This is a genomic window from Leisingera sp. JC11 (assembly GCF_040704725.1).
Lineage (GTDB): Bacteria > Pseudomonadota > Alphaproteobacteria > Rhodobacterales > Rhodobacteraceae > Leisingera.
The window spans coordinates 1-54,677 of sequence record NZ_JBFCVS010000015.1; the positions used below are offsets into that span (position 1 = coordinate 1).

The window sequence follows — 54,677 nt, forward strand, 5'->3', positions numbered from 1 at the left end:
CCTGTGCCCCCCCCGTACACCCCCTGTGCACCCCCTTGGTGCCTTTTGCCGCAAATCCCGCGCTTTGCCCCGGACCTGAGGACAAACCCATGTCAGACAATTTTGCCCAATCGACGCTCAACATCCACAAGGAGGAGAGCACCGGCGACAAGAAGCTGCCCACCCACGCCAAGGCGGTGATCATTGGCGGCGGTGTGGTTGGCTGCTCGATCCTGTTCCACCTGGCCAAGTTCGGCTGGAAGGACGTGGTGCTGCTGGAGCGTGACGAGCTGACCTCCGGCTCCTCCTGGCACGCGGCGGGGCAGATCCACACGATTTCGTCCGATCCCAATATCTCGCGCCTGCAGTCCTACACCATCGACCTTTATAAGGAGATCGAGGAGACCTCGGGCCACTCGGTCGGCCTGCACATCACCGGCGGGTTTTATCTGGCGTCGAACAAGACCTGGTACGACTACCTGAAGCGGGAACGCTCCAAGGCGCGCTACATGGGGCTGAACCAGGAGTTCATCAGCCCCAAGGAAGTGGCAGAGCGCCATCCGCTGATCGACCCGAAACACTACCACGCGGCGCTGTGGGATGATCAGGACGGCGATTTGGACCCGTCGGGTGCGACCTATGCATTCGCCAAATCTGCCAAGGTGCATGGCGCGCAGTATTTCACCCACACGCCGGTGACCGCGACCACCCAGCGCCCGGACGGCAGCTGGGACGTGGTGACCCCACGCGGGGTGATCAACGCGGAGCACATTGTGAACTGCGGCGGTCTGTGGGCGCGTGAGGTCGGCCATATGCAGGGCATCAACCTGCCGGTGCAGCCGATGGAGCATCATTACCTGATCACCGACAAGATCGACGCGGTGGCGAACCACCCGACCCGCCTGCCGGCCGGTATCGACTACGAGGCCAACATCTATTTCCGGCAGGAGCGCCAGGGGATGCTGCTGGGCACCTATGAGCCCAAGGGCACCCCGTGGAAGGTGGGCGGCACCCCGTGGGACTTCGGCCACGAGCTGCTGCAGCCCGATCTGGACCGGATTGCCGACCGTCTGGAGATGTCGTTTGAGCGCATCCCGGCAATCGGCGAGGCGGGCATCAAGGACATGATCAACGGGCCGTTCACCTTCGGCCCCGACGGCAACCCGATGATCGGCCCGGTGCCGGGCATGAAGAACTACTGGTGCGCGGTGGGCGTGATGGCGGGCTTCTGCCAGGGCGGCGGTGTGGGCCTGACCATGGCGGAGTGGATGATCGACGGCGAGCCGTCCATCGACGTCTGGGCGATGGATGTTGCGCGGTTCGGCGAGTTTGCGACCCCCGACTGGGGCACCGTGAAGTCGACCGAGAACTATGAACGCCGCTTCGTGATGACCTTCCCGAACGAGACGCTGCCGAAGGGGCGGATGCAGAAGACCACTGCGCTGTATGACCGCCTGGTCGCCAAGGGCGCGCGCATGGGCCAGGGTTTTGGCCTGGAAAACGCGTTGTGGTTCGCAGATGGTCCCGAGGATGCGCATGAGGAGCCGACGTTCGAGCGCAACCGCTCGCATGATTACGTGGCGCGCGAGGTCAAGGCGGTGCGTGAGGCGGTGGGCGGCATCGAGGTTGCCAACTTTGCCAAGCATGAGTTCAAGGGTGCAGGCGCGCGGGCCTATCTGGACCGTGTGCTGGCGGGGTACGTGCCGAAACCGGGCCGCCTGACGCTGACCCCGATGCTGACGCCGAAGGGCAAGCTGTACGGCGATCTGACCGTAGCCTGCCTGGGCGAAGAGCATTTCATGCTGTTCGGCTCCGGTGCGATGCAGGAGGCGCACCGCCGCTGGTTCGAGAAGGATCTGCCGGAGGATGTGACCTATCAGAACGTCTCCGACGACTGGCACGGCATTGCGCTGTCGGGTCCGAAATCGCGGGAGCTGCTGCAGCGGATCACCCGTGAGGATGTCTCGGGCGAGGCCATGAAGTTCCGCGACCTGCGCCAGACCTTTGTGGGCGGCGTGCCGGTGATCCTGAACCGGATCAGCTTCTCGGGCGAGCTGGGCTATGAGATCTACTGCAAGCCGCAGTATCTGCTGCGCCTGGCGGAAGCGATCGAGGAGGCGGGTGCTGATCTGGGCTACCGCTGGTACGGGGCACGGGCGCTGATGTCGATGCGGCTGGAAAAGGGCTGGGGCGTCTGGACCCTTGACTTCCGCCCCGATTTCGACGCGGCGGAAAGCGGCATGGATGTCTTCATCAACTGGAAGAAGGATTTCGTTGGCAAGGAGGCCGCGGTGGCGGCCCGCGAAGCCGGCCCGAGCCGCAAGCTGGTCACCATGACCATCGACGTGGACGGCATTGATGTGTCGAACGACGAGGCGATCCTGAAGGATGGCGAGGCTGTGGGCTACATCTCCTCCGGCGGCTATGCGCATCACGCAAAGACCTCGATGGCGATGGGCTATGTCTCGGCAGAGCACGCGGAGGCCGGCACCAGGCTGCAGGTCGAGATCCTGGGCGAGATGTATGACGCCGAGGTTCTGGGCGCGCCGGTCTACGACGCCAACGGCGCCAACATGCGCGCCTGATCCACGCAAGGGGAGCAGACACCATGACCAGACCCATGCGGACGCTCCCCGAAGCGGCCCGGGCCGTGCCGGCCTGCCGCTGCATCTTCCTGCTGCTGCCCACCTTTTCGCCGCTGGACCTGTCCAGCGCGGTGGCGGCGCTGGAGGCGGCGAACAAACACGACGGGACCGCGCGCTATGACTGGCGCGTGGTCAGCGAGGACGGGCTGCCGGCGACGGCTCCCAACGGTTTGAGGGTCGCGGTTGACGGCGGCCTGCCGGAGCTGGCACGCGGCAGCATGATCTTTGTCTGCGGCGGCCAGGGGGTGGAGCCGGGGATTTCGCTGAAGGTGCTGGGCTGGCTCAGGAAGGCGCAGCGGATGGGATTGCCGATGGCAGCGCTTGGCGGCGGTATCATGGCGCTGGCGCGGGCGGGGCTTTTGTCCGGGCGCCAGGCGTCTGCCCATTGGGCGCAGCGGGCCACGCTGGCGGAGATGCATCCGGATGTGGAGGTGAAAAGCTCGCTGTTCACCATCGACGGGAGCCTGATCACCTGCGCCGGCGGCACCGCGACGGTCGACATGATGCTGAACCTGATCTCGGATCATCACGGCTCGGATGTGGCGACGGCGGCGGCGGATCTGATGGTCTGCTCTGCCGCGCGCAAGGGCAGCCAGGATCAGACGGTGTCCGAGTTCGGGCGCGCCGGTGTGCGGCATGAGAAGCTGGCTGCAGCTCTCAGCCTGATGCGCAGCAACTTGGAGGAGCCGCTGACCCCCGGCGGCATTGCCGGTCTGGTCGGCCTGTCGGTGCGCCAGCTGGAGCGGTTGTTTTCCAAGTACCTGCAGACAACGCCCAAGGTCTATTACACTAGGCTGCGGCTGGATTATGCGCGCAGCCTGCTGCTGCAGACCAACATGCGGATCATCGACGTGGCGCTGGCCTCCGGCTTTAACAGCCAGACTCATTTCGCCAAGGTCTACCGCCGGTATTTCGGCAAGTCGCCGCATCAGGAACGGCCGTTCTGACGGCTGTTCGCGGGGGCGTTTCAGCCGCGCGGGAAGCGCAGCTTCTGAACTTCATGCAAAATGATGGAGCGGATGGTGAAACGCGTCCGCACCAGCGCAATCTGTGCTGCCGTGCATTCTGTCATTTCGGAAAGGGTGGTAGCGGAGGAGGGACTTGAACCCCCGACACGCGGATTATGATAGCGAGGACGTACAATAAAAACAGTAGTTTAAGGTTATTTGTGTAATTTGGTGTGTATCAAATCTCGGATGGTGGCGCTGTACTGGCTCACTGGATGCGCCGCAATCGTTGCCAACTGGCGCAGTTACTCACTGAATGCTTCGACAGCGCTGCTGAAAGTTCCTTCGGAAATGGCCCGGGCTACAAGGTCAGGAAATTTTTGATTGTTGCAGGACTGAGCTGGCGTTGACCTCCTTGTAGGGCTATCCGTTCGATGGCTACAAGATCCTCAAAGGGCTCGGGCATGAATGAAGTTACAATTGAGTTTCCGGCATCGCAGGTTCGCACTGGAAGAAGCGGGTTTCTAGCGCTGGGGAAACTACACGGCCTGATGAGCGAGCATAGAGACTCTGACTTGCGGATTGATTGCAGTTCACTGAGTTGGTTCGATGCGGACTTGGGAAGCGCTCTGATGACGCTGGTCAACCTGAGTCGCCAGCAAGGGAACCAAGTCTCTATGCTGGACCTGCGCCCTAAGGTGAAGCTAATTCTCCAAAAGAATAGGACACTTGCTCAGTCGGCGAACGATACCTACGGTACAACAATCCCTGTGACCGCGTTCGAACTATCGGATGAAGTAGAGTTTGCGGCTTACACTCGCGATCAACTCGCTCGCAAGACCATGCCGAAAATGTCGAAAGCTCTCAGGGAGCGCTTTTTAGAAGCGATTGATGAGCTTTTCGCGAATTGTTCACTTCATTCAAAGTCAAAGGTGAAGGTGTATGCGGCGGGTCAGTTGTTTCCGAATGAGCGGCGGTTGCTATTTACGATCTCCGACGGAGGCGTTGGCATCCCTGTGTCACTGGCGTCTTCAGGAATAGAATTTGAGCAGGACGCCGATGCGATCAACTGGGCTATGGAAACCGGCAACACGTCCAGACACGGAGATATTCCGGGTGGGTTGGGATTAGGCTTACTTAAAGATTTTATTGGTAAGAATGGGGGGCGTTTGATCTTCGTATCTCGCGGGGGGTACTGGGAACTTGAAGGAAAAAACGTTCGAAAGGCGCGCCTTGGCACCGCTTTCCCAGGAACCGTAGCAGTGCTAGAGATTGATACGGCTGACACTAAGTCCTACTCTCTTGCTGCCCCGATTAACCCGACCGACATATGGTGAACCATGCGTGACGTGAATATTTCAATTGCAAGAATCGTCGGCGGAGGAATTTGCGTCGCGGCTGACGATGGGCAGAAAGTTTACAGTGAAGTCCAAAACGTGGTTCAGAGAGGGGATAGGGCGGTGTTGTCGTTTTCGGGAGTGACCCGAATGACAACGGCGTTTTTAAACGCCGCCGTCGGACAGCTCTACGGAGAGTTCCCGGAGGCAACGATCAGAAGACATCTTGCCCCACCTGTTGATTTCGAGGATTGGCACCTTCGGCGGCTCAAGCTGGTGGTCGACCGGGCGAAACAGTATTTCGCTAATGAAGCGGAAGTGTCACGCGCAATCCGAGATAGTCTTGGTGAGGGACATGACGACGATATTTGACGTTAACGCTGGCTGCCCCTTCGAGAACCGTAGCATCATTTTGGACACGAATGTTTGGATCTTTATTAACGGTTTTGATCCGCGTCCGGAGGTTCGCCCGTACAGTAATTTCTACTCCGAAGCGCTGAAGAAGCAGAATGAGTTTGTGGTGACAGACCAAGTTCTGAGTGAGTACTTCAACCTCGCTTGCCGCATGGAGTACAGGCTTAGCCATCCAAAAGATCAGGCAATGCGCGACTTCAAGAAGGTCAGGAAGACCGCAGATTTCCTCGACCGTATGGAATCAGTTCGGGATACGTGTCTGAATATGGTCGAAGAGAACAAATTTATCTGCACATCGGTATCGGAAGACCACTATTGCAAGCGCATTGAAGAAGCCGCGGAAGGATTGATGGATCTTACCGACATATCCATCCGTGAAAGCTGCCACAGCCTAAATGGTGTTCTCGTCACAGATGATGGGGACTACGCAGACTGCGGACTGGCTGTGGTGACCGGAAACAAATGGCTTCTAAAAAAACGCGCGTAGCCGATGCGGGTAGAGTGTGGCGAACTGATTATGGAACTTATCTTCCCTAATCAGTTTTGTTAAATCACTGAACTTATGAACTATTTTTGGCATACCGCTTTTCAGGTGGGATGGACCTGTTAGAATCTTGCACGTAAATGCAATTTTCTAATGGGTTCACGATGGCACAGGGCAAGCAGGCGAAAGTACTCACGAGCGCTCAGGTTCAGGCAATGCTGAGGCATCTGGAAACTGGTCGAAACTCGGATCGGAACAAGGTCATTTTCTTGTTGACGGTGAAGGCCGGTCTTCGAGCGAAAGAGGTTGCCGGTCTGCGCTGGTCATCAGTGCTGAACTCGCAAGGCGAGATTGCCGACCACATTGAACTAACAGATCGAACCAGCAAAGGCCGATCTGGCCGCATCATCCCAATGAACCGGGAACTTCGCAAAGTGCTCGAGGTGTGGCATTCAGTTTGTGTGGCCAAACGCCAGAGACGGGATGCGCTGCCACTGCCTGAGCGGGCAATCATCTGTACTGAGCGAAGTGACAGCACTCCCGCTCAGGTCATCGTGAACATGTTTCATCGCTGGTACCGCGTTCTTGGCTTTGTCGGCGCAAGCTCCCACAGTGGAAGGCGAACATTTATCACCAATGCCGCAAAAAAGGTGGTTCAGGCAGGCGGTTCTTTGCGTGACGTGCAGGAGCTAGCCGGTCATTCTAGCTTGACGATGACGCAGCGATACATTGAGGGTGACACGGACGCGAAACGGCGTCTCGTCCAAATGATCTAACAGGACTGGGCGTTAGGGGAAGCTGTAGAGGTTTACACACTAGGAAATCGTTTCCGATCGGAAATGGTCTGCGGTTTGACAAGAGGTAGGGGGCTGCACTGCGATGGCTAAGAAAAGCACGCTCGAGAAGCACTTTGAAGATGCTGCAAAGAACACGGAAGGCGTGAGGGCATTCGCTGAACGTATCCGGAAAAAGCTCTCGGAAAGTGCCACAGCTTGGTGGGATATCGCGGGCATTCTCGAGAAAGCAGAGCGGCAGTATGCTCTCAGTTCTGACGAGATGCAGGCTCTTTTGTCGGAAGTTGGTTTTACGAAGAGCAAGGCGAGCAAGCTGATTCAGGTTGCAAAGAGCGAACGGCTTAGAGAACACTTCGCCGAGTTCTCGATCACTACGGCCTGGACTGTGCTGTACCGGATTACCTCGCTGAGTGATGAGGAGTTTGCTCTGGTGCTCGCGGCAGTTCGTCCGGGTATCGTTCTGACAAACGCATGGATCGATGACGTAATCGGCTTAAGGAAAGATCGAAAAAATAGTGCTTTCAAACCTTTGTTCTCAGTGGAAGTTGACGTCCGTGCTCTTAAGGGACTGAAGTTTCAGGGCGACAGCTACGAGCAAGTGATGACTGCGCTGGAAACACTCAAGAAGAAGGTGCCGTTCCTTGAGGTTGTGGATAGCGGTCTCTTTGAGAAGGAGTATGACCGGATCGGGCGGGATAAACAAAAAGCGCGTGACTATGTTTTGGGAAAATTTGCTCGAAAGGCTATTGCAGACTACAAATCCGCTTCTTCCGAATGGAAGCAGTATGACAATAAGAAGCTGCGGGCCGAGTTGAAGCTCAAGCCCCCTAAGATTGGAATCTACTCAGACTTGGAAGAGGCTTTGGCCAGCGCCAAAGCCAGCCCGCCCGAGTTTTTTAAGGTGTTGAATGCTGATTGGTTCAGCGAGAGCGACTGGGACACGGAGACCACGGCGGTGTTACACAACCGTCGTGAGAAGTACTTAGCTGAAAACAGTGCCGATGAGTGACGCTCTTATAGAAGTAATAGTACCCCGTGCACGTTGCACCGCGGTTGTGGATCGCATTTCAGTGTCACGTTGTTTCTAAGAGATGAAACTGCTTTGGGTCGAGAACGTCCTAGCGCGTTTCCAACGCTATGGACGGAAGGCGACGGCAGCGGATGTGCTCGTGGGCTGACTTGGCGGTAACACATTTTTTGAAAATGCAATGAGCGTCGTTCGCCTGAAAAGAGGCGACTTACAACCTGCTTGGCAGCGAGATGTCGGCTCCATTCCAAAACGGTTCAAACTCGCTCTCAAGCACCTGCAAAATAACCATCAGTTCAACGACATCGAGGCGGCGCTCTCCAAGTTCGTATTTTCCAACGAACGAGGGAGGCTTGCTCAACAATTTAGCCAGTTCAGCTTGAGACAAGCCTCTGGATTTTCTGAGCGCAACCAAGGCTCTCAGAAAATCCCGATAAGCATCTGAGTGAACACTTCCGGCCAAGATGGTCCTGCCTTGTAACTCGACAAGACCAGCTACCCTCGTTATGGGTTTACTCCCAAAATGGGGGTGAATACTGTCAAACCACCCAGATTGAGTGGGGTAGGATGAGGGAACGAACATGGGATTGCCAACTATAGTATTTCTTGTTGTTTACATCGGCGGTGTGGTACTTGCGCGCTCCATGGCCCTAAAGCGAGGACAGAACCCGCTGCTATGGGGGGCTTGTACGGTTCTTTTTTCGCCTCTCCTCTCTCTGCCGGTACTCTTTTTCTTCCCGAGGGCAGATCCGGCATTGGCAGGGACGCCTCTATCTCAAGCAAGTCTTGGTGGGGACACCTCAAGTTCTGACGGCAAGCAGAAGAAGCTCATGGTCGGTGCCATTTGCTTGTTGCTTGTTGGGTATTCCGTGTTCGCAACATCAGAATCCGCAATAACAAGCGAGTTTGAAAAACTTCTGGCTGACAACGATTTGGGGCAGTTCAAGGTCGTCGACACGAGGATTTCGCCGGTCGTCATCTTTGGCGGTCGAAACGATGTGGACATCTTCGTCGAAGGGGCGGGCGGTGAAGTCACACGGCTTGGCGCCATCGTGATCGGAAGCCCGATTTTTGAGTACTACCTCGAGATCCCGGGGGCGGAGTTGCTCAAAATTCGGTTTTGAAGGGGCGGATGTTAATTCGCGAAATGTGAGAGCAAATATGAAAAATACAGTGCTTTTTGCCGCTGGGCTTCTAAGCCTACTGCCTGCAGCGCTTATGGCCGGTGATGACCGGCCTACAATGGGCGTTTGCCAAGGTCTTCAAGAAAACAACGTAAAAATTGAATTTTTCAACGACACAGGTCAGGCAGAAGCGATAGTTGCAGGGCTTCTTCAGAATGGGCCTCACAAGTCGAAGGTGCTCCGAATAGATAAGTTCTGGAACATTACTGGCAGCAGCGGCTGGCACGTTAACATTAAGACGCCGACTGTGTTAAACAAACTCGAGGGAGGGTCGAACTCTGTTGAACTCGTTCTCCGTATCGAACACCGTCAAGCATTTGTAAGTGCTGTTGTCTATGAAGTGGATGGCGGTAAGGAATTCGTCAAGAAGGTGATCCCTCCGATAGAGGTGCAGTGCCTTATTCGGTAATCCGAACCCGTAAGCTGGTGCACCTATGCTAGCCTGTCATTTCAAGCTCGCTGCCGCTTCTGTCGATTTCCAAGATGGGCAGCGACGCTTAGTGCGATATGGCTTCCAGCTTGACGCCGCTGATATATGTTGCCTTCCAGCAGAGCTGTAAGAGCGGCATCTACGCGGTCCAGCCTAGCCGCGACATCATCTCGCTCAAGTGGAGTAGTCATTCCAGTTAGCCCCTTTCTGTACGCTTTCTCAGCCATATTGCCTGAGGCGGCAGAACGGGCGGCAAGTGTAGCGATGGATCCAGACCGGATTATACCCTCGTCGATCTGCTGTTGTTCATCCAGAAATTCGGTGAATGTCTTCATGTCCTCTACCCCGTTCTCAGTTGGTGATGAAGAACGGCAGTGGGCCGTTGTCGTCGTCAAGTTTTTGACGTTGCTTAGCCGCGTCGCTTTCAACGAAGGATTGCATCATGAAAATCAGCTGAGCTGTCATCGGTAAGTTCAAAGACCGGCAGGTGCGCTCGAAGTCGGCCTTGAGATTGGCCGGGACGCGGAAGTTCATCGGTGTCGTGTTGCTGCTCATGGTGTAACCCCCTGTTCTTTATCGTATTTATGCGAGCGTTACGGGGCGTGGCAGCGTGGTACGTGCACGGCTTGGGAGTGAAATTTTCTTGCGGGATTTGGTTGAAAATAGCAACGGATCGCGACGAAACTTTCGGTCGCGGCTGCATAAATACTCGTATCAGCACAGCAGCGCGGCCGTGCGCAGTGCTGACCATAACTCAAGGGTCAGGTGATGCGATTTCCGTCTAACTGAGTTCCGCCACTCGAGCGGTACAGGAGAGTAAGTTAGTGGTGAGCCGTTCGGGAGGAGTGAAACACTTCCGGCACGCTCAGGGATAGCCCCAGAAAGAACGACCCACTCTCATACCGGAAGGCAAGAGGTCCGGGATACAAGTCGCTTGCAAGGGTGGGGGAAGTACCCACGCGACGGACCTGAACGCGGGCACAGTGTGATGGTTCTCTGTTCGATCAGAAGTCGTCCGCTGTTTGAAAGGCAAACGTAGCGTGAGACAGGATAGCCTCCACGCGCCAACCGAAACGGTTGAATCGTTTACTGTGCTCTGCATGACGGTCCATGACACTTCTCCCTGCGGACAGGGAAAGTGTGTCTAAAATCATGACAATGAAATTTTCTCTTAAAGGTTTTTCTACATGAGGTTCAGGCGCAAAGCGCCTGCCAGGCTACGCCTGGATCAGGTTGGTCTGGTTCAGGTTGGTTGATGAACAAGATTTTCATTCTAAAGATTTTCGTTCAGGCGAAGCCTGACCAAGCGAAGCTTGGTGAATGGAACCCCAAAGTCTCAAGGCTTGGGTGCTGGTTGTAGATGAAGAATTCTCCAGAACAATTTTCTCCAGGGTGAAATCATCTTCACTCGCCTTACGGCTCATTTCGATGATTGCTTCGCAGTCCTTCGAGGAGGAAATGGGCGAATTTTGAATGGGTTAAAACCTACATCGACCGGAGGCATTGGCCTTTCGGGTTAGATTCCGCTCTCGTTGGCATCGGAATCCGCATCTGGAAAGCCCTCCAGACGATTTCGTTCCGCGCACGCGTTTGCTCTGCTCGAAAACACGGTTTCGCTCTCCAGAAGCGGGCCAGACAGCGCCACGTGCATGCACTCAACGGACGCTTCAATCTGGCCTAGGCTGTTGATCGATTTCACGACAACGAACACTTCGGTTTTCATGGCCGTACTTGATGGCAAGCTGTTCATGGATTCTTGCTATCAGGCGGGAGGGGCCAGTCAACTGCGAGAACGACTGTCCGAAATCACAGCTTCGTTTCACCGTGAGTGCTATTCATGAGCAGTTATTCCCAGCCGCAAAGGTGCAAATTCATTCGAACTCCGGCAGCCCGGTGCAGACCTCCGTTCAGGGCGCAGTGCCGCGCCGGTCCAGAGATGAAGGGCGGAAAGCCGTCTTTAGGTGCGAACGCATGGCTTACTTGGCGACAAGAAGTCTAGCCAACTGCTCAGTATCGTTGTGCGTGACGATGTAAAAAGGGATAGCCATACTGTCGGCGACGGCCTGAGCGTGCAAACGCGAAATCAGCTGGTGCTGTAGAAGAATATCTGATGGATAAGTTGGCCGAGACCGCGATGTATCCCCTTCTCGGTTTGCAGAAATCCGTTCCGGCTCGGTTTCCAGATGCACCATGACTGAAACTCCAAGCGCCCTGAAAACCTCACTCGAAATTTTTGCCAACTCTTGCCCGTCGTCAATGACTACATGCCCGTCCATCACTACCAATTCTGAATTTGGATCACGTGTAAGCGCAAAACCCTGGACCAAGAGGCGCTGGTTGTCATCAAGGTCAGCATAGCGAATAGCGTCTCTGGCTTCTGGTGCAGCTTCGCGCGCAGCGGCAATAAGGCTGCCACCGGTGACGTGCTGGAAGTCGATTAGCTTCGCGAGCCGACGCAAAAAGGTGGTCTTTCCCACGCCGGAAATTCCAGTAAATGCGACGATCTGCTGGCTCATACCTCGAAATCCAAGTTTGCTCGCTCCACCAGACCGGCGGTCAACGCCGGGCTCAGTCTGTAGATCGACTGTTGAGGATGGCCCTTTATCACGCCCATGGTTCGCAACTCTTCAAGCGACACCGCCGGATCGATATATGAAACCAGCAAGTAGTTGATGACCTTGACTGGCCGCTCTGGTGTCGCTTTCCACTTCTCCAACTGCGCCTCACTGTACACGGAACGGCCGCCTGTCAGTTGCATGAGGTCTTTGGTCGATCCGGCCAACGTCACGCTTTCCAGAACGCCAAGAGCGGTGATGGCCTGCGACGGGGGATTCTTCGATGTGCTCTTGTAGAAGAACAAGAGTGATCCAGCGGGCCCTAGCTTCGATTGGGCGCGACAGAGGTATACCTTTCGGATCGTGTTGCCCGGCCTCGTGATCGTCTCGGCGCGGGACCCACCTCCAAAAAGGTCCGGCTGAACCGGGCGATAAAGGTCCGGGTAAAGCGTATCGTGGTATGCCTCCTGAATCGGAATGCCAAAGCCGGGTGTATCGTGGCCAAGAACGAAACGTGGATAGTGCTCACGCGCCAGCTCGAAGTCGCCTTTGTCATCTTGCGATGTCAGAGCTGCGGTGGAAAAATCTCGCTCATAGATGTATTCGCCGTTGGCGTTCTGTCCCGCATTCCGAAACCCATAGTATTCCAGCAGCTGCATCAAGGCGACTTGCTCATCATAGGTCGTCAGATATGCGAGATCGTATTTGTTGGTTTGGGCATACCAGAGGACTTGCTTCAGAAGCAGCTCGCCGAGCTTCACCCCCCGATTTTCCGGCGCGACCTTGAAAGTGCAAATCTTGAGAATCTTTTCAGCCTTTGTGATCGCATCGGTATCCATGGCGTCTTCGTCTTTGCGTACGATCAGCCCAGCCAACTGGTCGTTATCGTAAACCACCCAGCAAGATCGGTGCTGCTTTACGCACTTGTCTCGCCACCAGTCATCGAATTCCGGATAGCCCTCTCGAAGGCTGTTGAAAAACGCGTCCTTGCTGTCAATCTCATGTGCTTCCGCCTTCCCAACGTGGCGGATTGGCACTTGCTTCGGCTCGTATGTCTGGACAAGCAGTTCCGTAGCGTCGCTGACAAACAGGACACGTCGGGCAAGATCGGGTGAACGCTTCTGGGCGCGCTGATGCAGGCCTTTGTCCTGCGTGACAAGGAAGTCTGCGGCCCCCTTTTCAAGCGTGTGAAGAAGAGTCGCATCTACAACATCGTTCGGTTTCTTCAGCGGTCCGAAGTCCGCTTCGAGATCGGATCGTTTCAAGCCGCGCTGCTTCTTTAGCAGCTGATACTTCTCAATCTTGCTCAGCGAGATTTGGCGGCGCTTCGCGTCCGCATCGCGGGCGATGTCATCCTTCGCAGCCTCATGAACGTAGACATCTACCTTATGGGTCGCAGCGAGCGCGAGAAATCTCGCATAAGCCGCTTCAACTGTGTGATTGTCTTCGAGCCCGATCAGGATGTTCGTATCAATGAGATACGCTTGATGGCTCATCTTGAAGTGCCTTTCTCAGATTTTGCTTGGCATAAAGAAATGACTGTGGCGGCTCAAAGCCGAATTTCTCTCTAAGTTCGTGAAGCGGCAGCGGACGGGTGAATGATTTCACGTCACCAAAGACAAGCGCGTAGCCATAATCCAACCCCTCAAAATACTTGTCGAATAACGGCCGCTCAATAAAGGCTGTGCTTTCAAATTCAGTCCAAATTTGCTCCACCGGAAGCTTCAGGACATCTCGGATCGAAGCCGTGCCGACCATCGCCTTAACTGGGGAGCTAGAATAGATGTAAGCCAAGGCCCCTTGCGGAGCCGCAACAGGAAAACGGCGGCGCAATTCGACCGTCTTCTGACCTGCGAGGATCTTCTCGGAATAGACCGGCTTGATAGACAACACCACGTCGCGTTGTGACTTAAATGGTTCGTCCGCGAGGATTGGAAGGACGAGTTGGTCATCGTGACCTTGCTCAATGTCGAAAGGAGTGCTCTGCAACCGAGCAGCAATCGGGGCATCGACTGGAAAATGCGCGTTCAGTCGCAGCGAAGCACCAAGAGCTTCCACATAGCGTTCTACGGTGCTGAGGTAAATGTCGCCGCCGTTCTCAATCTTGGAGATCGCGGCCTGCTGGACGTTCATGCGAGCGGCAACATGCTCTTGCGTGACACCCGCCAGAATGCGCAGCCTTTTCAACTCAGCTCCGACCCGCGCTGTGCCTCTCCCGCTCTCTACCGCCTGCGCTTCAATAATTTTCCCGGTAAGCCTGCCCATGTGATGCCTCTTTGTTTTTTGTCTTTGTAGGCCGCGCGGGCATTCCACGCAAGGAATATTGCGGAGGACAATTCTCGACGGGCGGTTCTCTAGGTCGAGAATCCGTATCTATCTCGCCGGGATCGAAGTGATTGAAAAGATTTGATGAATCAAAGAGAGGAAAGGTGGAGGCCTTGCAGTCTGCGATTGCGGCGAATGTCCTCAATGAGGGCCGTAAGCTCAGCGTTGCAGGCACGAGCCGTAGTTCTGCAAATGGTGATTTCTGTAGCACTGCCGACCTTCAGCCCTGACGGCAATACCGCTACACATATATAACAGCCTCAGCCTTCGTCGCCCAATGTCTGTAGGTTTTCGACCTGCTCAGCGCTCAGTTCCATGTTCTTCAAATAGAACCGTTCCAGCTGCTCGACGCTCGTGCCAGCGTTCTTCGCCAGCCAGTAGATATTGACCTTGCCCTTCGAGTTCCGAAGCCGTGACTGCAAGGCAAAGTGCCGGAGTGAATACGGTGATCGCGCATTGCCATTCGAGTCATATTTTAGCCCAGCCTGATCAAGGACGTGGTTGAAGATCCGGCGTGCTGTGCTGACTGCCGTCGCCCTGTTCTTGTACTCCGACATGAACACGTACTCATCGGGATTGGGCTTTATGGCGGCGGTGTACGTACTCTTGTAGAGCAGTTCGGCAAACTTCAGTGTCGCAGCCTTGCGATAACCGGTTTTGCCGCCGTGCACGTCAATCACCAAGTGCGAGGGGTTGCCCCGAATTTCGACGTCGCCGTGCCGCAGCCCGAACAGTTCCTTCTCGGTCGGGCGCAAAAAGCTGTGCACGATGAACGCGAACAGATGGACATGCTTGTGGGTCATCTTGACGCCGCGCACGATGTCACCGCGTTGAGCGCATTCCCGCGCCACTGTCATGAGCTTCTTGTATTCCTTCTCCGAGAAGGTCACGCGTGGCTTGTCTACCGTCTTGAGCTTGGGCGCTTCGGGAATTTTGTCGATCAGACCGTCCTCGAACGCCAGTCGAAGAACCTGCCTTACCATCATGCACTGCTTCGCCTTGGTCGAGTTCGCGAGCGGGGCAGAGCGTCGGGAATCGAGATGAACGAGATAGTCCCGCATCTCGCCTGAAGTGATTTTGGCGACGTCGTATTTACCGAAATATGAGATCAGGCCGTCGCCTTCACGAAACAGAATCTTGTGGCCGTCGGAATAGCTTCGCTCATTCCCGCCCTTGGTCTTGTTGAACGCGTCAAGCTTGCGGGCATACGACTCGAAGCTTCGGTCCTTCACGGCTGCCAGGGATGGATCGACGTTCTTCTTGTACGCATCCGCAAACTCGATAGCGGCTTCCGTTGCCTCTATCCGGCTGATTTCTTTGGTTGATTTCCGGACGTATTTCTTCGCAACCGGATCCCAGAGCCGCACGAACCAGAACGGGCTGCGGCCTGTCTGATAGATCGCCAGTCCGGTTCTGATCTGCTTCAGCTTAGAGATTTTGTTCTTTGAATTTCCAGACACTCGTCACGTCCTGCTCGGTGTGTAACGGTGTGTAACTTATCTGGAGGCTTTGTCACTGGCAAACGATCCTGAAAAATCGTTTTAAAACAGTGAGTTATGGTAGCGGAGGAGGGACTTGAACCCCCGACACGCGGATTATGATTCCGCTGCTCTAACCAACTGAGCTACTCCGCCGCTCTGTGTGGAGGCGATTTACGGAATGCCGCCAGCCGGGTCAAGCAGAAAAGCGGAAGAATCGCGGATTCTTCGGACATTTTTCGAACCTGCTGGAAAAGTATTGAAGTTACAGTTGGTTGCGCATTCTTTAGCCCAAGCGGAGCCCGGCGCGGCTGCTGTTGCGGCAGCGGGAGGCTGATGGCGCCGCCGGTTATTCGGACAGGCCGTCCAGGGCAGCGAGATCCGGGCGCGGCAGCTTGTCCAGCAGGGCGAAGACCAGGGCGCGGCAGGACTCGCCGGTCCAGCCGGCGGGGTGGAAACCGGACGGCAGGTCCGGGTGGCGCAAGACCACGCGGCGCCAGCGGTGCACAATCAGGGTCCGCAGCGTGCCGGTCTGCGCAGGGGTCAGGCCCGCAGGCGGCGCGGAGATTTGCTGCAAGTCCCGCTGCAGGGCGGCGCAGGCGTCGCACAGGTGATCCGGGAACAGGCGTGTCTTGAGCCAGTCCGGCACCGCGATGGAGCTGACGCCGGCCGCCAGCAGGTCATCCAGGCTTTGCGGCATCGGGCCGCGGCCCAGGGCGGTTGTGCGGTTCACGGCCACATAGCTGGGCAGCAGCAGCACCTCATCCAAGGTGGCCTGGCCGGCACCGTCCTCGGCGATCAGCAGGTGCCATTCACCCGGGGCTGCGGCGTTGCGTTCATAGATCCTCGGGGTGACGGCTGCGGATTGGTTGCGGCCGTATTCCGTCAGGTAATGCACCGAGGCGCGGCCTGCGCGCTCGCTTTCGATCCAGCCGTCCTTGCGCAGCCGGTGCAAGGCTACCCGGATCGCCTCGGGCTTGATCCCCATCGGGGTGATGATGCGGGTGAGCGCACCGCCGCTGATCTGGGCGCCCTTGTCCTGGGCCAGATCGCCGAACAGCGACACGATCACCGACCAAACCCGCTGGTTCTGCGGGTCGTTCAGCTGCTGGACGGTGGCGTCAAACCAGGGGTTATGCTGTTCGTTCATAGGGATAAACATAGTTCGCCCGGACTGGTTAGACCAGTCCGGGCGTGCGGCAGCGTTACCGCTGCCTACCACTTTTGCACAAGCTCAGAAGGCGTTCATGGTCAGCAGTTCATACTCTGCCGCGATCTCGCCGTCCTGGTTGGTGAGGGTGACGTGCCAGCGCACCTCGCCGTATTCCTCGTTACGGGGGGTCTTCTTCTTGACCGTGAGGCGGACCTTGATGCTTTCGCCTGCTAAAATCGGATTCATGAAGCGCAGGTTGTCGAGGCCGGTGTTGGCCAGAACCGGGCCCTCGTCCGGCTGCACGAACATGCCCGCGGCAAAGGACAGGAGCAGGTAGCCATGGGCGACACGGCCCGGGAAGAACGGGTTCCGTTTGGCGGCTTCGTCGTCCATGTGGGCATAGAAGGTGTCGCCGGTGAAGTGGGCGAAGGTCTCGATATCCTCCAGCGTGACGGTGCGCGGGGCGGTGTGCAGGGTCTCGCCGATGGACAGCTCGCCGAACTTGCGGGTGAAGGGGTGTGCCGGGCCTTCGATCTCGGTGCCGCCGGGGACCCATTTCTCGCCAATCGCGGACAGGATGTCGGGCGAGCCCTGGATGGCGGTGCGCTGCATGTAGTGTTTGACACCGCGCACGCCGCCCATCTCCTCGCCGCCGCCGGCGCGGCCCGGGCCGCCATGCACCATGTGGGGCAAGGGGGAGCCGTGGCCGGTCGATTCCTTCATCGAGTCGCGGTTGTTGAAGTAGAGGCGGCCGTGATAGGCGCCGGCGCCAATGGCGACCTCGCGGGCAACAGCCGGATCGTGGGTGATGACAGAGGCCACCAGCGAGCCCTGGCCGCGGTTGGCCAGATCAATGGCGTGGCCCAGGTCGCGGTAGCCCATGATGGTGGAGACGGGGCCGAAGGCCTCGGTGTCGTGCACGCGGCTGGCGTTGTCCGGATCGGCGCAATGGAACAGCATCGGCGGCACAAAGGCGCCTTTTTCGGCGTCGGCGCCATCAACGGAGAAGTTTTCCGGGTCGCCAAAGATGCGTTCTGCTTCTTGGCCGATGATCGCTGCCTTCTCCAGCACGTCGCGTTTCTGGCTGCCCGAGACCAGCGCGCCCATGCGGGTGGTTTCCAGGCGCGGGTCGCCGATCTGGGTTTTCGCCAGGCGGGTAGAGAGTGCCTCGATCACTGCGTCCACCTGTGCCTGCGGTGCGATGATGCGGCGGATGGCGGTGCATTTCTGGCCCGCCTTGGTGGTCATCTCGCGGCTGACTTCCTTGATGAAGAGGTCAAACTCCGGCGTGCCGGGCTGCGCGTCGGGACCGAGGATCGAGGCGTTGAGGCTGTCCTGTTCGGCAACGAAACGGACCGAGTTTTCCAGGATCACCGGGTTGGCGCGCAGCTTGAGCGCGGTTTTGGCGGAGCCGGTGAAGCTGACCACGTCCTGCATGGTCAGATGGTCCAGCATGTCGCCGAGGCCGCCGGAGACCAGCTGCAGCGCGCCCTCGGGCAGGATGCCGCTGTCGAGCATCAGTTTCACTGCCAGTTCGGTCACATAGCAGCTGTTGGTGGCCGGTTTCACGATGGCCGGGACGCCGGCCAGCAGGGTGGGGGCGAGTTTTTCCAGCATGCCCCAGACCGGGAAGTTGAAGGCGTTGATATGCACCGCGACGCCGCGCAGCGGAGTGCAGATGTGCTGGCCCAGGAAGGTGCCGTTGCGGCTGAGCTGCTCTACATCGCCGTCGAGGTAGACATGGGCATCCGGCATCTCGCGGCGGCCTTTGGAGGCGAAGACGAACATGGTGCCGATGCCGCCGTCGATGTCGATCATGTGGTCGGACTGGGTGGCGCCGGTGTTGAACGACAGATCATAGAGCGCCTGCTTGTGCTGGTTCAGGTGGCCTGCCAGCGCCTTGAGCATCCGGGCGCGGTCGTGGAATGTCAGCTTGCGCAGGTTGGCGCCGCCCACCGTGCGGGCGTAGCCGAGCATCGCCTGCACGTCGAGCGCGTCGTTGCCGGCGCTGGCGATCACCTCGCCGGTGATGGCGCTGGCGATGTTGCGGGCGCCTGCGCCCGGTGCGACCCATTGACCCGCTGCGAAGCTGGAAATCTCTAGAAGGCTCATCATGTCGTCCTTTTCATCAGGCCGGCGCGGGGCCGGCTGGCTGGAATCCGATGCTGAGATATATTGACCGTCCGGTCGGTTTATGCAAGAAGTTTGTCAAATGCGCCGCTGACAGGGTGAGGGAGCGATGAGCGATACGATTCTGGTTGAGGACCACGGGACCTGGGTGGAGATCACCCTGAACCGCCCGGACCGGCTGAACAGTTTCAACGAGGAGATGCACCACGCCCTGCGGGCTGCGCTGGAGGCCGCGCGCGACGGCGGCGTCCGCGCGGTGCTGCTGACCGGCGCCGGGCGCGGCTTCTGCGCCGGCCAGGATCTGGGCGACCGCGACCCGCGCAAGATGGATGGTCCGCCGGACCTGAGCCAGACCGTGCGCACCTTCTATGCGCCGCTGGTGCGGCTGATCCGCGAGCTGAACTTCCCGGTGATCTGCGCGGTGAACGGCGTCGCCGCGGGGGCAGGCGCCAACCTGGCGCTGGCCTGCGACATGGTGCTGGCGGCGGAAAGCGCCAAGTTCATCCAGTCGTTCTCCAAGGTTGGCCTGATCCCGGATACCGGCGGCAGCTGGCATTTGCCGCGGCTGCTGGGCGAGGCACGGGCCAAGGGGCTGGCGCTGACTGCCGAGCCGCTGCCTGCGAAGAAGGCCGAGGACTGGGGCCTGATCTGGAAGGCGCTGCCGGATGACGAATTGATGGCCGAAGCGCGCGCCGTGGCAGAGAAATTTGCTAGCGGCCCGACGCTGGGCCTGGGGCTGACCAAACAGTGCATCCAGGCTGCGGCGGTCAACACGCTGTCCGACCAGCTGGAGATTGAGGCGGACGCGATGAAGACCTGCGGCGAGAGCGCGGACTATGCCGAAGGCGTTGCCAGCTTCCTGGAAAAGCGCGCCCCTGAATTCAAAGGCAAATGACCATGACCCCGAAAGAACGCGCTGAGAAATCCGCGGCCGCCATGTGGGCGGACGACCACGCGTCCAAATGGGCGGGGATGGAGATCACCCATGTGGATGAGGGCGAGGCCACGCTGGAGCTGACCATCGCCAAGCATCATTGCAACGGCCACGGCATCTGCCACGGCGGCGTGACCTTCATGCTGGCCGACAGCGCCTTTGCCTTTGCCTGCAACAGCCGCAACCAGTCGACCGTGGCGCAGCACAACGTGATCAGCTTCACCGCGCCGGGACGGCTGGGCGACAAGCTGATTGCCACGGCCCGCGAGATTTCCCTGACCGGGCGCAGCGGCATTTACGACGTGAAAGTGACCAACCAGGACGGCCAGCAGATCGCCGAGTTCCGGGGCTTCTCCCGGGCGGTCAAAGGCCAGTTGTTTGACGAATAAGGTGTGGAGGACGCCATGGAAGACCTGAGCCCGAAGAAGGGTGAACTGGACCCGATCGAGATCGCCTCGATCGACGAAATCCGCGCGCTGCAGCTGGGGCGGCTGAAGTGGTCGGTACGCCATGCCTATGACAACGTGCCGATGTACAAGCAGCGTTTTGACGAGGCGGGCGTGCATCCGGACGACCTGCAGGAGCTGAAGGACCTGGCCAAGTTCCCCTTCACCTACAAGAACGACTTGCGGGACAATTATCCGTTCGGCCTGTTTGCAGTGCCGCGCAGTGAAATCATCCGCCTGCATGCGTCCTCCGGCACAACCGGCAAGCCTACGGTTGTGGGCTATACCGCCAATGACATTTCGAACTGGGCGGATCTGGTGGCGCGCAGCTTGCGTGCCTCGGGCCTGCGCAAGGGCGATATGGTGCATAACGCCTACGGCTACGGCCTGTTCACCGGCGGCTTGGGTGCGCACTACGGAATCGAACGGCTGGGCGCCACTGTCGTGCCGATGTCGGGCGGCCAGACTGAAAAGCAGGTCGGCCTGATCACCGATTTCAAACCTGACGGCATCATGGTGACGCCCTCCTACATGCTCAACATCCTGGAGCAGTATCACAAGGTCGGCATGGACCCGCGCGAGTGCTCGCTGAAGGTTGGCGTCTTTGGCGCCGAACCCTGGACCGATGCAATGCGCAAGGAGGTCGAGGAGGCCTTTGACATGCATGCGGTCGATATCTACGGCCTCAGCGAGATCATGGGGCCAGGTGTTGCCAATGAATGCGTCGAGACCAAGGACGGCCCGGTGATCTGGGAGGACCACTTCCTGCCGGAGATCATTGATCCGCAGACCGGCGAGGTGCTGCCGGACGGGGAGCTGGGCGAGCTGGTGTTCACCACGCTGACCAAGGAAGGCCTGCCGATGGTCCGCTACCGCACCCGCGACCTGACCCGCCTGCTGCCGGGCACCGCGCGGTCGATGCGGCGGATGGAGAAAATCACCGGGCGCAGCGACGACATGATCATCCTGCGCGGCGTCAACGTGTTCCCCAGCCAGGTGGAGGAGCAGCTGCTGGCCACCGGCGGCCTCGCGCCCTACTACCAGATCGAGCTCTACAAATCCGGCCGCATGGACGCGATGCGGGTGTTTGTGGAGGCCAATCCGGATGCCACTGACGAGCTCAGCAAGACCGCGGCGGCGCGGATGCTGACCAAGCGGATCAAGGATATGGTTGGCGTTTCGACCGAGATCATTGTAGGCGACCCGGGGTCCGTCGAACGCAGCCAGGGCAAGGCCAAGCGCGTCGTCGACAACCGCAGCAAGTCCTGACCCGGGGGAGTGAGCCTTGGCCCGCACGATCGCAAAAGACCACGATGAGAAACGCGCGCAGATCCTGAAGTCGGCGGCCAAGGTGTTTGCCGAGTCCGGTTACGACCGCGCGTCGATGACCCAGCTGGCGCGCGAGTGCGGGATCTCCAAGGCAAATATCTACCACTATTACAACAGCAAGGATGCCGTGCTCTACGGCCTCCTTGATACTTACCTTTGCGAGCTGCGCGACCGGGTCTGCGGGGTGGACCTGGCGGGGCTTGGCGCCGAGGACCGGCTGCGCCGCATCGTGTCAGAGATCATGCTGGCCTACCAGGGCGCCGACCATGAGCATCAGGTGCAGCTGGGCGCGATGGGGGCGCTGCCCGAGGAGCAGCAGAAGCATCTGCGCGGCTACCAGCGCGAAATGGTGCAGTTCATGAGCGATGCGCTGAAGGACGTGGCGCCGGAGATTTTCAATGGCGACGCGGCCAAGCTGCGCGGCGCCACGATGTCCGTCTTTGGCATGCTGAACTGGTATTACATGTGGAATTCCGGTGCCGGGTCAAAGGCGCGCGAGGATTACGCCGGGCTGGTGGCGGACCTGACTCTGAGCGGGGTCAAGGGGCTCTGACAGCGGCGCGGTTTTGCGTATCCGCGTTTCCGGGCTACCCTGTTCCGGTATCGGAGGGTGCCATGCAGAAACCTAAGAATTTCGAAAACTTCTATTACAAGAAGGTTGGCCTGGGCGAGGCCTGCGGCTGCGCCGAACGGGCCATCGACATGTATGAGTTCGACCGTACGGCGGGGAAGCCGAAGGCGGCCAGCGGCAGGATGCGGTTTTCCTGGAAGCGGTTTGCGCTGAAATACGGGCTGCTTGCGCGGAAGAAGACACCGGCAGAGTAACAGTGAAACACCCGGCGGGACGTGCCCGCCGGGTGCCGTATCGTTTCAGGCCAATCAGCCCGGATTGCCCAGCAGCTGGGTGATGCGGCGCACCGCGACGCGGCGGTTGGCGCGCTCGGCGTCCAGGGTGCTGATTGCCAGATCGCTTTCGCCATAGCCCTGCACCACCATGTTTTCCGGTGCCACGCCGAAGTACTCCGTCAGCGCCAGGGCCACGGTTTCGGCGCGCCGGTCCGACAGGGCCAGGTTGTAGGTCGCGGCACCCACGGCGTCGGTGTGGCCCTCGATCAGGAATACTTCGCCCGGGTTGCGGTCAATCAGCTCGCGCAGCGCGTTGCCCAGGGTTGCCAGCTCCTCCGCCTCCTGCGGGCGGATCACCGAGGAGCCGGTGTCGAAATTCACCGTATCCACGTTGATCACCGGCGTCAGGCGGCGCACCGCGTCGATGTTGCGGATCTGCGCCAGCGAGAAGCGGCGGTCCACGGCCTTGGCTTCCTGGGCGGCCAGCGCTGCGGCCAGGTCCTCAGCCGAGACGGCACTGGTGCTGGAGAAGGCGCGGCGGTTGTCCTGCACCTGCGGCAGCTCATTGACCACCACGCGCTCGGCCTTCTGGGTATCATCGAACAGCACCACGCTGCGGCCGTCCGGCAGCAGTTTGGTGCGGCGCAGCACCCGGCCCTCCGCAGAACGGATGGTTTCCACCTCGACGCCGTTCTCGCGCGCCACCACGGTGCGGGTGGAGCCGTCCTGGAACCGGTAGGTGGTCACGTTGGAGCCGGGCTGGCGCAGCAGCGCGTCGTCGTCCTTCAGGACGCGGTACTGGCCGTCCTGCTCGACGATGGCGCGGTCGCCGGAGTTGGAGACCACCTTGCCGCCGTTGTTGAGAAGGGTGCCGATCGCCAGGGCGCCAAGGCCAAGCAGGGCGTTGCGCTCGCGAGTCGACAGGCCGCTGTCCTCCTCAGTGGCGGCATTGGCCTGCGGAGCGGCGGCCTGGGCCTCTGCCTGGGCGTTTTCATTGACTTCGGTTGCGAATTCCTCGTCGGAACTGCGCGCGGTTTCGTCGGTGACCACTTCCTCGGTCACTTGGGCCTCGCCCTCGGCAACTGCGCCGTCCGCGGCTGCTGCGGCGGCGGCTGCAGCGGGCTCGCTGCTTTCCTCGGCGAGGGCATCAGCCTGGGCCTGGCTGTCCTGTTCAACCAGTTCGGGATTGTCGGTTTCTCCGCCGGTACCGCCTTGTGACTGGCCAAGGTCCGCAGCGATCTCCTCGGCGCTGGCGCCGGCGGATGCATCGCCGCTGCCGTCAGCCTGGGGATCGGTTTGAACCTCAGCCTCTGCCTGAGCTTCGGCCTGTACCTCTGCCTGGGCCTGTTCCTCGGCTGCAGCCTGCGAGGCTACTTCCGCCTGAGCTTGTTCAGCTGCGGCTGGTTCTTCGGCTGCAGCTTGTGCTTCAGCCTCGGCTTGCGCTTGCTGGTCCGCTGCAGCCTGAGCTTCCGCTTGCTCTTGTGCCAACGCCTCTGCCAGTGCTCGCGCTTCGGCTTCAGCCTGAGCTTCGGCCTCTACTTGCGCTTCGGCCACTGCAGGCTGTTCCTGCGCGTCCTGCTGCCCGGTGGTTTCCGCTGCAGCTTCGGCCTGGGGCTGCTCTTCGCTGCTGGTCTCGGGCTGGGTCTCTGCTACAATTTCCGTCTGCGCCCCGGCTGCCTGATCAGCGGCTGCCGTAACCTCTGCTTCCGCAGCACCGACGCCTGCCAGCACTGTGGCAGACTGCAGGTCTGCGGGCAGGGCGGAGTCAAAGGCGCCTTCGCCATAGGCCTGGCAGAATTTGGCGACCTTGCCGGTCTTCTCCTCGACCTCCTGGCCTGCCTCCAGCTTTTTCTGCCGCCGTTCGGCACGCTTGCGGCAGCGGTCCACCAGATCGCCGATTTCGGCGGCGGACATCTGGCTCGGGTCGATCCGCTGGCCGCCCTGGTTCTGCGACAGGGCGGGCATCGGGGCCGCCAGCGAGATCATCACTGCCAGCGCCGTGGATGATTTGAAAATTCCCGGTTTCATTACGGTTCCTTTCTTGTTCCGGCACGCGGCCGCACAAGGATAACTGATGAACAGCGGGAAAGTTGCGCATTGCGCGGGGAAAAGAAAAGCCGCCCCGGGCGGGGGCGGCTTGGGTCAGGCTGATATCCGCTGGCGGCTGAGCGTCAGACCGCCGGCGGCGGCACCATGCCGATGATGTCATAGGTCTGGCGCAGGATCGGCGCGGTGATCGCGCGGGCGCGCTCGGCGCCGCGGGCCAGGATCTTGTCGATCTCGTCCTGCTGCTGCATCAGACGCGCCATCTCGGTGGAGATCGGCGCCAGCTTGGAAACCGCCAGGTCCGCCAGCACCGGCTTGAACTCCGAGAACTGGCGGCCGCCGACGTCGGCCAGCACCTGTTCCACGGTCTGCTCGTTCAGGGCGGCGTAGATGTTCACGAGGTTGCGGGCCTCGGGGCGGTCTTCCAGGCCTTCCACCTCGGACGGCAACGCCTCCGGGTCGGTCTTGGCCTTGCGGATCTTCTTGGCGATGGCGTCAGCGTCATCGGTCAGGTTGATGCGGCTGGCGTCCGAGGGGTCGGACTTCGACATCTTCTTGGAGCCGTCGCGCAGGGACATCACGCGGGTGGCGGCGCCTTCGATCACCGGCTCGGTTTCCGGGAAGAAGTTGACGCCATAGTCGTGGTTGAACTTGATCGCGATGTCGCGGGTCAGCTCCAGATGCTGCTTCTGGTCCTCGCCCACCGGCACATGGGTGGCGTGGTAGACCAGGATGTCCGCCGCCATCAGCGCGGGGTAGGCAAACAGGCCCAGGGAAGCGTTCTGCTGGTTCTTGCCGGCCTTGTCCTTCCACTGGGTCATCCGCTGCATCCAGCCCATGCGGGCAACGCAGTTGAAGACCCAGGCCAGCTGCGCGTGCTCGGGCACCTGGGACTGGTTGATCAGGATCGATTCTTCCGGGTCGATGCCGGCGGCAATGAAGCCGGCGCAAAGCTCGCGGGTGGACTTCTTCAGATCCGCGGGATCCTGCCAGACGGTGATCGCATGCAGGTCGACCATGCAGTAGATGGTCTCGATATCCTTGGCCTGCCAGTCGACGAAGCGCTTCAGCGCACCGAGGTAATTCCCCAAGTGCAGGTTGCCCGAAGGCTGGATCCCCGAAAACACGCGCGGGGTGAAGCTGGTTTCGCTCATCGCGGAAACTCCCGTCTGGAATTATGCACCATCGTCGCTTACCCATGGGGCCAGGATAGGTCAACAGGCGCGGGGGATTCCGTGCCGCAAGGAGCCAGGATGAGCAGCCAGCCCCACAACGCCCCCGTCAACCCGCTGCCCGCCGCCGTGGTGGCGCTGGTGCTGATCATCATGGGCATAGAGGCGGTGTTTTCGCTGGGCGCCCGCGGCATCATCGGCGGGCCGGAAGCGATCGGCTGGCGGCTGGAGGCGGTGCAGTCCTATGCGTTTTCCAGCGACATCTTCTGGTGGATGCAGGAAAGCGGCCGCTGGGGGCCGGAGCATCTGAAGCGGTTTCTTTCCTATATCTTCGTGCATGGCGCCTTTACCCACGCGCTTTTCGTCTGCGTCTTTGTGCTGGCGATGGGCAAGATGGTGGGCGAGGTGATGGGTGATCTGGCGATGGTCATCATCTTCCTGCTGTCCGGCGCGGGCGGTGCCTTGGGCTATGCGCTGCTGGTCAACTCGCCGGTGCCGCTGGTGGGCGGTTTCCCCGCGGTTTACGGGCTGATCGGCGCATTCACCTTCCTGTTGTGGCGCTCGCTGGCCTCTGTCGGGGCGCAGCAGAGCCGCGCCTTCACGCTGATTGCCTTCCTGATGGGGGCGCAGCTGCTGTTCGGGCTGCTGTTTGGCGGCCAGAAGGACTGGGTGGCGGACCTGAGCGGCTTTGCCACCGGCTTTGGTCTGTCGTTCTTCCTGGCACCGGGCGGCTGGGCACGGATCAGGAACCGCATCCGCCACGATTGATCCCGCAAACGCTCCCGCCCGCCGGAGAAGCCCCATGCGGGGCATCGCCAGCCGTTGGGCCGGGCCGCGCTGACGCGCGGCGGGGAGAGCTGCTGAGAAGCGCTGCAGGGGCAGGCCTGCCCTGAAGGCGCCGTCGCCATTGTGCCGTTGGCAAATCCCGCCTCAAGGGTGAACCGCGCGTGCCGCGCGGCGGCTATGCCGCCCTTGACCCGGAATTTGCCGGTAGGGTCAGCCCTGCTTCTTCAGCGGGCAGGTGCTGAGGCCGATAAGCTGATAGAGCGGGCAGTAGCCCACCAGTCCGGTGGCCAGCGGCACCAGGCCGATCAGACCCCACAGGGTTTGCGGGCCAATGAAAACCAGCGACAGCAGGATCAGGCCAAGAAGGATGCGCAGGGCGCGGTCGAGGGTGCCTTCGTTACGGGGCATTGCGTGGTCCTTTCGAACTCGGATTGGAAATCGTGAGTCTGTTCTAGGCCAGGCCTTGCCCGCCTGTCGGTGACAGTGTCACTAAAGCTCAGGTTTCATCCTGAGCGGTCCGCTCCAGCCCGGCGCGGTCCAGGATGCGCAGCCGGCCGCGCTGTGTTTCCACTAGGCCGAGGCGGGCGAATTCGCGCAAGCGCCGGGTCACGAAGGCGCGGCCAGAAGCGGTTTCGGCGGCCAGCGCGTCGTGGGTGATGCGGATCTCGCCGCTGGTCTGTGCCAGCCGCAGCAGCACCCGGGCGAGGCGGGCATCAAAGCCGGTCAGGGCGACATCCTCGACCAGCTGCTCGTAGTCGGCAAAGCGGCGGGCAACGGCGGTCAGGACTTCGCTGCGGAATGCCCCGTCCTCGGACATCGCTTGGCGGAAGGCGGCATGGGGGATGATTTCGCCATCCAGCGCGGTTTCTGCCACGCCTTCCGCTGCATAGGCGCGCCCGTCGGTGAGGCAGGCAAAGGTCTGCAGGCAGACATCGCCCGGGCCGACGCGGTAGAGCACGACTTCGCGGCCGTTGGCGGCCGTCAGGGTGACCTTGATGCGGCCGGAGGTGAGGCGGACAAAGCCGGGGCACTCCTGCCCCGGGCGGAACAGCACGGTGTCGGCGGCGCAGGAGAGGCGGCTCATGCCTGTTTCCGGCGGCTGAGGGCGCTGCGGAACTCCGACAGGCGGAAGGCGCCGATGGCCTGACCCGTGGCGAAGTAGACCGCGCCGCCCAGGACAACCAGCCCCAGCAGCGACAGGTAGCGCCAGTAGTCCAGGGTGAACAGCCAGCCCGCGGATGCGGCGACTGCGTAGAGCACGGCGCCCATGACGGCGGCGGCGGCCAGGATGCGCCAGGCGCGGTGGCGGAAGCGGGCGTCGAAACGGGCTTCCTCCCCCATGCCGCGGGCGCCGAGAGCCAGCAAGGCGACCATGGCCCAGCCGGCAGCGGAGGCGGCGATGGCGGGGGCAATCCAGCCCAGAACCGGTTTCAGGCCGAAGGCAAGCGCTGCGTTCACTGCCATCGCGACCAGCGCATAACGGAACGGGGCCTTGGTGTTTTCGCGCGCGAAGTAAAGCGGCTGCAGCACCTTTTGCAGCATGAAGGCCGGCAGGCCGGCGCCGTAGATGGCGACGGCAATGGCGATGGCGGCCACATCCTCAGGGCCGGTGGCGCCGCGCTCGTAAAGAACGGAGACCAGCGGAACCGGCACGGTGATGAAGGCCACGGCGGAAGGGACTGCCAGCAGCAGCGAAAATTCACCGGCGCGCGACAGGGCGTCCTGTGAGCCCGCGCTGTCGCCGGCGCGCAGGCGGCGCGACAGCGCGGGCAGCAGAACGATGCCCACGGCAATGCCCACTACGCCCAGCGGCAGCTGATACAGGCGGTCGGCAATGAACAGCCAGCTGGCGGCTTTTTCAATGTCGGAGGCCACGTATTGCCCCACCACCAGGTTGATCTGGGTAACACCCATGGCCAGGGCGGCAGGCACGGCGACCCGGACCAGGTCGCGCATCTCGCTGTTCCAGCGCGGCAGGCCAGGCCGCAGGGAAACGCCGGCCTTTTCTGCCGCTGCCCAGACCAGCGCCAGCTGGGCCACACCGGCAACCGGGATCGTCCAGGTGAGCCAGATCACGACCTCGCCACCCAGGAGCGCCCCGGCTGTCATCGCCGTGCAGGCAAAGATGTTGAGCAGCACCGGGGCGGCCGCGGCAGCGGCAAAGCGCCCGGTGGCGTTCAGCACGCCGGAAAACAGCGCTGCCAGCGACATGAACAGGATGTAGGGAAAGACGATGTAGCCGTACCCGACCGCCAGATCAAACCGCGCATCGCCGACAAAGCCGCCCGCCGTCAGCCACACCAGCCCCGGCATGAACACCATGGCCAGCCCGACCAGCGCCAGCACCGCTGCGGCCAGCAGGTTGAAGGCCTGCTGAGCGTAGGTTTGGGCGTCCTCGCCGGCCTCGTAGCGTTTCGCAAAAGCCGGAACAAAAGCGGCGTTGAAAGCGCCCTCGGCAAAGAAGCGGCGGAACATATTGGGCAGGCGGAAAGCGACGATAAAGGCGTCCAGCACCGGTCCCGGGCCGATGAAAGCGGCAATCAGGATCTCGCGGGCGAACCCCAGCAGGCGGCTTGCCAGCGTCCAGAACCCAACGGTCAGGAAGCCCGACAGCAATTTGATCGGTTTCATATATCCGCCCGTTTTGCGCCTTCGGCGATGGCCTCGCGCAGTTTCTTCTCCAGCGTCCGCTGCTTGGATTCCGAGTAGTATTTCAAGCCGAACATGTCCTTGACATAGAAGGCATCCACCACCTGCTCGCCATAGGTCGCAATCACCGCATTGGCAATATAGACGTTGGCGGAGGCCAGGGTCCGGGCCAGGTCATAGAGCAGGCCGGGGCGGTCGCGGGTGTCGACCTCGATAATGGTGTAGATTTCCGACCCCTCGTTGTCGAAGGTGATATGGGTCGGCACCTTGAAGGCTTTTTCGCGCTTCTTGATCTTGTCGCGGGATTTCAGCGCGTCGCGGGTGATCACCTCGCCCTTCAGGGTTTTTTCAATCATCTGCTTGAGCCGGTGCAGCCGGATCGGGTCGAAGGGATGGCCTTCGCTGTCCTGGATCCAGAAGGCATCGGTCACATAGCCGTCCTTGGTGGTGTAGGAACGCGCGTCCACCACATTGGCCCCGACCAGCGCCAGGGCGCCGACGATGCGGGCGAAGATCCCCGGATGGTCCTCCATCACGAAACAGGCGCGGGTGGCGTCGCGGTCCACATCAGGATAGAGCCGGATCATCACCTCGCCCGGGTCGCCTGTGGCGGTGTAGTCCCGCAGCATTTCCGCAAAATCCACATGCGCAGTCACATGCAGCCCGTGCCAGTAGGGCGGATAGTGGCGGGCGGTCTCGGTCTTGAGGTCGGCCTTGGACCAATCGGGCAGCGCCTCGCGCAGCGCCTTCTTGGCCGACGCGCCGCGGTGTTCGCGGTTCAGCGCCTCCATGCCGCCCTCCAGCGCCGCGCGGGTCTGGCCGTAAAGCGCGCGCAGCAGCGCCGCCTTCCAGTTGTTCCAGGTGTCCGGGCCGACACCGCGGATATCGCAGACGGTCAGCAGAAGCAGCAGGTCCAGCCGTTTAACCGTCTGCACCGCTTTGGCGAAATCGCGCACCGTGCGCGGGTCGGCGATGTCGCGCTTCTGCGCCATGTCGGACATCAGAAGGTGATAGCGCACCAGCCATTCCACGGTTTCGCATTCCGAGGGCTTCAGCCCCAGCCGCGGCGCCACCTTGCGGGCGATCTGCGCGCCCAGGATCGAATGGTCCTGCTCGCGGCCCTTGCCGATGTCATGCAGCAGCATCGCCACCATCAGCACCTTGCGGTTCAGCCCCTTGCGCAGGATTTCGGAGGACAGCGGCAGCTCATCCTCCAGCTCGCCGCGCTCAATCGCGGCGAAATTGGCGATCACCTGGATCGTGTGCTCGTCCACCGTGTAGGAATGATACATGTTGAACTGCATCATCGCCACGATCGGTTCGAACTCCGGCAGGAAGGCCGACAGCACTCCCAACTCGTTCATCCGGCGCAGGGCGCGCTCGGAGTTGCCGTGCTTCAGCAGCAGGTCCAGAAAGAGCTTCCGCGCCTCCTTGTCGTTGCGCATGTCATCGTCGATCAGGTGCAGGTTGGCTGTCACCAGCCGCATTGCATCCGGGTGGATCAGCATACCGGTGCGCAGCGCTTCCTCGAACAGCCGCAGCAGATTGACCCGGTCTTCCAGAAAGGCCTTGGGGTCGATGACGTCCAGCCGGTTGTTCACCACCTTGTAGCCGGGCTTTATCCGGGGGCGGCGGCGGAAGATCCGTTCCAGGAGAGGCGCGGTCTTCTGCTGGCTGGCCTCCAGCTTGGTCAGGAAGATGCGGGTCAGGTCGCCGACCCTCGTGGCATGGCGGAAATACTCCTGCATGAAGACTTCCACACCGCGGCGGCCGGCCTTGTCCTCGTATCCCATGCGGCTGGCGACCTCGACCTGAAGGTCAAAGGTCAGCTGTTCGGTGGCGCGCCCCGTCGCCAGATGCAGATGCGAGCGCACCGCCCACAGAAAGGTTGCAGCCTTGGAAAACAGTTCCATTTCCTCAGGGCGGAACAGGCCCAGCGGCACCAGGTCTTCGGCGTCTTTCACCTGATAGAGGTACTTGGCAATCCAGAACAGCGACTGCAGGTCGCGCAGGCCGCCCTTGCCCTCTTTCACGTTGGGCTCCACCATATAACGCTGGCCCTGCTTCAGGTGGCGGGCGTCGCGCTCGGCCAGCTTGGCCTCGACAAATTCCTGCGCGTCCTGGGAAAACAGCTCCTTCTTCAGGCGCTTGTCCAACTCCTTCGCCAGAGGGGCGTGGCCCGCCAGGAAACGGTGCTCCAGCATCGCGGTTCGGATGGTGTAATCCTCGCCGCCCAGCCGGATGCAGTCCTTGATGGTGCGGCTTGCGTGGCCCACCTTCAGCCGCAGGTCCCACAGGATGTAGAGCATGGATTCGATCACGCTCTCGGCCCAGGCGGTGATCTTGTAGGGAGTGAGAAACAGCAGGTCGACGTCCGAAGCCGGCGCCATTTCCCCCCGTCCGTAGCCGCCAACGGCCATCACTGCGATCCGCTCACCCTGGGTGGGGGTGGCCAGCGGGTGCAGCAGTTCGCTGGCGACGTAAAGCGCGGTGGTTACCAGCCCGTCGGTCAGGAAGGTGTAGGAGCGGGTCAGCTCCCGCGCGGCAAAGGGTTTCTCCGCAAAAGCTTCGGCAATTGCGGCGCGCCCGGCCTTATTGGCCGCCTTCAGGATTTTCACGGTTTCCGCGCGCAGGGCTGCCGGTGCGGTGTCCTCAGCCAGCGCCGTGATCTGCGCCTGGATGCCGGCGGCGTCGAAAATGTCCGCCGGGCCGCAGATCAGCGGGCCCAGCGGTTCAGGGTGGCCGCTGGCTGAGGGCTGCGCCGGGGCGGCGGGCTCAGAAGCCTGCGCCGGCGAAGCTGCTTGGGGCTGGGTCAATGATCACGACCTTCTGTTCCTGGATTGTGGCGACTGCCAGCCCGCGCTCGTTGGTGCCGTCGGGCCGCAGACGGAAGATGCCGCCCGCGCCCTGAAAACCGGCGCCCTGGGTCAGGGCGCTGGCGGTCAGCGCGTCGGACTTGCCGGCCGCAACCAGGGCGCCGATGGCGGCAATGCCGTCATAGGCCAGGCTGCCGATGGAATGCGGCGCCGCGCCATAGCTGGCCTGGTAGCGGGCGCTGAACTGCTGGACCTTGCTTTGGTCCGGCAGGGCGAACCAGCCGCCCTGAACGCCGGGCAGCGCCAGGGTCTGGGGCGGGATGTCCCAGCGGGTCAGGCCGATGTACTGTTTTTCAGCCGGATCGACACCGGCTTCGGGCAGCAGCTGCGCCAGAAGCGGCAGTGCGCCTGCGGTGGTCGAGGTCAGGAAAACCGCATCTGCGGCAGCGGCCTGGGTACGGATGTTGGGAATGGCATTGATCACACCCTGCTGCGACAGCTCATAGCCGACGCTGCCCGCGACATTGACGCCGCTCTGGCTGGCGGCGCGCTGGATTGCGCTGCGCCCTGCGCTGCCCGCAGCATCATTGCCGCCGACAACCAGGATGTTCCGCTTGCCGTTGCGGGCGGCAAAGCCGGTCAGCCGCTGGGCAGTGTTGTCGAAAGTCGGCCCCAGGATGAAGACGTTGCCGCCGGCAATCGCCGTGTTGTTGGAGAAGGCCAGCACGTTCACGCCGCGCTGGCGCGCCGCGATGCCTGCGGCATTGGCGGCTTCGGCATAGACCGGGCCAAGAATGATGCGGGCGCCGTCATCGAGCGCCTGCTGCGCCGCGCCTGAGGCGACTTCGGGGTTGCCCGCGGTATCATAGACGCGCAGGTCGATCTGCACGCCGTCCAGGTCTGCGATGGCCATGCGGGCGGCGTTTTCCAGGCTTTTCGCCAGCACGCCGTCGCCCTGCTGGGCGGACCCGCGCGGCACCAGCAGCGCCACCGGAACGGGTTTGGAAGTATTGATCGTGGGGCCTGTGCCTAGGGCAATCGGGTCACAGGCGGTAAGGGCAATGGCGGAAACGGCTGCAGCGGCAGTCAGTGCCGCCTTGCGGGCGCGTTTGAAAACAGCAAACATAATGGCTTGAAACTCCGTTCTCCCGGCGCTGCAGCGCCGTGTGGGTTTAAGGGCGGATCATAAACGACCAAAAAGGCGGGTCCAGCGTTGAATCACCAGAATGTCATATTGTCCCCCGGGCTGTACTTTGTTGCCACGCCAATCGGCACCGCCCGCGACATTACCTTGCGGGCGCTGGATATTTTGGCTTCGGCCGATGTGCTTGCGGCTGAGGATACACGCTCGCTGCGCAAGCTGATGGAGATTCACGGCGTGCCGCTGGGCGGGCGGCGGATCATCGCCTACCACGACCACAGCGGCACCGGGGCGCGGGCCAAACTGCTGGAGGCGATTGGCGAGGGGAAATCGGTTGCCTATGCGTCCGAGGCCGGGATGCCGCTGATTGCAGATCCGGGCTTTGATCTCAGCCGGGCCGCGGCGGAGGCGGGCCATACGGTAACTTGCGCCCCCGGTGCCTCGGCAGCCGCCACGGCGCTGACGCTGGCCGGGCTGCCGACAGATGCGTTCTTCTTTGCAGGCTTCCTTCCCAATGCCTCCGGCGCCCGGCGCAAGCGGCTTGAGGAACTGCGGGAAATCCCCGGCACGCTGATTTTCTATGAATCGCCCAAGCGGGTTGCCGCCTCGGTTGCCGACATGGCCGCAGTGCTGGGTGACCGTCCTGCCGCGCTGTGCCGCGAGCTGACCAAGAAATTCGAGGAGGTGCGCCGGGCTTCGCTGACGGAACTGGCTGCCGGGCTGGAGGAGAACCCGGTCAAGGGCGAGATCGTGCTGCTGGTCGACCGCGCCCAGGAGGCGGAGGTCAGCGAGGGCGATCTGGAAAGCGACCTGCAGGCCGCCTTGCAGGGCAACTCGGTCAAAGACGCCGCCGGGATCGTCGCGGAGATGCACGGGCTGCCCCGGCGCAAGGTCTACCAGCTGGCTTTGCAGCTGGCGAAGGGCAGCTGAACCGTGACCCGCGCCCGCCAGCACCGCGGCACCCGCGCCCATCTGGCCGGCGAGGCGGCGGAGGAGATCGTTGCGCGGCACTATGAAAGCCGCGGTTACACCGTGGCCGAGCGCCGCTGGCGCGGGGCGGGCGGCGAGATCGACCTGATCCTGCGCAGCCCGGACGGGCTGGTGTTTGTGGAGGTGAAGCACAGCACCACCAGCGCCGCTGCGGCCCTGCGCATCACACCGCGGCAGGCGGAACGGATCTATGCCAGTGCCGGGCAGTATCTGGAGAGCGAACCGCAGGGCCAGCTGACGCCGGTCAGGTTTGACGCGGCGCTGGTCGACGGAACCGGCGCCGTGGAAATCATCGAAAACGCTTTCGGAATGGACTGAACCGCGCCTGACCCATTGAACCCCGGGGCAGGGTGGGCCATGTATTTGGCCAGTTTACAAGGGATACTGCCATGAAAATCGCCTTTCAGATGGACCCTGTCATGGGCGTGGACATCAATGCGGACAGCAGCTTCCGCCTAGCCGAAGAGGCGCAGGCGCGCGGCCATGAGCTGTTCTTCTACACGCCGGACCACCTGGCCTATCAGGAGGGCCATGTCACCGCCCGCGGCCATGACATGATCGTGCAGCGGGTCGAGGGCGTTCCGGCGGTGCTGGGTCCGGAGCGGGAGGTAGACCTCGGTGCTTTCGATGTGGTCTGGCTGCGCCAGGATCCGCCCTTTGATATGCATTACATCACTTCGACGCACCTCCTGGACCGGCTCAAGGGGCAGACGCTGGTGGTGAATGATCCCTTCTGGGTGCGCAACTACCCGGAAAAGCTGCTGGTGCTGGATTTCCCGGACCTGACCCCGCCGACGGCGATTGCGCGCGACCTGGCAACCATCAAGGCGTTCAAGGAAAAGCATGGCGACATCATCCTGAAGCCGCTTTACGGAAATGGCGGGGCAGGGGTGTTCCGGCTCGACCACGGCGACCGCAACCTGACCGCATTGCACGAGTTGTTCACTGGCTTCAGCCGCGAGCCGCTGATCGTGCAGAAGTTCCTGCCGGATGTCAGCAACGGTGACAAGCGCATTATCCTGGTCGATGGCGAAGCCGTTGGCGCCATCAACCGGGTGCCTGCCGCGGGCGAGACCCGCTCGAACATGCATGCGGGAGGGCGGCCTGAGAAAGTTGGCCTGACCGAGCGCGATCTGGAAATCTGCGCTGCCATCGGCCCGCTGCTGCGGGAAAAGGGCCAGGTCTTCGTCGGCATCGATGTGATTGGCGACTACCTGACCGAGATCAACGTGACTTCGCCCACCGGCATTCAGGAACTGGAGCGCTTCGACGGGGTGAATATCGCCGAAAAGATCTGGCAGGCGATCGAAGCCAAGCTCTGAGGTTGATGGCTAAGCCCGGTTCAGCCGGGCAGCCGGAAGCTCAGCGCTTCGGCGAAATGCGGGCGCTGAACCTCTTCTTGGCAGGCCAGATCCGCGATGGTGCGCGCGACCCGCAGCACCCGGTGGTAACCGCGTGCGCTGAGGCCGAAGCGTTCGGCAGCGCGGATCAGCAGGTCGCGGCTTTCGGCGTCCGGGGCGGCGATCTCCTCCAGCAGCGCGCCTTCGGCATCGGCGTTCTGGCGCAGCCCGGGGTGATCCCGGAACCGGGCGGTCTGCATTTCCCGCGCGATCGCCACCCGCTGGGCAGCTTCGGCGGAACCTTCGGCGCTGGGCGGCAGCTCAAGGTCGGCCACATCCACCGGCGGCACGTCCAGATGCAGATCGAAGCGGTCCAGCAGCGGGCCGGAGATCCGGCCCAGATAGTCCGCGCCGCAGATCGGCGCCCGCGAACAGGCCCGGTTGGCATCAGCCAGATAACCGCATTTACAGGGGTTGGCGGCGGCCACCAGCATGAAACGGCTGGGGTATTTCACGTGGGCATTGGCACGCGCCACCATCACCTCGCCGGTTTCCAGCGGCTGGCGCAGGGTTTCCAGCACCGGGCGGCCGAATTCCGGCAGCTCGTCCAGAAACAGCACGCCGTTGTGGGCCAGGCTGATTTCGCCCGGCTGGGCCCGCCGTCCGCCGCCCGCAATGGCCGCCATGGATGCAGTGTGGTGCGGCTCGCGGAAGGGGCGGGCGCGGCTGATGCCGCCCTCGTCGATCAACCCGCACAGGGAATGGATCATCGAGGTCTCCAGAGCTTCCGCGGGTGACAGCGGCGGCAGGATCGAGGGCAGCCGAGCTGCCAGCATCGACTTACCGGAACCCGGCGGTCCGACCATCAGCATGTGGTGGCGGCCGGCGGCGGCGATCTCCAGCGCCCGCTTGGCGGATTCCTGTCCTTTCACATCACGCAGGTCCTTGCCGCCCAACCCGCTGACGGCCTCGCCCGGCGCGGCGGGTTCGATACGCCGCTGGCCGGTGAAGTGCTGCACCACCTCGGTCAGGGTGGCGGCACCGATCACCTGCGCGGCATCGACCCAGGCGGCCTCCGGCCCTGAGGGTTTCGGGCAGAGCAGCATCCGGCCTTCCTCCGCCGCTGTGACCGCTGCGGGCAGGGCACCGGCCACGGGCATCAGCTGCCCGTCCAGAGAGAGTTCTCCCAGGGCGATGGTTTCCTCTGCCTTTTCCGCCGGGACGATGCCGATGGCGGCCAGCAAGGCGAGCGCAATCGGCAGGTCGAAATGGCTGCCCTCCTTGGGCAGGTCCGCGGGCGACAGGTTAATGGTGATCCGGCGCGAGGGCAGGGCGATGGACATGGCAGCAAAAGCTGCCCTTACCCGCTCGCGCGCTTCCTGAACCGCCTTGTCCGGCAGGCCGACCACCGAGAAGGCAGGCAGTCCGGGCGCGACGGCGCATTGCACCTCGACCTGGCGGGCTTCGACGCCTTGAAAGGCAACCGTGTAGGACCGTGCTGTCATCTCTCCCCGCTTCCTGAAAGGTCAGGGAGAAATGCTTGGCAATCGTGGTTGCTGATTGGTTAACATGCGGACGGCCAGCAGCGAATTAACGCAGAATTCGCGCTGGCGTCCGGTTCAGCGCAGCGACCAGGGCCGCTTCGGCAGGTCCGTCGCATAGGGCTCCGGGTCGTAGCTGACCTCATGCGCCAGTGCTTGCCACTTGAGAACTGCCGGGTCGGACAGCAGCAGCTTGCAATAGGTGCGGGTGTCCTCAGAGACCGGCAGGCCGTATCCCATGATCCGGGCCGCAACCGGGGTATAGAACACATCTGCGAGAGAATAGTCCCCGAACAGGTAACCGCTGCTGCGGCCGGAAACTTTGCGGGCATGGGCAAACAGCGCCTCGATCCGCTCCAGGTCGGCCTTAACACCGCGCGACACCTCGAAGCCTTCATAGATATGGCCCAGCTGCATCGGGCATTCGCCGCGCAAGCTCGAGAAGCCAGCCACCATTTCTGCCGCCAGCCAGCGCGCCGCGGCACGCTGCGCCGGGTCGGAAGGCCACAGCTTCGCTTCCGGGTGGCGTTCAGCCAGGGTTTCGGCAATGGCTAGGCTTTCGCCGACCACCATGCCTTCCGGTGTGCGCAGCGCCGGCACCAGCCGCGCCGGGGCCAGATGCGCCATTTCCTGTGCCATGGTTCCGGAATAAAGCCCCACCATATGCACGCTATGGGGCAGGGAGAATTTTTCGAGCATGAGCCAGCCGCGCAATGACCAGCTGGAATACATGCGGTCGCCAATATAGATTTCATAAGCCATGGCAGGAGGCTAGCGCGGGGCGCCCTATTTCAAAATGGAATGTTTGTGATGGCACCCGTCACGGTAGGTGATTGATCACCCCGGCTTGCCAGCCATTCGGCCCATAGGAGACTTCGCTGACCGAAAGGTTGTCGATGCGGTGGGCAAAGGCTTCTTCCGCGGTCAGCATTTCCGCTCTCTGGATCTGGGTCAGGATCTGGCCGAAATGGCCGACCACAATCAGGTCGCAGCCCCGGTGGGTTGCGATCAGCCGGTCAATGGCTGCGTTCACCCGCGCGCAAACCTGATGCCAGCTTTCTCCGCCCGGGGGAGTCACGTCCCCCGGCGTTTCCCAATAGGCGCGGATGCGCTCCGGGTCTTCGGCGTCGACCTCGGCCCAGGTCCGCAGCTCCCAGGCGCCGAAGTGGATCTCGCGCAGGGCCTCGTCATGCGGCAGCCGGTCCCGGTGGCCCTGGATGGCGCTGGCGGTTTCTGCTGCGCGGGACAGGTCGGAGGACACTACCAGCGCTCCGGCTGGCAGGTATTCCGAGAGGCGATTCAAGGCCGCCGTGTCGGACAGGTCCGCAGGCAGGTCGGACCAGCCGACCATGCATTTCGCGTGGGTCGGCCCGTGCCGCACCAGAAACAGCCGGGTCGTCACAGTGCCCCCTTCAGGACCAGGGGCAGCCCGGCCGTCACCTGAACCACGGTATCCGCCTGCGCGGCCAAGGCAATATTGAGCCGCCCCTGCGCCTCGCGGAAGCGGCGGGCCAGCTTGTTTTCCGGCACAATGCCAAGCCCGGTTTCATTGGAGACAATCACCAGATCCGCCTGACAGCGGCCGATGGCTGACATCAGCTCGTCCTGTGCCGTTTCCAGATCATGTTCGGCCAGCAGGTGGTTGGTCAGCCACATCGTGGCACAGTCCATCAGGCAAATCTGGGCGGAGGTGAGCGGATCCAGCACTTGCGCAGCTGTTTCCGGTTCTTCAAAAGTCGCCCAGCCAGTGCCCCTTTGTTCGAGATGTCGGGACACTTTATCGCGCATTTCAGCGTCAAAAATTTGTGCGGTTGCCCAGTAAACCTTATCTTTTCCAGTGTTTAAGCACAGCTGCTCGGCAAATGCCGACTTCCCTGAGGCGGCGCCCCCCAGAATAAAAGTTACATTTGACGGCATTTTTTGCTAACCTATGAGTCCGAAGCCGTTCCTGTGGGTAACTGCAGGGCCCGGTGAAGACAAGAGACCGCAGCGTTCCGGGGTTCCACTTATTAAGGCCGGAATTGACTGCGCAGGGGCCAAGATACAATTTAACTTTTCCGTTTTGGCCTTTGGATGAGCCGAAAGTCGCATCCTGTGCGCTGTTGCTGCGGCCTATGAAAACCGGGCCCCCGATTGTTCCAAGCACGCCCCCAGGCGGCAGTTTGTTAATTAGTTTCCGGGGGGAAAACACATGGCACTTGATCAAACAGTTGAAAACCCATTGCCAAGACAGGCAATGAAGGCGGAACTGCTGGATGCAGAGACCGAGCGGCGCCTGGCCTATGCCTGGCGGGATGACCGCGACGTGCAGTCGCTGCACCGGCTCATTAACGCCTATATGCGCCTGGCTATTTCCATGGCCGCCAAGTTCAAGCGGTACGGGGCGCCGATGAACGACCTGATCCAGGAAGCAGGCCTGGGTCTGATGAAGGCAGCGGATAAGTTTGACCCGGACCGCGGGGTGCGCTTCTCGACCTATGCGGTCTGGTGGATCAAGGCATCGATTCAGGATTACGTGATGCGCAACTGGTCGATGGTCCGCACCGGTTCCACCTCGTCGCAGAAATCGCTGTTCTTCAACATGCGCCGGGTGCAGGCGCAGTTCGAGCGCGAGGCCCGCGCGTCGGGTGTGCGGCTGGACCGGCATCAGCTGCACCAGAAAATCGCCACCGAAATCGGAGTGCCGCTGCGGGACGTCGAGATGATGGAGGGGCGCCTGTCCGGTGCCGACTTCTCGCTCAATGCGATCCAGTCCGCGGATGAAGAGGGGCGCGAATGGATTGACGCGCTGGAGGATGAAACCTCGCAGGCCGAAGAGCTGGTGCAGGAGCGGCACGACCGCCGCCAGCTGCGCAAGTGGCTGGTCTCGGCGCTGCAGGCTCTGAATGAGCGCGAGCGGTTCATCATCACCGAGCGCAAGCTGCGCGAACGGCCCCGCACACTGGAAAGCCTGGGCACGGAACTCGGCCTGTCCAAGGAGCGGGTGCGGCAGCTGGAGGCCGGAGCGTTCCAGAAAATGCGCAAGTGCCTTGAAGGCCAATCGCGCGAGGTGCACAAACTGCTTTCATGAGAAAGCGGATCAGCCTCCTGAAGATCATGGCAAGCGCCGCCGCACTGGCGGCGCTTGGCCTGTCTAGCGCCCGTGCGGATGCGGTGTCTGCAGCAGCGGACGCGCTGCGCGGTGCCGATGTGGTGATCCTTGGCGAAGTGCATGACAATGCCGACCACCACTTGCGGCAGGCTGCGCTGCTGGCTGCGCTTGAGCCCAAGGCCGTGGTCTGGGAAATGATCACGGCAGAGCGGGCCGCTATGCTGGATCCGGATGCGCTTGCCGACGCAGAGCAGACGGCAAGCCAGCTGGACTGGGCCGCGAGCGGCTGGCCGGAGTTTGCCTTTTATGCACCGGTCTTTGCGGCGGCCAAGGGCGCGCGACAGTACGGCGCGCTGGTCCCGCGGAACAAGGCGGCCAAAGCCTTGGAACAGGGTGCGGCTGCCTATTTCGGGGCGGAGCCCTCTGCCCGCTTTGGACTGGATCAGCCGCTGCCGGAGAAAGAACAGGCGGCGCGGGAGGCGGATCAGCAGGCCAATCACTGCAATGCGATGCCTGAGGACATGCTGCCGGTGCTGGTGGATTTTCAGCGCTTGCGGGATGCAACACTTGCAGCTGCCGCAGACAGGGCGCTTGCTGACACGGGCGGGCCGGTAGCGGTGATCACCGGCAACGGCCACGCCCGCATGGACCGGGGGCTGGCCGTCTACCTGGCAAAAGCCCGTCCCGATGCGGTGATCCGCAGTCTGGGCCAGTCCGAAATGGGGCAGATCAGCGGGCAGTTTGATCTGGTGCTCGATGCCCCGGCGGCCGAACGGCCTGATCCCTGCCTTGCCTTCCGCACGGACGGGTGACTGCTTCACTCTTGTGCCGCGCCGCAGTAAGGTCGCGGGAAACCGGGCGAGGATGCGCAAATGCTGGCTGGCAAACATATTCTATTGATAATCGGCGGCGGCATTGCGGCCTATAAGTCGTTGGAGCTGATCCGCCGTCTGCAGGATCAAGGCGCACGGGTTACGCCGGTCCTGACCAGGGCCGGCGCGGAGTTCGTGACGCCCCTGTCGGTTTCGGCCCTGGCCGGGACAGCGGTGCATCAGGAGCTGTTCGACCTGACGGCCGAGGCGGAGATGGGCCACATCCAGCTGTCGCGCAGCGCTGATTTGCTGGTGGTGGCGCCGGCCACTGCCGATCTGATGGCGAAAATGGCGCAAGGCTTTGCAAATGACCTCGCCTCGACGCTGTTGCTGGCGACCGACACTCCGGTGCTGCTGGCGCCTGCGATGAACGTCCGCATGTGGGAGCATCCGGCGACGCGGCGCAATCTTGAAACCCTGAAAGCGGACGGTGTGTCCTTTGTGGGCCCCAACGAGGGCAGCATGGCCTGCGGTGAATTCGGACCCGGCCGGATGGCGGAACCGGACGAGATCCTCGCGGCGATTGCAGCCAAGCTCGCGGACGGCCCGCTGAAGGGCAAACGTATTCTGGTGACCTCCGGACCGACGCATGAACCGATCGACCCGGTGCGCTACATCGCCAACCGCTCCTCCGGGGCGCAGGGAGCAGCGGTGGCCCGTGCTTTGCGCGATCAGGGAGCGGACGTTGTATTCATCACGGGACCGGCAGAAGTCCGCCCCCCCGAGGGGGTGCAGGTGGTGCCGGTGGAAAGCGCCCGCGAGATGGAGGCCGCGGTGCAGGCAGCTTTGCCGGCCGATGCGGGGGTTTTTGCCGCCGCGGTGGCGGACTGGCGGGTGGCCAGCGCCTCTGACCGGAAACTGAAAAAATCCAAGGACGGGCTGCCGGTGCTGGAATTTGCCGAGAACCCGGACATTCTGAAGACCGTCTCGCAGATGAAGAACGGCCGCCCCGGATTGGTGGTAGGTTTTGCAGCCGAGACCAACGATGTGGTGGAAAACGCCACCGCCAAGCGCAAGCGCAAGGGCTGCGACTGGATCGTGGCCAATGACGTCTCCCCCGCGACCGGCATCATGGGCGGCAGCGAAAACGCGGTGATCCTGATCTCTGACGATGGCGCCGAGGAATGGCCGCGCATGGACAAGGATGAGGTCGCCCGCAAACTGGCAGACCGGATCGCGGCAGCGCTGGCCGGGTGAAATTGAGTATTTGAACAAAGAAGAAGCAGGGGCGCTGTGATGGTGACTATCCGTGTGATCCACGATGAGGGGGCGGACCGGGATGTGCCGCTGCCGTCGTATGAAACCGCCGGGGCAGCGGGTGCCGATGTGCGCGCCAACCTGCCGGACCGCGGCTGCCTAGTGCTGCAGCCGGGCGAGCGGGCGCTGGTGCCGACCGGGCTGCGGATCGAGATCCCGGCGGGCTATGAGGTGCAGATCCGGCCGCGCTCCGGGCTGGCGCTGAAGCATGGGATCACCCTGCCAAACACGCCTGGTACAATTGACAGCGACTACCGCGGTCCGCTGGGGGTGATCCTGCTGAACGCAGGTGATAAACCTTTCGAGATCCACCACGGCGAGCGTATCGCCCAGATGGTGGTGGCGCCGGTGCTGCAGGCGCGGTTTGAACTTACCAATGCGCTCTCCGGAACTGAGCGGGGCGACGGCGGGTTCGGCTCCACCGGGCAGGCCTGATGCTGCGGATTCTGGTCCTGGCAGCGCTGATCTGGTGGGGCGGCCGGTTCCTTGGGCTGCCGCGCAATCTGCGCATAACGCTGCTGGCTGTTCTGTTCACTGCCGTCCTGGCGGTGCAGCTGACCCTGCCGGACGGGCACCCCTTGCGCGAAGGCACTGGCGGTTCCGTGGCGCCCTGGCTGATGCTGGGCGGCTTTGCCCTTGTGGCCGGGTTTTATGCGCGTATCGTGGCCGCTCTGAAGACCCGTGCCAAGCCCCAGGAAGCCGAGATGAGCCAACCCGCCAGCACCTTCACCGAAAGCGAGCTCGACCGCTACGCCCGCCATATCGTCCTGCGTGAACTGGGCGGTCCGGGGCAGAAGAAGCTGAAGAACGCCAAGGTGCTGGTGATCGGCGCCGGCGGGCTGGGGGCGCCTGCGCTGCAATACCTCGCGGCCGCCGGAGTGGGCACCATCGGGGTGATCGACGACGACGCGGTCGACAATGCCAACCTGCAGCGCCAGGTGATCCACCGGGACGCGGACATCGGCAAGCCCAAGGTGTTCTCGGCCCAGGCCGCGATGCAGGCGCAGAACCCCTACGTGGAGGTGCGCCCGTACAACCGCCGCCTGACTGAAGAGATCGCGTCGGAGCTGTTTGCCGAATATGACCTGATCCTCGACGGCACCGACAATTTCGGTACCCGCTATCTGGCCAACCGCACCGCGGTGGCGCTGGGCAAGCCGCTGATCTCCGGCGCGCTGTCGCAATGGGAGGGCCAGCTGAGCGTGTTCCACCCGGCCGAAGAAGGCCCCTGTTACCAGTGCATCTTCCCGGAGGCGCCCGCGGCCGGCCTTGCGCCCAGCTGTTCGGAGGCCGGGGTGATCGGCCCGCTGCCCGGCGTGGTCGGCTCGATGATGGCGGTGGAAGCCATCAAGCAGATCACCGGTGCCGGAGCGGTGCTGCGGGGCGAGATGCTGATCTATGACGGGCTGTACGGTGAAACCCGCAAGATCCGCCTGTCCCGGCGGGAGGGGTGTCCGGCCTGTGGCAGCAGCGCGGAAAGCTGATCCCCGCCAGTGAACGAAGCCCATTACATCGCGCTCCTTTGCGGCGCCCTGTTCGGCGGCCAGCCGGAACAGGTGCATGACTTCACCTATCCCGGCGGCGCGGCCTCCATCCGCACCGATTGCGAAAACGGAAACCGGGTCATCGAGTTCGGGCTGGATAAGCGCAGCAGCCTCGACAGCATACAGCAGGCGCTGTTTGCGGCAGAGATCACCGGCAAGGAACCGGTGGTGGTTCTGATCGACACCGATGGCCGCATGGGCCGGTACGAATGGCGCATCGCCCGGGCGGCCAATGTTGCCGACGTGCCAATCCGCATCATTCCCGTAGAGCTGACAGAGGGCGACGGGGCGGGCGGCTGAGGTGCCGGTGACGCGCACGGAAAGGCCAATTGCGGCCCCCCTGCTTTCCCGCTAGCGTCGCCTGCAAAGGAGACCTGCACATGTCCAATCCGCTTCTGTCCCGCTGGGACACGCCGTTTGAAATTGCCCCGTTCAACAGCATTTCCGATGAAGATTTCGCCCCCGCGCTGGAACAGGCGCTGGCGGCGCACCGCGCCCGGACCGACGCTATCGCCAACAGCTCCGAGCCGCCCGGCTTTGCCAATGTGATCGAGGCGCTGGAAGCCCCTTGCCGCGAGCTGGAGCAGGTGCTGGGCGTGTTCTTCACCGTGGCCGGCGCCGACAGCAATCCCAAGCGGCAGGAGCTGCAGCGGGAGTTCTCGCCGAAACTCGCGGCGCATTTCTCCGCCATTACCGCCAACAAGGCGCTGTATGCGCGGGTCAAGGCAGTGTGGGACCAGCGCGCGGAGCTGGACCTGACGGACGAACAGCAGCGGGTGCTGATGCTGACCCACCGCGGCTTTGTCCGCGGCGGCGCGGCGCTGGAAGGCGAGGCCGACCAGCGGATGCAGGAGATCAAGGGTAGGCTGGCCACCCTGGGCACCCAGTTCACCCAGAACCTGCTGGCCGATGAACGAGACTGGTTCATGGAACTCTCGGAGGACGATCTGGAAGGCCTGCCGGAGTTTGTGGTCAAGGCGGCGCGGGCGGCAGGCGAGGAAAAGGGCAAGGACGGCCCGGTTGTCACCCTGTCGCGCTCGCTGATCACGCCGTTCCTGCAGTTCTCCCCGCGCCGCGACCTGCGCGAGACAGCCTTCAAGGCCTGGGCCGCCCGCGGTGCCAACGGCGGGGAGACCGACAACCGGGCCATTGCCGCCGAAATCCTGCAACTGCGAGAGGAGCGCGCGCAGCTCTTGGGTTATGAAAACTTTGCCGCTTACAAGCTGGAAACCGAAATGGCCAAAACGCCGGAGGCTGTGCGCGGGCTGCTGATGGAAGTCTGGAAGGCTGCCAAGGCCCGGGCCGGGGATGACGCCGAGGTGCTGACCCGGATGATGCAGGCCGAGGGCATCAACGGCGACCTGGCGCCTTGGGACTGGCGCTACTACGCCGAGAAACGCCGCAAGGCCGAGCACGATCTGGATGATGCGGAACTGAAACCCTATCTGCAGCTTGACCGGATGATCGAGGCCTCGTTTGCCTGCGCAAACCGCCTGTTCGGGCTGGAGTTTAAACCGCTGGACGTGCCGCTCTACCACCCCGACTGCCGCGCATGGGAAGTGACCCGGGACGGCCGGCACGTGGCGGTCTTCATCGGAGACTACTTCGCCCGCAGCTCGAAGCGCTCCGGCGCATGGTGCTCGGCCATGCGGCAGCAGGCCAAGTTCCCGCAGGTGCAGGCGCCGGTGGTGATCAACGTCTGCAACTTCGCCAAGGGAGACCCGGCGCTGCTGTCCTGGGATGACGCCCGCACCCTGTTCCACGAGTTCGGCCACGCGCTGCACCAGATGCTGTCGGATGTGACTTACGAAAGCATCTCCGGCACGTCGGTGGCGCGCGATTTTGTGGAGCTGCCCAGCCAGCTCTATGAGCACTGGCTGGAAGTGCCGGAAGTGCTGCAGGAGTTCGCCACCCACGCGGAGACCGGCGAGCCGATGCCGCCGGAGATGCTGGAGACAGTGCTGGGGGCGTCCAATTTCGACATGGGCTTTCAGACGGTGGAATATGTGGCCTCGGCCCTGGTCGACCTGGCCTTCCACGATGGTCCGGCGCCTGCTGACCCGATGGCAAAGCAGGCCGAGGTACTGGAAAACATCGGCATGCCGAGCGCGATTATCATGCGCCATGCCACGCCGCATTTCGCGCATGTGTTTTCCGGCGACGGCTATTCCTCCGGCTACTACAGCTACATGTGGTCGGAGGTGATGGACGCCGATGCCTTCGCCGCCTTTGAGGAGGCCGGCGGGGCCTTTGATGCCGGGCGTGCCAAGGCGCTGGAGGAGCATATCCTGTCGACCGGCGGCTCTGCGGACCCGGCGGAGCTCTACACCGCTTTCCGCGGGCGGCTGCCGGGCGTGGAAGCGCTGCTGAAAGGCCGCGGCCTGGCTGCGGAATGAGGAAAGCGCCCTTGCGGGCGCTGCCTCCGGCAGAAGTATTTTGGGAAAGGTGAAAGAGCGGGCGCCAGTCCGCTCTTTTCCGTTCAGTAGCCGAGGCTGCGATTGACGAGGTGCAAGAGCGGCTCGCCCTCCTCGCCGCGGCGGATGTTTTCGGCAATGACTTCAGCCGCGGTGCTTTCGCGGGTTTCCGAGGCAATATGCGGGGTTACTGTCACATTCGGATGCGCCCAGTAGGGGTGCTCCGGCGGCAGCGGCTCGATGCGGAACACATCCAGCGTCGCATGGCCCACCTGGCCGCTGTCGAGCGCGGCCAGCAGCGCGCCATCGTCGATCAGCGGCCCGCGGCCCGGGTTGATGATCTTTGCCCCCTTGGGCAGCAAGGCCAGCGTTTCGGCATTCAGCGTGTTTTCGGTCGCCGGCGTGTCCGGCAGCAGCAGGATCACGATCTCGGCCTGCTCCAGCGCCGCCTTCAGCCCGTCCCGTCCTGCGTGGCAGGTGATGCCTTCGATCTCCTTTTGCGTTCGGCTCCAGCCGGAGACCTGGAACCCGAGCGCCGCCAGCGCCTTGGCCGAGGCGGTGCCCAGTGCGCCCAGGCCCAGCACGGTGACATGCCGGTCCTTGGCCAGCGGCGGCACATGCCGGTGCCAGCGCCCGTTCAGCCCGTGGATCTGCATGTCCATGCCCAGGTGATAGCGCAGCGTGTGGCCAACAACCCATTCGGTCATGCCCTGTTCCAGCCCGGTGTCCACCATCCGGGTGAGCGGCACCGCAGCGGGCACGACAGGCACGATTTTTTCGACGCCTGCCCACATGCTCAGCACTGCCTTCAGGCGGGTAAATGGGGTGAAATCGCTCACTGGCCCGCTGGGGGCGTAGACGATGTAGTCCACCTCTTCCGGCGCGAATTCATTGCGCAGATCAGCCTCCACACCCAGCCGTGCAAGCTCCGCTTTCAGCAGCGGCTCATAAGTTGGCCAGCCATCGGCGCGGCCTGCAAACAGGACATTGGCGGTCATGAGAACTCCCTGGATTTCTTAGCGCGACGATTGCCGCGGGCGGTGGATATGGGCGCTTTGCACGATGCCGAAGGCGCCCAGCAGCACCAGCATCGCCGAGCCGCCGTAAGACACCATCGGCAGCGGTACGCCAACCACCGGCGCCAGCCCCATCACCATCGACATGTTCACGGCGAAGAACAGGAAGAAGGTGATGGCAATGCCCATGATCACCAGCGAGGAGAACCGGTCCTTGGTGGTAATCGCGGAGGCGATGCAGAACAGGATGATCAGCATGTAGATAAACAAAAGGGTAAAGCCGCCGATGAATCCGAATTCCTCCGCCAGGGTGGTAAAGATGAAGTCGGTGTGTTTCTCCGGCAGGAAGTTCAGCCGCGATTGGGTGCCTTGCATGAAACCACGGCCAGACCAGCCGCCGGAGCCGAGCGCGATCTTCGACTGGGTGATGTGATAACCGGCGCCCAGCGGGTCCTGCGAGGGATCCAGGAAGGTGTCGATGCGGCGGAACTGGTAGTCCTTCAGCAGCTGCCACTCGGTGCCGCGGCTTTGGAACACCGCGCTGACCAGCCCCACGCCGGCCGCGATCACTGCCGCGAAATAGGCCCAATGCACGCCCGCCAGAAACATCACCCCGCCGCCCGCGGCCATCAGCAGGATCGAGGTGCCAAGGTCCGGCTGTTTCAGAACCAGCGCCGTCGGCACCAGGATCAGCGCCACCGGCAGCAGCACCCACAAGGGGCGCGAGGTTTTCTCGGCAGGCAGCCAGTCGTAATAGGCGGCCAGCAGCATCACCAGCGCGATCTTGGTCACCTCCGATGGCTGCAGCCGCATGAAACCGATGTCGATCCAGCGCTGCGCGCCCATGCCGACGGTGCCGAACAGCTCCACCGCAACCAGCAGCGCCAGCGACCCCAGGTAGGCCAACACCGAGATATTGCGCCAGAACCAGATCGGGATCATCGCCACCACGAACATCACGCCCAGGCCGAGGGCGAAGCGCTTGACCTGCGGTTCCACCCAGGGGCTGAACGATCCGCCCGCCACTGAATAGAGCATCAGGAAGCCGACGCTGGAAACGGTGATCAGGAGCAGCGTCAGCCCCCAGTTCAGATGCAGGATCTTGCGCAGGCCGGTGGGGGTCGATTTGGCGTGGTATTCAAGATAACTCATGCCCGGCTGTTCCTGCTGCCCAGCGGGCGCTTGACGCGCTCGCGCTCCAGCCGCTCCTGCTGTGCCTTAATACGGCTGCGGTCCGCCTTGGGATAGGCTTCCAGCGGCGGGGTGCCGTCATAGAGCGCTTGCAGCAGCACGTCGCGCGCCACCGGCGCCGCCGCCTTGGAGCCGCCGCCGCCGTGTTCTACCACCACGGCCACCGCATATTTCGGCTTGTCATAGGGCGCAAAGCAGACAAACAGCGCATGGTCGCGCCGCTCCCACGGCAGGTCCTCGTTGCGGATCACCCCCGCCGCGCGTTCGGCGGCGGTGATGTTGCGGACCTGGCTGGTGCCGGTCTTGCCCGCCATCTGCAGCCCATCGCCGATGATGCGGGAGCGGTAGGCGGTGCCGCGGCGGTCATTGCTGACCGAATGCATACCGCGCCGCACCATGCGCAGGCTGTTCTCGCTGATCCCCAGCGGCTCGCCCGCGCCGCTGGGCTGCTCCACGCCGTCCAGCGACTTCAACAGCCGCGGCGTCACGCTGCGGCCTGTGGCAATCCGCGCGGTCATGACCGCCAGCTGCAAGGGCGACGCCAGCATGTAGCCCTGGCCGATCGAAGCGTTTGCGGTGTCTCCGATCAGCCAGTCCTTGCCGTAGGAGCTGGCTTTCCATTCCTTGGTCGGTGTGATCCCCTGCGCCACGGCCGACATCGGCAGGTCATGCTTGATACCAAGGCCAAACTTGTTGGCCATCTCGGAAATTTTGTTGATGCCGGTCTTGATCGCCACGTCGTAGTAATAGACGTCGCAGGAGCGCTTCAGCGAAGTGTTCAGGTCCACATGGCCGTGCCCTGCGCGTTTCCAGCAGTGGAAGCGGCGGCCGGCAACCTTCAGGTGGCCGGGGCACCAGACGGTTTCCTCCGGCCCGACCACGCCGTTTTCCAGCGCCGCCAGCGCTGTGATCATCTTGAATGTGGAGCCGGGCGGGTAGGTGCCCTGAACCGTTTTGTTGGACAGGGGGCGGTAGTTGTCCTCGGTCAGCATCCTGTAGTCGGCGACCGAGATGCCGCGCACGAACAGGTTTGGGTCGAAACTGGGCGAGGAGCAGATCGCACGGATGTCGCCGTCCTCGCAGTCGATCACCACCGCAGCTGCGCTTTCCCGGCCCAGCCGCGCCTGCACATAGTTCTGCAGCTCCGCGTCGATGGTCAGCTGCATGTCGGCGCCGGAAATCCCCTCGCGCCGGTCCAGCTCGCGCATCACCCGGCCGGTGGCATTGACCTCCACCCGCTTGGCACCGGCCTTGCCGCGCAGCACATCCTCGCGCTTGGCCTCAAATCCGACTTTGCCGATCTGGAAACGCGGGATCATCAGAACCGGCTCCGGGTCTTCCATCTTGCTCAAGTCATAATCGGAAACAGGCCCGACATAACCAATAACATGGGCGAAGTCGCCAAGCTGCGGATAAACGCGCGTCAAGCCCACCTCCGGCGTGACGCCGGGCAGGGCGGGGGCGTTCACTGCGACCTTGGAAATATCCTCCCAACCGATCCGGTCGGCCAGGGTGATCGGCAGGAACGGCGGCGAGCGGCGCATTTCTGTGCGGGCACGCTCCAGGTCTTCAGGATCCAGCGGCACCAGGCTGGAGAGCTTGGCGATCACCTCCTCCACATCGCCCGCATCCTCCGGCACCACTGTGATCCGGTAGGAGGGTGAGTTCTGAGCGATGATCAGGCCGTTGCGGTCAAAGATCTGGCCGCGGGCAGGCGGCAGCAGGCGGATGTTGATCCGGTTTTCCTCGGCCAGCAGGCGGAACTCATCGGCTTGATCCACCTGCAGATAGCGCATCCGGGCGGCCAACCCGCCGGCAAAGGCCAGCTGCAGCCCGCCCAGGAACAGCGCGCGCCGGGTCATCTTGCCGTGTGCGGCATCCAGATCCTTGGGATTGCGTTTCATCGGCGGCTCACCAGGGTTTCGGCCTCAGAAGGGGACAGTTTGCGCACCCCCAGAATAGACTGGCTGGCCCAAACTGCCAGCGGATAGGCGGCAATGGTCATCACAACCTGGATCACCGTCAGGCTCAGCTGCGCCTGCTCCACTCCGAACAGGCTCAGGATCAGCCGGTTCAGCGTCGCAATCCCGGTCAGCACCAGCGCAACGGCCAGCCACTCGCTGGCAAAAGTGCTCTCGCGGTGCGGTGCCGCGCGGCCTTTGAGGAAGCCGCAGCCCAGCACCGTCAGCAGTGCCAGCAGCCCGGGCGGGCGGTGGAACAGCAGGTCTGCCAGCAGCATCACCAGGCCGATGGACAGGGCGGGCACATAATCGGGGCGGCGCAGGCTCCAGGCCATGGCCAGCGCCAGCAGCAGGTCCGGCGGCGCCCAGAACTGCGGCTCGGTTTCCAGCGGCAGCAGGTGGAAGAACATGATCAGGAGCGCCAGCGCCGGAAAGGCCGCGCGCATGGTCCAGATCCTGGCAGGAGAGGTGTTAGCCATTGCCGGCCTCAGCCGTGCCTTCGGCGCTGTCCTTCCCCAGGGTATCGGGGCGCGGTTGCGGCAGCGGGTCGCCGGGAGCAGCGCCAACCAGCCCGCCGGGGCCTTCGATCACTTGCGTGCCGTGATGGCGCAGCACCCGCAGGTACTCCAGCCGGCCATAGTCGGCGGACAGGCGCACCCGCATCCGGCCCGACCGGTCCTTGGCGACTTGGCCGATCAGCAGCCCCGCCGGAAAGACGGCGCCGTCACCGGACGAGATCACCCGGTCGCCGGGGCGCACCAGGTCAGGGTTTTCCAGAAAACTCAGCACCGGCGCGGCGCTGTTGTCACCAGTGACCAGCGCGGTCTGGCCGGAGGGCTGGATGGTGGCCGGGACGGCACTTGCTGCATCGGTTAGCAGGATCACCCGTGCGGTGCTGCGCCCGGTGCCGGAGATCCGGCCCACCAGCCCGATTCCGTCCATTGCCGCCCAGCCGTCATGCACCCCGTCGCGGCTGCCAACGTTCAGCAGCACCGACTGACGGAACGGAGAGCCGCTGTCGGCCATCACCACCCCGGTGATATAGGTCAGCTTCGGGTCCAGCCGCACGTTGTTGAGGTCCAGAAGCCGGGCGTTTTCCTGTTCCAGTTGCAGCGCTGCTTCCTTCCAAGCGCGCATCTGCCGCAACTCGCTGCGCAGCTCGCGGTTCTGTTCCGCCAGCCGCTGGTAGCTTTGGAAATCGCGGACCAGATTGATCGTGGCCGTCACGGGCACCATTGCCCAATCCATATTGGGCACGACCGTGTCCACCACCTGCGCGCGGAAGCGTTCCACCCGCGGGCTGTCGATGCGCCAGACAATGAAAATCGCGGCCAGGCACAGGCACAGTACCGCAGTCAGCAGACGCCGCAGCGGGGTTGCGTAATCGTCGCGCTGTGACTTGTCCTTTGCCACGTCTCTCCTTCCAGCCGCCCGGAAACCGGCCTGTCAGCTGGCGCCGTTCCGGCGGTCAGGGGCTGTTAGCTGTCGTAGTCGATGGCGTGCGCCAGCTGCTTTTCAAACTCCAGCGCCTTGCCGGTGCCGAGCGCCACGCAGTTGAGGCTCTCATCCGCGATGGAAACCGCCAGGCCGGTCTGTTCGCGCAGGGCCAGATCCAGATCGCCCAGCAGCGCGCCGCCGCCAGTCAGCATCACGCCGCGGTCGACGATGTCGGCCGCCAGATCCGGCGGAGTGGTCTCCAGCGCGGTCATCACCGCCTCGCAGATCTGCTGCACCGGCTCGGCCAGCGCCTCGGCCACCTGGGCCTGGGAAATCTCGATTTCCTTCGGCACCCCGTTCAGCAGGTCGCGGCCGCGGATTTGCATCGACTGGCCGCGGCCGTCGTCGGGCATTCGGGCGGTGCCGATGGAGGTCTTGATGCGCTCGGCGGTGGATTCACCCACCAGCAGGTTCTGCTGGCGGCGCAGGTAGCTGATGATCGCCTCGTCCATGCGGTCGCCGCCGACGCGGACCGAACGCGCATAGACGATGTCACCCAGCGACAGGACCGCCACCTCGGTGGTGCCGCCGCCGATGTCGACAACCATGTTGCCGGTCGGATCGGTGATCGGCATGCCCGCCCCGATGGCGGCGGCAATCGGCTCGGCAATCAGGCCGGCGCGGCGGGCGCCTGCGGACAGAACCGACTGGCGGATCGCACGTTTTTCAACCGGGGTGGCGCCATGCGGCACGCAGACGATGATCTTGGGCTTGGAGAAGGTCGAGCGCTTATGCACCTTGCGGATAAAGTGCTTGATCATCTCTTCGGCGGTGTCGAAGTCGGCAATCACGCCTTCGCGCATCGGCCGGATCGCCTCGATCGAGCCGGGGGTGCGGCCCAGCATCAGCTTGGCGTCTTCTCCCACGGCCAGCACTTTTTTGACGCCGTCCTTGACGTGGTAGGCGACCACGGAAGGTTCGGACAGGATCACCCCGCGGCCCTTGACATAGACCAGAGTGTTGGCTGTGCCGAGGTCGATGGCCATGTCCGAGGAGAACAGACCGCCCAAGTTTCCGAAAAGCGCCATATAGAAGGGATCCTGTGAGTGCTGCCAATATTCCTTGGGCGACTCCCCGCAGGAGCCGCCTTCCCCAACCTTATAAGCGGCCCGGCAGGGCCGCGAAAGGGCGTATTATGGTGAAACAGCGCCTTTCCGCCCAGTCTCCGGCGGCGTCAGCCTGCCGCGTTCACGCGCTGTTCCTGCGGGCAGCTGCAGTTTCTGAAAAACAGCCGGTCAGGCCGGGAAGATCCGCTGCATCTCGGCCTTGAAATGCGCCCAGCTCAGGCTGGCGCTGTTGCCGGCATAGCCCTCGTAATAGGATTTCCCGGTGGAGACGGGCAGGCCGGCCCAGATCTTGGCGAGGTTCAGCATGAAGGTCTTGCGCGGCATCTCCGACGCCAGGAAGGCACTGTAGCCGGCCTCCTCGATCAGCTGATGCGCCAGCTGGTCCTGCAGCTCCGGTGTGAAACGGGCCTGCGGTTTCACGCCCTGGTGACGGACCAGGCGCCGCAGCGTGGCGGGGATAAACTGATAGCGCCCAATGGCATGGGGCTGGCCCGGGGTCGCGTCGATCCAGGCGTTGATCTCGGCGATTGTCATGCTTGTCGGCTTCTTCGGCGGTTTGCGGGTGGCCCCGTACTGCACTGCATCATATTGCGCCTTGCCGGCCTCGGCGCTTGCGATCAGGTCCAGCAGCCGTTTGACACTGGGCGGCGCCTTGAGGATCGGCGCAAACAGTCCGCCGCCGCTGCGGCCGCGGAACAGGCTGGCTGCACCGGGGTTGAGCGATACCGCCCCGCGGCCCTGGTCCGCGCCGGGCAGGGTGTCAGGCAGCAGGCTGGCAACCGCCTGTGGTGCCGGGGCTGCGGAGGCGGGCGCCGGTCCGGGCATCGGGGCAGAGGCCTTGTGCAGGAAGAACTGGTTGCCAACCAGCGAATACCCTTGCGCGCTGACCGCTGCTGCGGTGCACAGCAGCAACGCCAGAAACGTCAGGATCAGGGCAAGGGCGCTCATTCTGAGGGGCATGGGAACCTGCATTCTGCGGTATCTCGATGGGGGCAGTCTGCCTCAGCGGGGTTGAGATTCCGTTTATCCTGCGTACGCTGCCCCTTCCGCCCTTAGGAATTAGCGGCTAGAGGGGGCGTATGCTCTCTTATCAGCACATCTACCACGCCGGAAATCTGGCCGATGTCCAGAAGCACGCGCTGCTTGCCTGGATGCTCGCCTATCTCACCCGCAAGGACAAACCGCTCAGCTATATCGAGACTCATGCGGGCCGGGGCCTGTATCAGCTGGACGCGCCCGAGGCTGTGAAGACCGGCGAAGCGGAGCAGGGTATCACCAAGGTGCTGGCAGAACAGGGACTGGCTGCGGATCATCCGCTTCACCGTGCCCTGTCGGAAACCCGCAAAGCACATGGAGCCGCCGCCTATCCCGGCTCACCGCTGATCGCCGCCTCATTATTGCGACCGGGCGACTCGCTGCATTTTGCCGAACTGCACCCGCAGGAAAATGCCGCCCTGCGTGCCGCGCTGAAGCCCTGGAAGGCCAAGGTGCATCAGCAGGACGGGTTCGAACTAGCCATGTCGCTGGCGCCGCCAACCCCGCGCCGCGGGTTGCTGCTGATTGACCCCAGCTACGAGATCAAATCCGACTATGCCCGCATTCCCGGCATCATCGGCCAGCTGCACAAGAAGTGGAACGTCGGCATCATCGCGCTCTGGTATCCGATCCTGAGGGACGGCAGCCACAAGCAGATGTTGAAGGCGCTGGAGGCGCAGGGGCTGCCTGATGCCCTGCGCCACGAGGTGTTCTTCCCGCCGGTGCGCGAGGGGCACCGTATGGTGGGCTCCGGCATGTTCGTGGTCAACGCGCCTTATGGCGCGGCCGAGGAAACGGCGCGGATTTCGGCGCT

56 protein-coding genes and 1 tRNA gene (2 of these 57 only partly in view) are annotated in these 54,677 nt (G+C 62.5%); 26 read left to right on the forward strand and 31 right to left on the reverse strand.

Annotated features, from left to right (window positions below; all coding sequences use genetic code 11):
* The first annotated feature begins 89 nt into the window (after positions 1 to 89).
* The 7 genes from AB1A62_RS15935 (at position 90) to AB1A62_RS15965 (ending at position 7,609) form a co-directional block, all read left to right on the forward strand.
* Positions 90 to 2,564, forward strand: a complete 2,475-nt coding sequence (locus AB1A62_RS15935) for an FAD-dependent oxidoreductase (protein WP_366662448.1) — start codon at positions 90 to 92, stop codon at positions 2,562 to 2,564.
* 23 nt (positions 2,565 to 2,587) lie between these two features.
* Positions 2,588 to 3,571: a GlxA family transcriptional regulator gene (locus tag AB1A62_RS15940; protein ID WP_366662449.1), complete on the forward strand. Its 984-nt coding sequence runs from the start codon at positions 2,588 to 2,590 to the stop codon at positions 3,569 to 3,571.
* 632 nt (positions 3,572 to 4,203) lie between these two features.
* On the forward strand, positions 4,204 to 4,908 hold the full coding sequence (locus tag AB1A62_RS15945; protein ID WP_366662450.1) for a hypothetical protein: 705 nt from the start codon (positions 4,204 to 4,206) through the stop codon (positions 4,906 to 4,908).
* Positions 4,909 to 4,911: 3 nt separating this feature from the next.
* The gene (locus AB1A62_RS15950; RefSeq protein ID WP_366662451.1) at positions 4,912 to 5,280 is read left to right on the forward strand and encodes an STAS-like domain-containing protein; all 369 of its coding nucleotides are present in this window, start codon (positions 4,912 to 4,914) and stop codon (positions 5,278 to 5,280) included.
* Complete coding sequence (locus AB1A62_RS15955) at positions 5,264 to 5,809, forward strand: type II toxin-antitoxin system VapC family toxin (protein WP_366662452.1); 546 nt, start codon at positions 5,264 to 5,266, stop codon at positions 5,807 to 5,809. Before AB1A62_RS15950 ends, AB1A62_RS15955 begins: the two co-directional genes overlap by 17 nt.
* Before the next feature lie 161 nt (positions 5,810 to 5,970).
* Positions 5,971 to 6,582 carry a tyrosine-type recombinase/integrase gene (locus AB1A62_RS15960; protein WP_366662453.1) on the forward strand — a complete coding sequence of 204 codons (612 nt, stop codon included), beginning with the start codon at positions 5,971 to 5,973 and terminating at the stop codon, positions 6,580 to 6,582.
* Between the two features lie 103 nt (positions 6,583 to 6,685).
* Complete coding sequence (locus AB1A62_RS15965; RefSeq protein ID WP_366662454.1) at positions 6,686 to 7,609, forward strand: hypothetical protein; 924 nt, start codon at positions 6,686 to 6,688, stop codon at positions 7,607 to 7,609.
* 229 nt (positions 7,610 to 7,838) lie between these two features.
* Here the strand turns inward: AB1A62_RS15965 and AB1A62_RS15970 are convergent, their stop codons facing one another.
* Positions 7,839 to 8,210, reverse strand: coding sequence for a helix-turn-helix transcriptional regulator (locus AB1A62_RS15970; RefSeq protein WP_366662455.1), 372 nt, complete (start codon positions 8,208 to 8,210; stop codon positions 7,839 to 7,841).
* Here AB1A62_RS15970 and AB1A62_RS15975 point away from each other — a divergent pair.
* Together AB1A62_RS15975 and AB1A62_RS15980 are read left to right on the forward strand one after the other, a co-directional pair.
* Positions 8,209 to 8,751: a hypothetical protein gene (locus tag AB1A62_RS15975; RefSeq protein WP_366662456.1), complete on the forward strand. Its 543-nt coding sequence runs from the start codon at positions 8,209 to 8,211 to the stop codon at positions 8,749 to 8,751. The two genes, AB1A62_RS15970 and AB1A62_RS15975, sit on opposite strands and share 2 nt — an antisense overlap.
* Positions 8,752 to 8,788: 37 nt before the next feature.
* Complete coding sequence (locus tag AB1A62_RS15980; RefSeq protein WP_366662457.1) at positions 8,789 to 9,220, forward strand: hypothetical protein; 432 nt, start codon at positions 8,789 to 8,791, stop codon at positions 9,218 to 9,220.
* Between the two features lie 41 nt (positions 9,221 to 9,261).
* On the opposite strand, the gene AB1A62_RS15985 is transcribed toward AB1A62_RS15980, so the two are convergent.
* The 11 genes from AB1A62_RS15985 to paaZ all read right to left on the reverse strand — a co-directional run bounded on the left by AB1A62_RS15985 (position 9,262) and on the right by paaZ (position 18,864).
* Complete coding sequence (locus AB1A62_RS15985) at positions 9,262 to 9,576, reverse strand: hypothetical protein (RefSeq protein ID WP_366662458.1); 315 nt, start codon at positions 9,574 to 9,576, stop codon at positions 9,262 to 9,264.
* 16 nt (positions 9,577 to 9,592) lie between these two features.
* Entirely contained in the window at positions 9,593 to 9,796 is a 204-nt protein-coding gene (locus AB1A62_RS15990; protein WP_366662459.1) for a hypothetical protein, read from the reverse strand.
* A gap of 713 nt (positions 9,797 to 10,509) precedes the next feature.
* The gene (locus tag AB1A62_RS15995) at positions 10,510 to 10,665 is read right to left on the reverse strand and encodes a hypothetical protein (protein WP_366662460.1); all 156 of its coding nucleotides are present in this window, start codon (positions 10,663 to 10,665) and stop codon (positions 10,510 to 10,512) included.
* Between the two features lie 92 nt (positions 10,666 to 10,757).
* Complete coding sequence (locus tag AB1A62_RS16000) at positions 10,758 to 10,964, reverse strand: hypothetical protein (RefSeq protein ID WP_366662461.1); 207 nt, start codon at positions 10,962 to 10,964, stop codon at positions 10,758 to 10,760.
* Between the two features lie 253 nt (positions 10,965 to 11,217).
* Positions 11,218 to 11,757 carry an ATP-binding protein gene (locus tag AB1A62_RS16005; protein WP_366662462.1) on the reverse strand — a complete coding sequence of 180 codons (540 nt, stop codon included), beginning with the start codon at positions 11,755 to 11,757 and terminating at the stop codon, positions 11,218 to 11,220.
* Entirely contained in the window at positions 11,754 to 13,292 is a 1,539-nt protein-coding gene (locus AB1A62_RS16010; protein ID WP_366662463.1) for a GNAT family N-acetyltransferase, read from the reverse strand. The genes AB1A62_RS16005 and AB1A62_RS16010 overlap by 4 nt, the downstream gene beginning before the upstream one ends.
* Positions 13,267 to 14,061, reverse strand: coding sequence for a helix-turn-helix domain-containing protein (locus AB1A62_RS16015; RefSeq protein ID WP_366662464.1), 795 nt, complete (start codon positions 14,059 to 14,061; stop codon positions 13,267 to 13,269). Before AB1A62_RS16015 ends, AB1A62_RS16010 begins: the two co-directional genes overlap by 26 nt.
* A gap of 320 nt (positions 14,062 to 14,381) precedes the next feature.
* Entirely contained in the window at positions 14,382 to 15,581 is a 1,200-nt protein-coding gene (locus AB1A62_RS16020; protein WP_366662465.1) for an integrase, read from the reverse strand.
* Between the two features lie 97 nt (positions 15,582 to 15,678).
* A tRNA-Met gene (locus tag AB1A62_RS16025) sits at positions 15,679 to 15,755 on the reverse strand.
* 193 nt (positions 15,756 to 15,948) lie between these two features.
* The gene (locus AB1A62_RS16030) at positions 15,949 to 16,749 is read right to left on the reverse strand and encodes a PaaX family transcriptional regulator C-terminal domain-containing protein (RefSeq protein WP_366662466.1); all 801 of its coding nucleotides are present in this window, start codon (positions 16,747 to 16,749) and stop codon (positions 15,949 to 15,951) included.
* A gap of 84 nt (positions 16,750 to 16,833) precedes the next feature.
* The gene (gene paaZ, locus AB1A62_RS16035) at positions 16,834 to 18,864 is read right to left on the reverse strand and encodes a phenylacetic acid degradation bifunctional protein PaaZ (RefSeq protein ID WP_366662567.1); all 2,031 of its coding nucleotides are present in this window, start codon (positions 18,862 to 18,864) and stop codon (positions 16,834 to 16,836) included.
* A gap of 127 nt (positions 18,865 to 18,991) precedes the next feature.
* On the opposite strand from paaZ, the gene paaG reads away from it, so the two are divergent.
* From paaG to AB1A62_RS16060, 5 genes are all read left to right on the forward strand, one after another.
* Positions 18,992 to 19,777, forward strand: coding sequence for a 2-(1,2-epoxy-1,2-dihydrophenyl)acetyl-CoA isomerase PaaG (paaG, locus tag AB1A62_RS16040; protein WP_366662467.1), 786 nt, complete (start codon positions 18,992 to 18,994; stop codon positions 19,775 to 19,777).
* A 2-nt stretch (positions 19,778 to 19,779) separates the two neighbouring features.
* A complete protein-coding gene (paaI, locus tag AB1A62_RS16045; protein ID WP_366662568.1) occupies positions 19,780 to 20,205 on the forward strand; it encodes a hydroxyphenylacetyl-CoA thioesterase PaaI in 426 nt (141 codons plus the stop codon).
* 15 nt (positions 20,206 to 20,220) lie between these two features.
* Positions 20,221 to 21,531 (forward strand): phenylacetate--CoA ligase PaaK, encoded by a 1,311-nt coding sequence (paaK, locus tag AB1A62_RS16050; protein WP_366662468.1) that lies wholly within the window; start codon positions 20,221 to 20,223, stop codon positions 21,529 to 21,531.
* A gap of 16 nt (positions 21,532 to 21,547) precedes the next feature.
* Positions 21,548 to 22,144: a TetR/AcrR family transcriptional regulator gene (locus AB1A62_RS16055; protein WP_366662469.1), complete on the forward strand. Its 597-nt coding sequence runs from the start codon at positions 21,548 to 21,550 to the stop codon at positions 22,142 to 22,144.
* A gap of 62 nt (positions 22,145 to 22,206) precedes the next feature.
* Complete coding sequence (locus AB1A62_RS16060) at positions 22,207 to 22,416, forward strand: hypothetical protein (RefSeq protein ID WP_366662470.1); 210 nt, start codon at positions 22,207 to 22,209, stop codon at positions 22,414 to 22,416.
* A gap of 54 nt (positions 22,417 to 22,470) precedes the next feature.
* On the opposite strand, the gene AB1A62_RS16065 is transcribed toward AB1A62_RS16060, so the two are convergent.
* Together AB1A62_RS16065 and trpS are read right to left on the reverse strand one after the other, a co-directional pair.
* Positions 22,471 to 24,465: an OmpA family protein gene (locus tag AB1A62_RS16065; RefSeq protein WP_366662471.1), complete on the reverse strand. Its 1,995-nt coding sequence runs from the start codon at positions 24,463 to 24,465 to the stop codon at positions 22,471 to 22,473.
* A 143-nt stretch (positions 24,466 to 24,608) separates the two neighbouring features.
* Positions 24,609 to 25,637 (reverse strand): tryptophan--tRNA ligase, encoded by a 1,029-nt coding sequence (trpS, locus tag AB1A62_RS16070; protein ID WP_366662472.1) that lies wholly within the window; start codon positions 25,635 to 25,637, stop codon positions 24,609 to 24,611.
* A 99-nt stretch (positions 25,638 to 25,736) separates the two neighbouring features.
* On the opposite strand from trpS, the gene AB1A62_RS16075 reads away from it, so the two are divergent.
* Positions 25,737 to 26,423: a rhomboid family intramembrane serine protease gene (locus tag AB1A62_RS16075; RefSeq protein ID WP_366662473.1), complete on the forward strand. Its 687-nt coding sequence runs from the start codon at positions 25,737 to 25,739 to the stop codon at positions 26,421 to 26,423.
* A 228-nt stretch (positions 26,424 to 26,651) separates the two neighbouring features.
* Here the strand turns inward: AB1A62_RS16075 and AB1A62_RS16080 are convergent, their stop codons facing one another.
* From AB1A62_RS16080 to AB1A62_RS16100, 5 genes are all read right to left on the reverse strand, one after another.
* Positions 26,652 to 26,849 carry a DUF2892 domain-containing protein gene (locus tag AB1A62_RS16080; RefSeq protein WP_366662474.1) on the reverse strand — a complete coding sequence of 66 codons (198 nt, stop codon included), beginning with the start codon at positions 26,847 to 26,849 and terminating at the stop codon, positions 26,652 to 26,654.
* Between the two features lie 88 nt (positions 26,850 to 26,937).
* A complete protein-coding gene (locus AB1A62_RS16085) occupies positions 26,938 to 27,525 on the reverse strand; it encodes a Crp/Fnr family transcriptional regulator (protein WP_366662475.1) in 588 nt (195 codons plus the stop codon).
* Positions 27,522 to 29,072, reverse strand: coding sequence for a murein biosynthesis integral membrane protein MurJ (murJ, locus tag AB1A62_RS16090; RefSeq protein ID WP_366662476.1), 1,551 nt, complete (start codon positions 29,070 to 29,072; stop codon positions 27,522 to 27,524). The genes AB1A62_RS16085 and murJ overlap by 4 nt, the downstream gene beginning before the upstream one ends.
* The gene (locus tag AB1A62_RS16095; RefSeq protein ID WP_366662477.1) at positions 29,069 to 31,906 is read right to left on the reverse strand and encodes a [protein-PII] uridylyltransferase; all 2,838 of its coding nucleotides are present in this window, start codon (positions 31,904 to 31,906) and stop codon (positions 29,069 to 29,071) included. Before AB1A62_RS16095 ends, murJ begins: the two co-directional genes overlap by 4 nt.
* Complete coding sequence (locus AB1A62_RS16100) at positions 31,866 to 33,032, reverse strand: penicillin-binding protein activator (protein ID WP_366662478.1); 1,167 nt, start codon at positions 33,030 to 33,032, stop codon at positions 31,866 to 31,868. Before AB1A62_RS16100 ends, AB1A62_RS16095 begins: the two co-directional genes overlap by 41 nt.
* Positions 33,033 to 33,119: 87 nt before the next feature.
* On the opposite strand from AB1A62_RS16100, the gene rsmI reads away from it, so the two are divergent.
* From rsmI to gshB, 3 genes are all read left to right on the forward strand, one after another.
* A complete protein-coding gene (rsmI, locus tag AB1A62_RS16105) occupies positions 33,120 to 33,977 on the forward strand; it encodes a 16S rRNA (cytidine(1402)-2'-O)-methyltransferase (RefSeq protein WP_366662480.1) in 858 nt (285 codons plus the stop codon).
* 3 nt (positions 33,978 to 33,980) lie between these two features.
* Positions 33,981 to 34,355: a YraN family protein gene (locus AB1A62_RS16110; protein WP_366662481.1), complete on the forward strand. Its 375-nt coding sequence runs from the start codon at positions 33,981 to 33,983 to the stop codon at positions 34,353 to 34,355.
* A gap of 71 nt (positions 34,356 to 34,426) precedes the next feature.
* Positions 34,427 to 35,359, forward strand: coding sequence for a glutathione synthase (gene gshB / locus AB1A62_RS16115; RefSeq protein ID WP_366662482.1), 933 nt, complete (start codon positions 34,427 to 34,429; stop codon positions 35,357 to 35,359).
* Positions 35,360 to 35,379: 20 nt separating this feature from the next.
* Here the strand turns inward: gshB and AB1A62_RS16120 are convergent, their stop codons facing one another.
* From AB1A62_RS16120 to cobU, 4 genes are all read right to left on the reverse strand, one after another.
* Complete coding sequence (locus tag AB1A62_RS16120) at positions 35,380 to 36,882, reverse strand: YifB family Mg chelatase-like AAA ATPase (RefSeq protein WP_366662483.1); 1,503 nt, start codon at positions 36,880 to 36,882, stop codon at positions 35,380 to 35,382.
* Between the two features lie 114 nt (positions 36,883 to 36,996).
* On the reverse strand, positions 36,997 to 37,680 hold the full coding sequence (locus AB1A62_RS16125) for a glutathione S-transferase (protein ID WP_366662484.1): 684 nt from the start codon (positions 37,678 to 37,680) through the stop codon (positions 36,997 to 36,999).
* Between the two features lie 58 nt (positions 37,681 to 37,738).
* Positions 37,739 to 38,320: a histidine phosphatase family protein gene (locus AB1A62_RS16130; RefSeq protein WP_366662485.1), complete on the reverse strand. Its 582-nt coding sequence runs from the start codon at positions 38,318 to 38,320 to the stop codon at positions 37,739 to 37,741.
* Complete coding sequence (gene cobU, locus AB1A62_RS16135) at positions 38,317 to 38,835, reverse strand: bifunctional adenosylcobinamide kinase/adenosylcobinamide-phosphate guanylyltransferase (protein WP_366662486.1); 519 nt, start codon at positions 38,833 to 38,835, stop codon at positions 38,317 to 38,319. Before cobU ends, AB1A62_RS16130 begins: the two co-directional genes overlap by 4 nt.
* Positions 38,836 to 39,109: 274 nt before the next feature.
* Here cobU and AB1A62_RS16140 point away from each other — a divergent pair, with 274 nt between their 5' ends.
* The 7 genes from AB1A62_RS16140 (at position 39,110) to AB1A62_RS16170 (ending at position 46,078) form a co-directional block, all read left to right on the forward strand.
* Positions 39,110 to 39,988 carry an RNA polymerase factor sigma-32 gene (locus AB1A62_RS16140; protein ID WP_366662487.1) on the forward strand — a complete coding sequence of 293 codons (879 nt, stop codon included), beginning with the start codon at positions 39,110 to 39,112 and terminating at the stop codon, positions 39,986 to 39,988.
* On the forward strand, positions 39,985 to 40,821 hold the full coding sequence (locus tag AB1A62_RS16145; protein WP_366662488.1) for a ChaN family lipoprotein: 837 nt from the start codon (positions 39,985 to 39,987) through the stop codon (positions 40,819 to 40,821). The genes AB1A62_RS16140 and AB1A62_RS16145 overlap by 4 nt, the downstream gene beginning before the upstream one ends.
* Positions 40,822 to 40,881: 60 nt before the next feature.
* The gene (gene coaBC, locus AB1A62_RS16150) at positions 40,882 to 42,078 is read left to right on the forward strand and encodes a bifunctional phosphopantothenoylcysteine decarboxylase/phosphopantothenate--cysteine ligase CoaBC (RefSeq protein WP_366662489.1); all 1,197 of its coding nucleotides are present in this window, start codon (positions 40,882 to 40,884) and stop codon (positions 42,076 to 42,078) included.
* A 39-nt stretch (positions 42,079 to 42,117) separates the two neighbouring features.
* Positions 42,118 to 42,573 (forward strand): dUTP diphosphatase, encoded by a 456-nt coding sequence (gene dut, locus AB1A62_RS16155; protein ID WP_366662490.1) that lies wholly within the window; start codon positions 42,118 to 42,120, stop codon positions 42,571 to 42,573.
* Positions 42,573 to 43,622, forward strand: a complete 1,050-nt coding sequence (locus tag AB1A62_RS16160) for a HesA/MoeB/ThiF family protein (RefSeq protein WP_366662491.1) — start codon at positions 42,573 to 42,575, stop codon at positions 43,620 to 43,622. The genes dut and AB1A62_RS16160 overlap by 1 nt, the downstream gene beginning before the upstream one ends.
* 9 nt (positions 43,623 to 43,631) lie before the next feature.
* Positions 43,632 to 43,982 (forward strand): hypothetical protein, encoded by a 351-nt coding sequence (locus AB1A62_RS16165; protein ID WP_366662492.1) that lies wholly within the window; start codon positions 43,632 to 43,634, stop codon positions 43,980 to 43,982.
* A gap of 80 nt (positions 43,983 to 44,062) precedes the next feature.
* Positions 44,063 to 46,078 carry a M3 family metallopeptidase gene (locus tag AB1A62_RS16170; protein WP_366662493.1) on the forward strand — a complete coding sequence of 672 codons (2,016 nt, stop codon included), beginning with the start codon at positions 44,063 to 44,065 and terminating at the stop codon, positions 46,076 to 46,078.
* Between the two features lie 83 nt (positions 46,079 to 46,161).
* On the opposite strand, the gene AB1A62_RS16175 is transcribed toward AB1A62_RS16170, so the two are convergent.
* The 7 genes from AB1A62_RS16175 to AB1A62_RS16205 form a co-directional block, all read right to left on the reverse strand.
* A complete protein-coding gene (locus AB1A62_RS16175) occupies positions 46,162 to 47,094 on the reverse strand; it encodes a glyoxylate/hydroxypyruvate reductase A (RefSeq protein ID WP_366662494.1) in 933 nt (310 codons plus the stop codon).
* A gap of 18 nt (positions 47,095 to 47,112) precedes the next feature.
* Positions 47,113 to 48,264 carry a rod shape-determining protein RodA gene (gene rodA, locus AB1A62_RS16180; RefSeq protein ID WP_366662495.1) on the reverse strand — a complete coding sequence of 384 codons (1,152 nt, stop codon included), beginning with the start codon at positions 48,262 to 48,264 and terminating at the stop codon, positions 47,113 to 47,115.
* Positions 48,261 to 50,207, reverse strand: a complete 1,947-nt coding sequence (gene mrdA, locus AB1A62_RS16185; protein ID WP_366662496.1) for a penicillin-binding protein 2 — start codon at positions 50,205 to 50,207, stop codon at positions 48,261 to 48,263. The genes rodA and mrdA overlap by 4 nt, the downstream gene beginning before the upstream one ends.
* Positions 50,204 to 50,743, reverse strand: coding sequence for a rod shape-determining protein MreD (locus AB1A62_RS16190; RefSeq protein ID WP_366662497.1), 540 nt, complete (start codon positions 50,741 to 50,743; stop codon positions 50,204 to 50,206). Before AB1A62_RS16190 ends, mrdA begins: the two co-directional genes overlap by 4 nt.
* Positions 50,736 to 51,677 (reverse strand): rod shape-determining protein MreC, encoded by a 942-nt coding sequence (mreC, locus tag AB1A62_RS16195; RefSeq protein ID WP_366662498.1) that lies wholly within the window; start codon positions 51,675 to 51,677, stop codon positions 50,736 to 50,738. Before mreC ends, AB1A62_RS16190 begins: the two co-directional genes overlap by 8 nt.
* Positions 51,678 to 51,742: 65 nt before the next feature.
* Complete coding sequence (locus AB1A62_RS16200; protein ID WP_019297721.1) at positions 51,743 to 52,789, reverse strand: rod shape-determining protein; 1,047 nt, start codon at positions 52,787 to 52,789, stop codon at positions 51,743 to 51,745.
* A 207-nt stretch (positions 52,790 to 52,996) separates the two neighbouring features.
* Positions 52,997 to 53,776: a hypothetical protein gene (locus AB1A62_RS16205; protein ID WP_366662499.1), complete on the reverse strand. Its 780-nt coding sequence runs from the start codon at positions 53,774 to 53,776 to the stop codon at positions 52,997 to 52,999.
* Between the two features lie 131 nt (positions 53,777 to 53,907).
* On the opposite strand from AB1A62_RS16205, the gene rlmJ reads away from it, so the two are divergent.
* On the forward strand, positions 53,908 to 54,677 hold the 5' portion of the coding sequence (gene rlmJ, locus AB1A62_RS16210) for a 23S rRNA (adenine(2030)-N(6))-methyltransferase RlmJ (protein ID WP_366662500.1). 25 nt of this gene lie beyond the right edge of the window; 770 of the gene's 795 nt are visible here — the first part of the coding sequence; the start codon lies at positions 53,908 to 53,910; its stop codon lies off the right edge, out of view.
* Positions 54,639 to 54,677, reverse strand: the 3' portion of a protein-coding gene (locus AB1A62_RS16215) for a helix-turn-helix domain-containing protein (protein WP_366662501.1). Its footprint extends 594 nt past the window's final position; the window shows 39 of its 633 coding nt (coding positions 595-633); its start codon lies off the right edge, out of view — the gene reads right to left on this strand; it ends in the stop codon at positions 54,639 to 54,641. The genes rlmJ and AB1A62_RS16215 overlap by 64 nt on opposite strands.

What these genes read in the sequence shown, in the direction of transcription:
- AB1A62_RS15935 (WP_366662448.1), top strand. Translation starts at nt 90, where the DNA reads ATGTCAGACAATTTTGCCCAATCGACGCTCAACATCCACAAGGAGGAG.
- AB1A62_RS15940 (WP_366662449.1), top strand. Translation starts at nt 2,588, where the DNA reads ATGACCAGACCCATGCGGACGCTCCCCGAAGCGGCCCGGGCCGTGCCG.
- AB1A62_RS15945 (WP_366662450.1), top strand. Translation starts at nt 4,204, where the DNA reads ATGACGCTGGTCAACCTGAGTCGCCAGCAAGGGAACCAAGTCTCTATG.
- AB1A62_RS15950 (WP_366662451.1), top strand. Translation starts at nt 4,912, where the DNA reads ATGCGTGACGTGAATATTTCAATTGCAAGAATCGTCGGCGGAGGAATT.
- AB1A62_RS15955 (WP_366662452.1), top strand. Translation starts at nt 5,264, where the DNA reads ATGACGACGATATTTGACGTTAACGCTGGCTGCCCCTTCGAGAACCGT.
- AB1A62_RS15960 (WP_366662453.1), top strand. Translation starts at nt 5,971, where the DNA reads ATGGCACAGGGCAAGCAGGCGAAAGTACTCACGAGCGCTCAGGTTCAG.
- AB1A62_RS15965 (WP_366662454.1), top strand. Translation starts at nt 6,686, where the DNA reads ATGGCTAAGAAAAGCACGCTCGAGAAGCACTTTGAAGATGCTGCAAAG.
- AB1A62_RS15975 (WP_366662456.1), top strand. Translation starts at nt 8,209, where the DNA reads ATGGGATTGCCAACTATAGTATTTCTTGTTGTTTACATCGGCGGTGTG.
- AB1A62_RS15970 (WP_366662455.1), bottom strand. Translation starts at nt 8,210, where the DNA reads ATGTTCGTTCCCTCATCCTACCCCACTCAATCTGGGTGGTTTGACAGT.
- AB1A62_RS15980 (WP_366662457.1), top strand. Translation starts at nt 8,789, where the DNA reads ATGAAAAATACAGTGCTTTTTGCCGCTGGGCTTCTAAGCCTACTGCCT.
- AB1A62_RS15985 (WP_366662458.1), bottom strand. Translation starts at nt 9,576, where the DNA reads ATGAAGACATTCACCGAATTTCTGGATGAACAACAGCAGATCGACGAG.
- AB1A62_RS15990 (WP_366662459.1), bottom strand. Translation starts at nt 9,796, where the DNA reads ATGAGCAGCAACACGACACCGATGAACTTCCGCGTCCCGGCCAATCTC.
- AB1A62_RS15995 (WP_366662460.1), bottom strand. Translation starts at nt 10,665, where the DNA reads ATGAGCCGTAAGGCGAGTGAAGATGATTTCACCCTGGAGAAAATTGTT.
- AB1A62_RS16000 (WP_366662461.1), bottom strand. Translation starts at nt 10,964, where the DNA reads ATGAAAACCGAAGTGTTCGTTGTCGTGAAATCGATCAACAGCCTAGGC.
- AB1A62_RS16005 (WP_366662462.1), bottom strand. Translation starts at nt 11,757, where the DNA reads ATGAGCCAGCAGATCGTCGCATTTACTGGAATTTCCGGCGTGGGAAAG.
- AB1A62_RS16010 (WP_366662463.1), bottom strand. Translation starts at nt 13,292, where the DNA reads ATGAGCCATCAAGCGTATCTCATTGATACGAACATCCTGATCGGGCTC.
- AB1A62_RS16015 (WP_366662464.1), bottom strand. Translation starts at nt 14,061, where the DNA reads ATGGGCAGGCTTACCGGGAAAATTATTGAAGCGCAGGCGGTAGAGAGC.
- AB1A62_RS16030 (WP_366662466.1), bottom strand. Translation starts at nt 16,749, where the DNA reads ATGAACGAACAGCATAACCCCTGGTTTGACGCCACCGTCCAGCAGCTG.
- paaZ (WP_366662567.1), bottom strand. Translation starts at nt 18,864, where the DNA reads ATGAGCCTTCTAGAGATTTCCAGCTTCGCAGCGGGTCAATGGGTCGCA.
- paaG (WP_366662467.1), top strand. Translation starts at nt 18,992, where the DNA reads ATGAGCGATACGATTCTGGTTGAGGACCACGGGACCTGGGTGGAGATC.
- paaI (WP_366662568.1), top strand. Translation starts at nt 19,780, where the DNA reads ATGACCCCGAAAGAACGCGCTGAGAAATCCGCGGCCGCCATGTGGGCG.
- paaK (WP_366662468.1), top strand. Translation starts at nt 20,221, where the DNA reads ATGGAAGACCTGAGCCCGAAGAAGGGTGAACTGGACCCGATCGAGATC.
- AB1A62_RS16060 (WP_366662470.1), top strand. Translation starts at nt 22,207, where the DNA reads ATGCAGAAACCTAAGAATTTCGAAAACTTCTATTACAAGAAGGTTGGC.
- AB1A62_RS16065 (WP_366662471.1), bottom strand. Translation starts at nt 24,465, where the DNA reads ATGAAACCGGGAATTTTCAAATCATCCACGGCGCTGGCAGTGATGATC.
- trpS (WP_366662472.1), bottom strand. Translation starts at nt 25,637, where the DNA reads ATGAGCGAAACCAGCTTCACCCCGCGCGTGTTTTCGGGGATCCAGCCT.
- AB1A62_RS16075 (WP_366662473.1), top strand. Translation starts at nt 25,737, where the DNA reads ATGAGCAGCCAGCCCCACAACGCCCCCGTCAACCCGCTGCCCGCCGCC.
- AB1A62_RS16080 (WP_366662474.1), bottom strand. Translation starts at nt 26,849, where the DNA reads ATGCCCCGTAACGAAGGCACCCTCGACCGCGCCCTGCGCATCCTTCTT.
- AB1A62_RS16085 (WP_366662475.1), bottom strand. Translation starts at nt 27,525, where the DNA reads ATGAGCCGCCTCTCCTGCGCCGCCGACACCGTGCTGTTCCGCCCGGGG.
- murJ (WP_366662476.1), bottom strand. Translation starts at nt 29,072, where the DNA reads ATGAAACCGATCAAATTGCTGTCGGGCTTCCTGACCGTTGGGTTCTGG.
- AB1A62_RS16100 (WP_366662478.1), bottom strand. Translation starts at nt 33,032, where the DNA reads ATGTTTGCTGTTTTCAAACGCGCCCGCAAGGCGGCACTGACTGCCGCT.
- gshB (WP_366662482.1), top strand. Translation starts at nt 34,427, where the DNA reads ATGAAAATCGCCTTTCAGATGGACCCTGTCATGGGCGTGGACATCAAT.
- AB1A62_RS16120 (WP_366662483.1), bottom strand. Translation starts at nt 36,882, where the DNA reads ATGACAGCACGGTCCTACACGGTTGCCTTTCAAGGCGTCGAAGCCCGC.
- AB1A62_RS16125 (WP_366662484.1), bottom strand. Translation starts at nt 37,680, where the DNA reads ATGGCTTATGAAATCTATATTGGCGACCGCATGTATTCCAGCTGGTCA.
- cobU (WP_366662486.1), bottom strand. Translation starts at nt 38,835, where the DNA reads ATGCCGTCAAATGTAACTTTTATTCTGGGGGGCGCCGCCTCAGGGAAG.
- AB1A62_RS16140 (WP_366662487.1), top strand. Translation starts at nt 39,110, where the DNA reads ATGGCACTTGATCAAACAGTTGAAAACCCATTGCCAAGACAGGCAATG.
- AB1A62_RS16145 (WP_366662488.1), top strand. Translation starts at nt 39,985, where the DNA reads ATGAGAAAGCGGATCAGCCTCCTGAAGATCATGGCAAGCGCCGCCGCA.
- coaBC (WP_366662489.1), top strand. Translation starts at nt 40,882, where the DNA reads ATGCTGGCTGGCAAACATATTCTATTGATAATCGGCGGCGGCATTGCG.
- dut (WP_366662490.1), top strand. Translation starts at nt 42,118, where the DNA reads ATGGTGACTATCCGTGTGATCCACGATGAGGGGGCGGACCGGGATGTG.
- AB1A62_RS16160 (WP_366662491.1), top strand. Translation starts at nt 42,573, where the DNA reads ATGCTGCGGATTCTGGTCCTGGCAGCGCTGATCTGGTGGGGCGGCCGG.
- AB1A62_RS16170 (WP_366662493.1), top strand. Translation starts at nt 44,063, where the DNA reads ATGTCCAATCCGCTTCTGTCCCGCTGGGACACGCCGTTTGAAATTGCC.
- AB1A62_RS16175 (WP_366662494.1), bottom strand. Translation starts at nt 47,094, where the DNA reads ATGACCGCCAATGTCCTGTTTGCAGGCCGCGCCGATGGCTGGCCAACT.
- rodA (WP_366662495.1), bottom strand. Translation starts at nt 48,264, where the DNA reads ATGAGTTATCTTGAATACCACGCCAAATCGACCCCCACCGGCCTGCGC.
- mrdA (WP_366662496.1), bottom strand. Translation starts at nt 50,207, where the DNA reads ATGAAACGCAATCCCAAGGATCTGGATGCCGCACACGGCAAGATGACC.
- AB1A62_RS16190 (WP_366662497.1), bottom strand. Translation starts at nt 50,743, where the DNA reads ATGGCTAACACCTCTCCTGCCAGGATCTGGACCATGCGCGCGGCCTTT.
- AB1A62_RS16200 (WP_019297721.1), bottom strand. Translation starts at nt 52,789, where the DNA reads ATGGCGCTTTTCGGAAACTTGGGCGGTCTGTTCTCCTCGGACATGGCC.
- AB1A62_RS16205 (WP_366662499.1), bottom strand. Translation starts at nt 53,776, where the DNA reads ATGAGCGCCCTTGCCCTGATCCTGACGTTTCTGGCGTTGCTGCTGTGC.